Raw genomic sequence first — 56414 nt, 5'->3', positions numbered from 1 at the left:
TTCATGAACTTCACATTGCTGGTCAGTGTCGGATGCGTCGTCAGCGCCGGCGACGAACCCGCAGGCGTGAATTCGCCACGCGGCGTGCGATAGAAATCGTAGAACTCGCGCTGGATCGGGTGCGTGTCCGCGTCCAGCTGGTGCACCGTGCCGCCGGTGTACTTGACCGGGCCGCCAGCGAACTCGACGTCGCGCTGCCGCGCCGCCTCGGCGATGATTTTTTTGCGTTGCTCCAGCGTCTGCGAGTGGTTCAGCGCATTGCGGTTGGCCGCTCCCATGTCATACATGCTGACGGTTGCGATGGCCTTCATGCGCGGGTCGATCTTGGCCGCGCTGATGACGAAACTGCCGCTGCCGCAGATGCCCAGCACGCCAATGCGCTCCCGGTCCACCGAGGCCTGGCTGCCCAGGTAGTCGACCGCCGCGCTGAACGCCTCGGCGTAGATATCCGGCGCCACCGCGTTGCGCACTTGGCCGTCGCTCTCGCCCCAGAAGGACTGATCGATGGCCAGCGTGACGAAGCCCTGTTCGGCCAGCTTCTGCGCATACAGGTTCGAACTTTGTTCTTTCACCGCGCCCATCGGATGGCCGACCACGATCGCCGGATACCGGGCGTTGCCGTCGAACCCTTGTGGCAGGAACAGATTCCCCACCACCTTCATTTTGTACTGGTTATCGAAAACGACTTTTCGCGCCGAGACTTTCGCGCTCTTGTAGAAATTGTCCGCGCCATTGGACGGATCGGGCGCCTTTTCCGCAGCAAATGCCTGGCTTCCCGCAACGGACAAGGTGCTCAATGCGGCGATGCCGGTGCCGGCGGTCTTCAAAAATTCACGGCGATCTAATTCCTGTGTGGTCATGCTGGTTCTCCAGTGAGGTGAGGGTCAGCGCCATCGTACTTTTGGCGGCGGCCGTCGGCGCGCGGAAAACCAGCATAGGTATATGCGTACCAGCCATAAATGGGCCGCACATTCATGCGGAAAAGGTGTACATTGGATCGACAATCAATCCAGGAACCCCAGATGGCCCGCGACAATATCGTTGATATCCTTTTATTTTTCGAGGTGGCCCGCCACCGCAGTTTCACGCGCGCAGCGGTCGAACTTGGCATGTCCCAATCCTCGCTCAGCCACGTCATCCGCGACTTGGAGGCGCGCCTGGGCGTGCGCTTGCTCAATCGCACGACCAGAAGCGTTTCGCCGACGGAAGCGGGCGAGCGCCTGTTGAAAAACGTCGCGCCCCGGCTTGAGGAGGTCAACGCCGAGATCTCGGCGGTCTGCGATTTGAACGGCAAGCCGGCCGGCACGGTGCGGATCACCGCGATCGACCACGTCATCGACACGCTGCTGTGGCCAAGGCTGGCGCCGGTGCTGCCTGGCTATCCCGATCTCAACATCGAGATCCATTCCGATTACAGGCTGATCGATATCGCCGCGGACCGTTATGACATCGGCGTCCGCTACGGCGACCAGGTGGAGGAGGACATGATCGCCGTCCGGCTGACGCCCGACATTCCCACGATGATCGTCGGCTCGCCCGGCTACTTCGCCTGGCATCCCCGACCGGGCAACCTGCAAGCGCTGCTAAAGCACAACTGCATCACGCTCCGGCTCGCCAGCGGAGGCGTCTACGCCTGGGAGCTGGAGCATCAAGGACGCAAGGTGGAGGCCAGGGTGCGCGGCCAGGCGCAGTTCACCAGCGCGATGTCCATGGTGCAAGCCGCGCTGAGCGGAAACGGGCTGGCCTTCGTCACGCAGGATATGGTCGCCGAGCATGTGCGCGAAGGCCGCCTGATCAGCGTCATGGCCGACTGGTGCGGAAAGTTCCCTGGCCTGCATGCCTACTATCCCAGCCGCCGCCACGAATCGAGGGCGCTGCGGATCGTCATCGACGCCATTCGTCACCAGGAATAAGAGGCGCTACGCCGACGCGGGAAAGCTGACCGTGACGGCCAGCCCGACACCGTTCATGCCGGTGTCGAGACTGAGCGTGGCCCCGTGCATGGCCGCGATCCGGCTGACGATGGACAGGCCCAGTCCGCTGCCGGGCGCCTTCGCGCCGGGCAGGCGGAAGAAACGTTCCAAGACCCGTTCGCGCATTGCCGGCGGTATGCCCGGCCCCGAGTCCGCCACGCGCAGATAGCTGTGGCCGTCGGCCTGGCCGCAACTGATCACGATGCGGCCAGGCACCGGTGTGTAGCGCGCCGCGTTGTCGACCAAGTTGCGCAACAACATGCGCAGGCTTTCCCGCTCGATCCGGCACGGCGCGTGCGCGACGTCCACCTGCAATTGATGGCCGGTCGCCAGGCTCTGCCAGTGAGCCTGCTCCTCGGTCAGCGACGTCGCCAGGTCCGCTTGCTCCAGCGCCACGCCGTGGCTGTCCTGCGGATCGAGGTGCGCCAGCGTCAGCAATTGATCGACCAGCCTGCTGGCGCGGTCCACGCTGACGTTCAGGCCGGCGATGAATTCGTCGCGTTCAGCCACGCTGCGCGCCCGTTGCATGACCTGCAGATTGGTCTTGATGGCCGCCAGCGGCGTGCGCAGTTCGTGCGCGGCGTCCCCGGTGAAGCGCTGTTCGTACTCCATGGTTTGCCGGACCCGGCCAAACAGCCGGTTGATCGCCAGCAGCAGCGGAAACACTTCGCTGGGAGCGCCCTCCAACGGCACGTCGGCCAGGTCGTTGGGCGTGCGCGCGCCGACCTCGTCGGCGGACACCTGCAGCACCCGGAACACCCGGTCGATGCATAGCCAGATCGCCAATCCGGCCAGCATCGCCAGCACCACGCCCAGGCCGCTGGCCTTGTAGAAAAACCGGGTGCTGATTTCGTCGCGGTGGCTGCTCGGCTCGGCCACCTGGATCTGCACCGTGCGGCCGGCGTTCCAGCTGGTGTAGAGACGGCTGCGGTGGCCGTCCACTCGCGCCCACGAATAACCCTCCGGCGCCTCGACCGCAAACGCGGTCGAGGGTGCGCCGCCGTTTTTGTAGAGCAGGCGCTGGCGCGCGTCGCGGATCTGGAACAGCAGGTAGCGATGATGGTCCGGGCGTTCCGGTATCTTGAGGTCGATCGCCAGCGCGGTGCCGTGCTCTCGCGCCTCGTTCTCGGCCAGCGACAGCAGCAGCTGCGCCGTTTCCGCCAGCGATTGATCGAACAGTTCCTGGCTTTCGCGCTGCGCCTCGCGGTAAACGATGAACGCGCTGCCGCCCCACAAGGCCAGCGTCAACCCCAGCAGCACGCCCAGCAGCAAGCGCCGCAGCGACCATCGCGGCACGGCGGTGGTGCTCATGCGCCTGGCTCCGGCGTGGGCTTGTCGATGCAGTAGCCGATCGCGTGCACCGTGCGGATCAGTGCGCGTCCCAGCTTCTTGCGCAGGTGGTGGATATGGACCTGGACCGCGTTGCTTTCCACTTCCTCGCCCCAGCTGTAAAGCTGGTGCTCCAGCTGTTCGCGGCTCAGTACCCTGCCGCTGTTTTCCACCAGCGTCAGCAGGATGCCGAATTCCCTGCTGGTCAGCGACACCGGCCGTCCCTCCTGGGTCACCTGGCGGGCGGCGACATCGAGCACCAGATCGCCGTGCACCAGCTCTTCACGCAGCCGGCCCGCCGCGCGCCGCGATGCGCTGCGGATCCGCGCCGCCAGCTCATCCAGGTCAAAAGGCTTGACGATGAAATCGTCGGCGCCGCCATCGAGGCCGGCGATGCGCTCGGGGACTTTGTCGCGGGCGGTCACGATCAGGATGGCGCCGCCATAGCCGGCGTTGCGCAGCGTGGTCAACGCCTGCATGCCGTCCTGTCCCGGCAAGCCCAGGTCCAGCAGGATGCAGCCATAGTCGTGCAGCCGCACCGCTGTGTGCGCATGTTCGGCGGACTGCACCCAGTCCACCGCGTAACCGGCCTGTTCCAGTCCGATCTGTGTGGCGCGCCCCAGTTGGGGATCATCTTCCGTGAGCAATATACGCATGGTGCGATCTCGTCGTTTGGCTGGTGTCCAGCGTAGGCGGCAGTTGTTAAGAACTTCTTAATATCTGCTCACCACCATCATACGCACCGAAGCCCTCCAAGGAAATTATTCCATGCCGTTCCCTCCCTTTACTGCCCGCGCGGCCTTGCTCCTGGCATCTCTGCTTGCCGGTCCAGTCCGCGTCTGGAGCGCGGATGCCATGACGCAGCTGCCGATGAGCGCCAAGCAGATCAGCCGGGCAGGCATCGCGACCGCGCCGGCGGTTGCGGCCCCGGCCGGCGCCGCAACGCCGGTCGGCAACGCCGTCGTTTTGACCGGGACCGTGGTGGCGCCAGCTGATGCGGTCGTTCTCGCCGCCGCCGCCGCCAGCGGGGTGGTTCAGCAGGTGCATAGTGTTTCGCTGCAGCGCGTGCAGAGGGGAGCGGCGCTGGTCACCTTGTTCAGTCCCGCGTGGATGGAGACGCAACGAGAATACGCCCAGCTGTCCACGCAATCCCGCCTGGCGGCCGACAAGCTGCAGCGTGACGAAAGCCTGTTTGCCGAGGGCGTCATCGCGCGTGCGCGGGTGGAGGAAAGCCGCGCCGCCGCGCAGCTGGCCAGGCTGGCGGCCGATCAGCGGGCCCAGATGCTGCGCGCCGGCGGCTTGGGCGCGGCGGCCATCGCCGCGTTGTCGGCGGGCGCGCAACCGAGCCCGCTGCTGACCGTGCGCGCGCAAAGCGCGGGGACCTTGGTCGAGTTGCCGGTCACCGTGGGACAACAGCTGGACGCCGGCATGGCGGTGGCGAAGATCAGCCGCGATGGTCCGCTGTGGGTGGAACTGCAGGCGTCGGCCCAACAGATGTCCATGTTGGCGGTGGGGGATCTGCTTGATGTGGCACAGTGCGGCCAGCTGCGGGTGATCGCGCTGTCGCCGCAGGTCAACAGCGCCAACCAGACAGCGCAGGTGCGCGCGCGTCAGCTGGAACCGAAACCGTGCCTGAAGATAAATGCCTTCGTCGAGGCGCGGCTGGTCGCACCGCCGGCCCGGGGCGGGTCGCTGCTGGTGCCCGCCGCCGCGCTGGTGCGGCGCGGCGCGGCCAACTATGTCTTCGTGCGGAACGCCAACGGTTTTCAGGCGGTGCCGGTCATCCCTGGCGCGGCCGCCGGCGACCAGCTGTGGGTACGTGGAGCGATCGCTCCCGGAGCACAGGTGGCGGTGCGCGGATTGGTCGCGCTCAAGGGCGCCTGGACGGGGCTGGGTGAGCCCGCCGCCACGCAGGAGAAACCGTGATGCTGGGCCGGCTGATCGCTTTGTCCCTGGCGCAGCGCCTGCTGGTACTGGTGCTGGCGGTGTTGATGGTGGCGGCTGGCGTCAAGGCGGCCGGCGAACTGTCGATCGATGCGTTCCCGGATGTCTCCAGCACGCAGGTCAAGCTGATCCTGAAGGCGCCCGGCATGACGCCGGAAGAAGTCGAGGCGCGCATCGTCGCGCCGATCGAACAGGAGTTGCTGGGCATACCGCGCCAGGCCGTGCTGCGCTCGCAATCGAAGTATGCGATCGCCGACATCACGCTGGACTTCGAAGAGGGCACCGACGTCTATTGGGCGCGGCAGCAGGTCAGCGAACGGCTGGCCTCGGTGCTCAAGGATTTGCCGGCGTCGGTCAGCGGCGGGCTGGCGCCGATCACCACGCCGCTGGGCGAAATCTTCATGTTCACCATTGAAGGGCCGCTGTCGCTGATGGAAAAACGCACGCTGCTGGAATGGACGATCCGCCCCCAGCTGCGCAACATCGCCGGCGTCGCCGATGTCAATTCGCTGGGCGGCCAGGTCAAGAGTTTCGAGGTGGTGCCCGATCCGGCCGCGCTGGCGGCAAGGCGGATTTCGCTGGCGCAGTTGCAACAGGCGCTGGAGGCCAACAACCGCAGCGACGGCGCGGGCCGGCTCGGCAGCAACGAGGAATCCCTGCTGATCCGCAGCGATGCGGGCATCCGCACGCTGGCCGACGTCGGCGCCATCGTGATCGTCAACCGTGGCGGCGTTGCCGTCACGGTGGGGCAGGTCGCCACGGTGCGCGTGGGCCAATTGACGCGCTACGGCGCGGTAACGCAGGATGGCAAGGGCGAGGCGGTCGAGGCGCTGGTGCTGGCGATGCGCGGCGCCAACGCCCAGAGCGTGGTCGACCAGGTGCGGGCCAAGCTCGTCGAGATCGGCCGCTCGCTGCCGGCCGGCACCACCATCAGCACCTTCTACGACCGGGGCAACCTGGTCGAGCGCGCCGTCCAGACGGTCGTCAAGGCCCTGCTGGAAGCGACCCTGCTGGTGGTGGTGTTGCTGTATGTCTTCCTTGGCAACCTGCGCGCCGCCCTGGTGGTCGCCTGCATCCTGCCGCTGTCGGCGCTGGGCACCTTCCTGCTGATGCGCCATTACGGCCTCAGCGCCAACCTGATGTCGCTTGGCGGCCTGGCGATCGCCATCGGCATGCTGGTCGACGCGGCGGTGGTGGTGGTGGAAAACATCGAGGCCCACAGCGGCAAGGCCCAGCCGGGCCTGTCGCGCCTGCATGTGATCTACCGCGCGGTGCGCGAAGTGGCGGTGCCGGTGACGGCCGGCATGGTGGTGATCATGATCGTCTTCCTGCCCTTGCTGACCCTGCAGGGGCTGGAGGGCAAGCTGTTCGCGCCGGTCGCGCTGACCATCATTTTCGCGCTGGCGGCATCGCTGCTGCTGTCGCTGACCGTGATTCCGGTGTTGTCGTCGCTGCTGCTCAAGGCCCACCACGGCCCGGCGCCGCGCCTGGTGCAGCGCATGGAGGCGGCCTACCACGGGCTGCTGGCCCGCGCGCTGCGCCACGAGCGCCTGGTGGCGGGCGGCGCCGTGGCCGCGCTGGCCGTCGCCGCCGGCCTGTTCATGGTGGTCGGCAAATCGTTCATGCCGGTGCTGGACGAGGGCGACATCATCATGCAAATCGAAAAGCTGCCGTCGGTGAACCTGGCCGAGTCCGCGCGCCTGGACATGGCGATACAACGCAGCATCCTGGCGGAAGTGCCCGAGGTGCGGCGCATCGTGGCGCGGCTCGGCTCGGACGAGCTCGGCCTTGATCCGATGGGCCTGAACGAAACGGATACCTTCCTGGTCCTCAAGCCGCGGCCGCAATGGCGCAGCCAGAACAAGGAAGACTTGATCGGCGCCTTGCGCAAGGCGACCGCCGACTTCCCTGGCGTGAACATCAGCTTCACCCAGCCGATTGAAATGCGCACCTCGGAAATGCTGTCGGGCGTGCGCGGCGATCTCGCGATCAAAGTCTACGGTCCGGATTCCGCCGCGCTCGGGGCGCTGGCCGGACAGATCGTCAACGTGGTGCAGGCGGTGCCGGGCAGCGAGGATGTCCTCACCGTCAAGAACGAAGGCGTGCAATATCTGCAGGTCGATATCGACCGGCTGGCCGCCGGACGGTTGGGCCTGACCGCCGAGCAAGTGCAGGCGGACCTGCGCACCCTGATCGAGGGCCGCGTGGCCGGCGTGGTGATCGAAGGCGGCAAGCGGCTGCCCTTGCTGATCCGTGGCGGCGAGCAGCTTCAGCTTTCTCCCGACCTGTTCGGGCAGCTGCGCCTGCCGCTGGCCGACGGCGAGTCCGTGCCGCTCAGCCAGCTTGCAACGCTGCGCCACGTGGACGGCCCCGTCAAGATTGAACGGGAGAACAGCAGCCGCCTGGCCGTGGTGCGCGCCAACGTCCGGGGCCGCGACCTGGTGGGCTTTGTCGACGAGGCCAAGCTGGCTGTCGCCGCGCGCGTCAAGCTTCCGCCCGGATACCGGCTGAGCTGGGGCGGGCAGTTCGAGAACCAGCAGCGCGCCGCGGCAAGGCTGGCGCTGGTGGTACCGGTCGCGCTGGCGCTGATCTTCCTGCTGCTGTTCAGCACGTTGCACAGCGTGCGGCAGGCGCTGCTGGTCTTCGTCAACATTCCCTTCGCGCTGATCGGCGGCGTGGTGGCGCTGGCCGTCACCGGCGAATATCTCTCGGTGCCGGCGTCGGTCGGCTTCATCGCGCTGATGGGCATCGCGGTGCTCAACGGCCTGGTGATGATCACCTGCTTCAACCAGCTGGTGGCGCGCGGCATGGCGCTGCCGGAGGTGGTGAGCCAAGGGGCGCTGCGACGCTTCCGGCCGGTGATGATGACCGCCTGCATTACCGGGCTGGGCCTGGTTCCGCTGCTGCTGGCCACCGGCCCCGGTTCGGAAATCCAGAAGCCGCTGGCGATCGTGGTGATCGGCGGACTCGTCAGCGCGACCTCATTGACACTGATACTTTTGCCTCTGCTCTTCCGCCGCTTCGGCGTCAAGGGCCCGGCAGTTACCCAAGCAGGATAATCATGCTGAAACAAATTTCCAACGATAGCTTGCTGACGCTGGCGATCCCGGCCGGCCTTGAAGAGGACGTGGTGGATTTTCTGCTGCTGCATCCGGAGTGGGCAACGGGATTCACCGTGACCGCCGCGCAGGGCATGGGGCGGGGCGCCGTGCTGCGGTCGGCGATGGAGCTGGTGCAGGGCCGCAGCGCCCGCAGGCTGGTCCTGGTGGCCGGCGTGGGCGCCCATCTGCAGCTGCTGCTGGAGGCGTTGGCCAGCGAGATTCCCAGTCCCGACGTCGCATACTGGTTGAGCCCGTTGACCGCCTGCGGGAGGCTCGCATGAGCTGCCGTCTTGCCAAACTGGCGCTGGTGCTGGCAACGCTGGGCCATCCTGTCGCTTGGGCCGGCGCACCGGCGTTGCCGCTCGCCGGCGACGTCCTGTTCGGCTTGCCGCGCGAGCAGACCGTGAAGGAGTTGCTGTCGCAATTGCCGCAGCTGCGCATCGGCGATCTCAACAACCAGCTGGCCGGGGCGGAGCAGGCGAAGCTGGCCGCCGGCCCCGGCGAATGGGTGGTGCGCGGAGGCATGAGCCAGCGCCGTGTGCTCGATGGAGACCGCTATCGCGAGCAGGAGCTGACGGTCGAGCGCAGCGTCCGCTGGTTTGGCAAGGCGGAGCAGGACCGGGCGGTAGGCGAAAAGGGCGTGGCGCTGGCGCAGGCGCAACGGGCGGACGCCTGGCATGAGGCGGGCCGCGCGCTGATGCAGGACTGGTACGACGCCCTGAAGGCGCAAGCCACGCTGGAGCGCTTGAAGGAACAGCACGCCTTGATCAAGCAGCTGAGAGCTATCGCCGAATTGCGCGTGAAGGCGGGCGATGGGGCGCGGCTTGAACTGATGCAGGCCGATACCGAATTACGGCGGGCGGACGCATTGATCGAGCAGGCCGGCCAACAGGCGCAACACGCGCTGACCTTGTTGGCCACCAATTATCCCGGCCTGCCGGCTCCGCAGCTGGCCCAGGTGCCCGATCCGCAGCCGATGCCATTGCAGCGGCCGGACCAGCTTGCGCGCATCCTGGAGGACAATCATGAACTGGAATTGGCGCAGGTGGAGGCGCAGTGGTACGGCTTGAAGGCAAAGCGCGCCGCCAGCGAGCGCATGCCCGACCCGACGATCGCGGTGCGCGCCGGCCGCGAACGCGCCGGCCAGGAACGTACCATCGGCCTCACGCTGTCGATGGCCCTGCCGGGCGGCACGCGTGGCGCCGAAAGTTCGGCGGCCTACCTGCGGGCGCGGATGGCGGAGGAAAGAGTGGCCCAGGTAAGAACCAGGGTCACGCTGGCGGCGCAGCGGGCCGTGACCGAGCAGGAATACAGCTATCAGGTATGGACCAGCCTGCGCGCGGTCGAACAGCAGAGCGACCGCCAGGCGCGCTTGATGGAACTGGGCTACAAGGCAAACGAATACACGCTGGCCGAAGCGCTGCTTGGCCGCCGCCTCGCGATGGAGGCGGCGCTGGCGTCCCAGATGGCGAGGATCGCGGCCGTCGCCGCCAGCGCAAGGGTGCAGCTGGACGCCCATGCGCTGTGGGCGATCGATTAAGACTCACGGTGCTCCGCGGCCGCCCGGCCGGCTGCCGGAGCTTCCGCATGGCTCCCTTGCCACCACCACAGCGCCAGCACCGCGAGCAGGAGCAGCAGCGCGGTGCCGGTGCGCAGGCCCTGTGCCTTTGCGCCGGGCGCGGCGTGCTTGCGTCCGGTGATCATCGACTTGGCGAGGTTCTCGCGGTGAACAAAGCTGGCAACCAGCACGCCGGCGATGTGGACCAGCACCACGGCCAGCATCAGGTTGGCGATCAGCTCATGCACGTCCTCCATCCATTCACCGGCCCGCTCGGTGTACAACAGCCAGCCGGAGCCGGCCAGCGCCATGGCTATCCCCAGCATCAGCACGATGGCGACCGCGCCGGCCGGATTATGGCCGGTGAAATGCCGGGGACGTCCCTGCAGCATGGATTGCAGGTAGCTCAGCGTCGCCTTCGGTCCCCGCACGAAGCTGGCGAACCTGGCGTAGTACGTCCCGAAAAATCCCCAGAGGATGCGAAAGCAGACCAGCGCCGCCATGGTGTAGCCCAGCGTGACGTGGACCTGGCGCCAGTTGTCGGCCTCTGCCGTCAGATAGGCCCCGGCAAAGCTGAAGGCCATCAGCCAGTGAAACAGCCGGACGGGCAGGTCCCAGACGCGAATTTGGGGCGGCGTGGCCCCGGAATGGATGTCGTTCATGTGATGCTCCTGTGAGTTGGTGCCAATCCCGCCGGGCCGGTTGGAGGCGGCACGCGTTGGCATAGGCAGATCGTCGTCGCCGGATATTAAGGAATTCTGAACCGGCATGGCTTTGCGAAGTTGTCAATATTGCCACGCAGAAGATTGCGAGGATTCGCTTGTCCTTTATCAATTCCATCGGCCGCAGACTGTCTAGAATCGGCGCTTGAGTACGCTTATTTCGCAGCGGAAATTCGATGGAGGCGGCATGACCGGGACGGCTGGATCGCTTGGAGAGGGACGAGGTCGGCAGCAGGGCGCCATCGCCATCGTGTTCGCCCTGATGCTGGTGGCCCTTGTCGGGTTTGTGGGCATGTCGCTCGATCTGGGACCGGTGTACAACCGCAAGCTGGATCTCCAGGCCCTGGCGGATACCACCGCGCTCGCGGCGGCCCGCCAGCTCAACGGCACCTCGGCCGGCGTGACGAATGCGCTTGCCCAAGCCGCCAATGCGGCGAGCGCGTTGAAATACCAGTACAACCAGCAATCGATCAGCTGGAATAGCGCCGCGCTGTCGTTCAGCAGTTCATCGACCGGCGCCTGGGTCGATGCCGGCTCCGCGCAAGCCGCCCCCGACGGCCTGCTGTTCGCCAAGGCCGACACCAGCAAGCTGGACGCCTCGCTTGCCACCATCAGCCTGGTGTTCATGCGTGCCCTTTCGGAGACGCTGTCATCCTCCAGCGTGAGCGCGACAGCGGTGGCTGGCCGCTCGACCATCAACGTCGCGCCGATCGCGGTGTGCGCGTTGTCCAGCACCGCCGCCGCCGCACGCGTCAATCCAGGGCCGCCCGCGTACAGCGAATTGACCGAATACGGTTTCCGGCGCGGTGTCGCGTACAACCTCATGCAGCTCAACCCCAATGGCACGACGGCCGAGAATTTCGTTGTCGATCCATTTGATCCGCCCGGTGTCGCTGGAACGGCAAGCAACACGGCGCCTGGCGTTGTCGGCCCCTATGCTTGCACCGGCAAATTGGCGATCCCCAGGGTGACCGGCGGGCCGATCACGGTCGGCCGGCCATTTCCCCTGGCTTCGCTCTTCAACCAGCTCAATTCGCGCTTCGACCAATACAGCGGATCGCTGTGCTCCTTTGCCACCGCGCCGCCGGATACGAACATCAAGTCCTATGTCTACAACACCGCGATTCCATGGATGAGCACCACGCCCGCCGCCCAAGGCGCCGCCTCGACGACCAGCGGAGGCAAGCTGTGGACGGTCGCCGATCCTCTGCCGGACCCAGCGGGCACGACCGCCGCGATGTACGGGCCGTTGTGGGCCTACGCGCGGGCCGTCCCCTACAGCTCCTACGTGCCGGGCTCGGCGGAACCGGCCAACGGCTACACGCCCTTTAACACCAGTGTCTGGAGCTCGCTGTACAAGCCCGGTGTGCCGGTCGCCACCGGCTCCTATCCATCCGGCGTCCTGACGCCCTACATGGCGACAAACGGCACCAACTTCCTGGCGCCGTCCGCTGCGCACAAAGGCATCGCCAATCGCCGCGTGCTGAACGTGGCGTTGTTGTCTTGTCCGATAGGCGCGGGGACCACCACCACGGCCACCGTGCTTGGCATAGGCAAATTCCTGATGACCGTTCCCGCGACCGGGACCGCGCTTTACGCTGAATATGGCGGCCTGGCCACCGAGCAATCGCTGGGTGGCGCGGTGGAGTTATACCAATGAAACCCGTGAACCGGACAGCGAGCGGCCCCCGTGCCGGCCGCCAGCGCGGGATCGCCGCCGTCGAGCTGGCGCTGATATTGCCTGTCCTTCTCATCCTGCTGGTGTTCCCGCTCTTCTTCGGCCGGCTGTTCTGGCACTACAGCGTCATGGACCGGGCGGCGCAGGATGCCGCCCGCTATCTTTCCACCATACCGCCGAGCGAGATCAGGAACCCGGCGCGGGCGCCAGCCCTGGCTGCGGTCGCCAAGTCCATCGCGGATGCCGAACTGGCTGAGCTTGCACCCGGACCGGATGGGATTTTCGTGACGATCGGGTGCGATGCGGCCCAGTGCGTGGGCTTCGCTGTGCCCACGACCGTCAACGTAGCCATCCAGGTCCAATTGACGGACATTTTCTTCTCAAACATGACGTCGCTGACCATCCCGTTGATGGTCAACGTCACCTATCCTTACGTGGGGAGATAGCCAGATGTGCCCACAACAAAAAATCCAGGCACAGGGCGGAGTGGTGGCTGTTGAGTTCAGCCTGGTGCTGATGCTGTTCCTGATCATTGCCGTTGGCGTGATCGAATGTGCGCGGGCCATGTATCTGTACAACACGTTGGAGATGGTGACCCAGCGTGCCGCGAGGCTGGCCGCCAATGCGGACTTTCGCGATCCCGCCGCCATGGACGCCGTGCGCCGGAAGGCCGTCTTCCGCGACAGCGCCGGCACCCTGATGCTGGGCGACCCGGTCACGGACGCGCATGTCCGCATCGACTACCTGGCGCTGACCTACGCGGGCACGCCGGCGATGACCGAGATCCCCGCCGCGGCGCTGCCCGCGTGTACCGCCAACAACCGGATCACCTGCATGAAAGATCCCTACGACGCCAGCTGCATCCGCTTTGTGCGCGCGCGGATATGCGATCCCGCAGTGACGGCCACCTGCAACCACGTACCGTACCAGACGCTGCTCTCATTGGTGAGCCTGCCATTGAGTTTGCCAAATGCGACCGCCATCGCCAACGCGGAAACGCTGGGCGCCACGGTCGGCGCCGTACCCTGTCCGTGATCTAGTCTGCCGACTGATGCAAGCGTGCGCGCATCGCCTCGCCGATCATCACCAGCACCGGGCCGGTGGGCATGCCCAGGCCCTGCGACAAGGCGGCGATGTCCATGCGGTGGATGCGCTGGTCGGCGCGGCTCACGTTCTCGATCACCACCACCGGTGTATCGGGCTTGCGGCCATGCGCCAGCAGGCGCTCCGCGGTGGCGATGGCTTCGCGGCCGCCCATGTACTGCACCAGCGTGTCCGTGTTGGGGATCGCGTCGAGCTCCGCGTGCTCCGGCGCGGTGGACGAGGTGAAGAACGCCACGCTGCGCGCCACGCCGCGCTTGGTCAGCGGCTGCCTGGTCGCCGCCGCGGCGGCAACGGCCGTGGTCACGCCCGGCACGATCTCGACCTCGATGCCGGCTTCCTCCAGCGCGCGCAGCTCCTCGTCGGCGCGGCCGAACAGCATCGGATCGCCGCCCTTCAAGCGCACCACCAGCGCCGCGCGCCCGGCGCAGTCGACCAGGTGCTGGTTGATGATCTGCTGCGCCACCGAGCGCTGTCCGCTGCGCTTGCCGACCGCGATCAACTCCGCCTGCGGGCACAACGCCAGCATCTCCGGCGTCACCAGCGCATCGTGCAGCACGATGTCGGCCTGCGCCAGCAGCCGCGCGCCGCGCACGGTGATCAGGTCCTGGGCGCCGGGACCGGCGCCGATCAAATACACTTTCCCTGCCATTTGCTTCTTTCGTTGACTGCTTGCGCTCAGCTCTCGCCGGCCTGGTGGAATATCAAATCCTCCACCCGCTTGCCGTCGCGCAGGTGGTCGTTCACGATGCGGTCCATATTATCGGAAGTGACGTTGTAGTACCAAGTCCCATCCGGCTGCACACACACGATAGGCCCGCCCTTGCAGGCGGCGAAGCAGCTCACGCGGCTGCGCTTGACGCGCAACTCGCCCTCATTCAGCCCTGCCTCCTTGAGCTTTCCGCCCAGGCTGTCGAACAAGGCCTGCGACGCGCCGTCCTCGCTGCAGCGCGGGCCGGTGCATACCAGTAGGTGGCGGTGGTAGTTGCCGATCTTCGGCTTGACGATGGCGTCGGTCATGCTTCGCTCTCCTCGACGGCGGGCGCCTCTGCTTCCCACGGCTCCTCCAGCGTGGCGCGGATGTAGTCGGCCGGCAGACGGTGGCGCGCGGCCAGCAGCTCGATGCTGTCGCCGGCCGCGTGTTCCGCCTGCAGGGTATCGAGCCATCCCAGCAGGCCGGTGGAGAGCGAACGGCCAGCGCGTTCGCCGTCGCGGGTGGCGCCGCCTTCCTCCATGTCGTACTTGTTGGCGTAGCCGCGCGGCGTGACCATCAGGCCGTGGCGCACGAAGGTGTTGCTGTTGCCGATCAAGACCGTGCTGAGCATGCCGATGTCGGCATCGGCCATGCAGTCCAGCGTGGTGAAGACGATGTTCTGGCGGCGGCGGTAGCCGCTCTTCACGATCGCCACCGGCGTATCGGCGCGGCGGTGGCGCAGGAACAGGCGCTGCGCCTCGACGATCTGGCGGGTGCGGCGGCCGCTCTTCGGGTTGTACAGCGCGACCACGAAATCGGCCATGGCCACCGCGTCCAATCGGCGCGCGATGGTCGGCCATGGCGTCAGCAGGTCCGACAGCGAGATGGCGCAGAAGTCGTGCGTGAGCGGCGCGCCGACCAGCGCCGCGCAGCTGTTGAGCGCCGAGGCGCCGGGGATGATCTCTACCTGCACCGTGTCGTCCGGCGTCCAGCCGGATTGGAACAGCACCTCGTAGGTCGGCCCGGCCATGCCATAGACGCCGGCGTCGCCCGACGAAATCAGCGCCACCTTCTTGCCGGCGCGCGCCGCCTCCAGCGCGCTGACGGCGCGGTCCAGCTCCTCGGTCATGGACTTGCGGATGATCTCCTTGCCTTCGATCAGATCGGCCACCAGCTTGATGTAGGTGACGTAGCCGATCACCACGTCGGCTTCGGCGATTGCGTCGCGCGCGCGTTGTGTCATGTGCTCCACGCTGCCGGGGCCTATCCCGACCAGCATGATCTTGCCTGCGCTTGTTTCATTCATGGTTGTATCCTTGCGATGGAGACGGTGGCGTTGTGGCCATCTGCGCCTTTGTGTTTGTGTTTTTCGACGACCAGCGCGGTCATCGGCGTATCGGGTCCGGCGGCCAGCAATGCCGCCGCCTCGCTCACCGACGGTGTGCCGGTGTAGTGCCGCACGGTCTCCGACGGATGCGGCACTTCCACCGCCGCCAGTTCGTGCGCTTCATAAAAATGCAGCGGCCAGCCATGCTCCTGCGCCAGCGCCAGCAAGGCCGCTTCGTCCTTCTTCAGCGTGATGCTGGCGGCGGCCACCACTTGCGCCGGCTGCGCGCCAGCGGCGGCCAGCGCGTCGCGTACCGCTTCGCGCACAGTGTCCAGCGCCACGCCGCGGTCGCAGCCCAGACCCATGGTGAACCGTGTCATGCCGCGTTATCCTGCGGCGGGCGGTAGACCACCAGCCGCTCGTTGAGCGCATTCCAGCGTTCGGCCGGCACCTCGGCGTGCGTGACCCACAGCAGCGCCGCATAACGGTCCAGCGGCACCTCGTCGAAGCGCGCGAAGCGGTGGATGTTTTCCGGCAGCGGCGTGGCGCGCGTCCACCAGTCCGCGCTGCCGGCTTCCTGCACGAAGGCGATCGGCTCGCCGTTGACCACGTGTGCGGAGACGCGCGTGATGTTGATCTTCGGCGCCTCCACCTTCCAACCGAGGTGGCGTCCCAGGATATCGACCGGGATCGTGCGGCCGACGTCGGACGCGGTGGTCAGCACCGGCGCGGCGCCCAACAGGTCGGCCACGCGCTCGCTCCACTCGTTGGCGCCGCCGACGTGGCCGGACAGCACAGGGATCACGTACTGGCCGGCGTCGTCGACGACGATGATGCCGGGGTCTTCGTCCTTGCTGCGCAGGTGGGGCGCGATCAGCCGCACCACGGCGCCCAGCGAGACGAAGAAGATGATCTGGTCATAACCGGAAAACAGAGGGCCGATTTCGTCGCGCAGCGCGCCGTCGTAGGCGCGCACGGTGTTGGAGGCTTCCGCGAACGTGGCGGCAAATTTGGCCGAGGTGCAGATGTCCGCTTCCGGCAGGTCGGCGGCCAGGCGGGCGGCTTGTGCCGCGCCGTGTTTGGTGATGGCGACCAGGCATACGCGCGGGGTGGCCTGGGTGGTGGTGGTCGTGGTGGTCGCTGTGGTCATGCGGTCTCCGTCAGAGGTTGGGGGCTTTCTTTTTTCAGGCAGCCCTTGATGCGTTCACCGCGTATGCGGTGCGTGTGTTTGACGATCAGCAGCGACAGGTAGCTGACCTTGGTGCCGCGCAGCGTCAGGATGTCGCTGCCGCTGAAGCGGCGTTCGTCCGGCGCGCCGACGCGTTCGATGAAGTGCGCGCCGTCCAGCAGCTCGCGCCGTTCCAGCCAGTCGATCAGCTCATCCATCAACGGCTTCACCTTCATCAGCACCAGCGTGTCGAAGTCGGGCAGCAGGCGGTCCACCGCGCTTACGCCGTAGGCGGCGGGCACGATGGCGACCGTGTCGTCCTGCTCCGCGAACGGCACCGGCACCTGCGCGCAGGCGGCGGTGAAGGCGTTGACACCGGCGATGATCCGCACCGGCACCTGTTCATCCATCGCACGCACGGTGCGGGCCAGGTGGCCGAAGGTGGCGTAGGTGCTGGCGTCGCCCTCCACCAGGAACAGCACGTCGCGGCCGGCGCGCAGCCAGGGCAGCACGGTGTCGGCGGCCTTGAGCCATGCGCGGCCCAGTTTCTCGCCGTCGTGCGTCATGGGGAACAGCAGTTGCGTGTGCTGCTCCGGCGGCGGCAGGCCGGCGCGCTGCACGATGTCGAACGCGTAGCTTGGCGTCTTGCCGCTGCGGGCAGGGTAGACCCAGATGGTGTCGCGCCGCTGCAATGCGTCCCACGCGGCGCGCGTGATCAGGCCGGGATCGCCGGGGCCGAGCGAGATGCCCCACAGGGTGCCGGGTGTGGTCATCTCATTCATCGGTGGCCACCTTCGCGTCGGTGCGGCGGGCGCAGACGATCCACACCGGATTTTCAGCGGCCATGCGGTGCATGTGCAGAATCGGCTTGCTGCGCGCGGCTTGCAGTTGCAGCACGTCCCACTCCACGCCTTCCAGCGCTTGCAGCGTGGCGGTGGCGGTGGCGAGGTTTTCCAGCGTGACGAAGTTCATCACCAGCGTGCCGCGCGGGCGCAGGCGGGCGATCACGCCGCTGATCAGGCCCGCCAGCTCGCCGCCTGAGCCGCCGATGAAGACCGCGTCGGGATCGGGCCACGCATCCAGTCCTTCCGGCGCCTTGCCCAGGTACAGGCCGTAGTTGCTGACGCCGAAGGCGGCGTGATTCTGTCCAGCGATGGCGAAATCGGCTTCGTTCTTTTCGGTCGCGTAGACATGGCCTTGCGGGCAGAGACGCGCCGCTTCCAGTCCCACCGATCCCGAGCCGGCGCCGATGTCCCACACCACGCTGTCGGCGCGCAGCTGCAGGCGCGCCAAGCTGACCGCGCGTACCTCCTGCTTGGTGATCAGGCCTTTTTCCGGCTGCCGCTGCACGAACTCCGCATCGGCAAGGCCGAAGCGCACCGGTTGTGCCGCCGGCGTCACTCGCCACAGCAGCACCACGTTCAGCGCGGCGAAGCGCATGCCGGCCGCTTGCTGCGGCGTGAGCTCGGCCAGCACGCGCTCCTCGGGCTGCAGCAGGTTCTCCGCCACGGCCATCAGGAAATCGTCGCCCAGGCCTTCGGCCAGCAGCAGGCGCGCGATGCGGTCAGGGCTGTTGTCAGGGCTGGTCAGCACCAGCAGGCGCGCATGTTGGCGCGCCGCCTGGGCCAGCGCATACAGGCCGTGGCCAGGTACGCTGCCGCGCTGCCATTCGCCGGCATCGCGCGCATGTACGGAGACGATGCGCGCATCCTGCCACGCCAGTCCGATGCGAGCGCACGCCAGCTGCAGCGTCGACAGGTTGGGCAGGATGTCCAAAGCCTCCACGCACAGGTGCTGCGCCAGATACGGTGCGATGCCATGGCACAGCGGATCGCCGGTCGCCAGCACCACGCAGGACAGGTTGTCGGCCCGCGCGGACCGTACCCATTCGGGCACTTCCTTCAGTTTGCCGGTCAGGTCGTGGCGCATGGCGCCGGGTTTGAACTCGCGCTCCAGCAGGGCCAGCGTGCGGGCGCCGCCGATCAACACGTCCGCGCTGCGCAGCAAGGCCAGCGCGGTGGGACTCAGGCTGGCGATACCGTCATCGAGTACGCCGATAACTCGGCAGGGATTGGGGTCTTGTGTATGCATGCTTATGCTTCCGGTAGATGATCGATGCCGATGCGGCCAGCGCTGGCGGGACGTTCGTGCGGTTCGGCAGGAGCCGACAACACGTCAGCCACTTGCACGCCGCTGAAATCGCACACCAGCACGCGCAGCTGAAATGCGCGGCCGTAGCGGTCCGGCGCGGTCAGGGTGTCGATGGCGGCTTGCGCCAGCGCGTGGTGGAAAGCGTCGCCGAGGCCACGCTCCACCATCAGCTCCGCGCCGAAGCGCGCCGTTTCGGCGGCGGCCATGGCGGCGCAGTCTTCCGGCGTGGCGCCGATGCGGCGCGCCACCTCGGCCACCAGGTCGGTATCGACTTCGCTGCGATTGGCGTGGGTGATGGTTTCGCCTTGCGCGATCTTGGTCAGCTTGCCCACCATGACACACAGCACCACCAGTCCTATGCCCTGCGCCACCACTTCATCGAGCGCATAGCGCAGGAAGTCGCCCATCTGCACGAAGCAGGCCGCCGGCAGTTCCGGGCGTTCCGCGCGCAATGCGGTCATGGCGAAGGTTTCGGTGCGGCCGCCGGTGGTCAGCGCCACGACGCCGTGGCCGGCGGTGGCCGCCACCTGTATGCCCTGCACCACGCTGGCGCGCCACGCGGCGGTCGAATAGGGCTTGACGATGCCGGTGGTGCCGAGGATGCTGATGCCGCCCAGGATGCCCAGGCGGGCGTTGGTGGTTTTCTTCGCCATCACCTGGCCGTCCGGCACGCTGATGGTCACTTCGATGCCGTGCATCGCCAGCAGTTCCGGCGCGGCTTCGCGCAGGTTGTCGGCGATGTTCTTGCGCGGCGCGGGGTTGATCGCCGGTCCGCCAACTTCAAGGCCCAGGCCTTTCATCGTGACCGTGCCGACGCCGTCGCCCGCCACATACGTCACCACGCCGGCCTGGCCGGGAAGCAGGCGCAGGTCGACCGTCATGTGGGCGCCGTCGGTGCAATCGGGATCGTCGCCGGCGAATTTGACGACCATGGCATGCGCGCGGCCTGGCTCGCAGCGGCCGTCGTGAATGGCGAACACCACGCGGCTGCCGTTGGGCAGCAGGCTCTCGATTTCTTCCGGCACCCGTCCGTGGACGAGGCCCAGCACCGCGGCGCGTGCCGCGGCCGCGGAGCACGCGCCGGTGGTGAAACCGGTGCGGGTGCCACGTTCGGCAGCCGCTTTCTCCTTCATGCCATCGCCTTTTGACGTGCTTCGGCCAACGCCAGCAACGCGTGCAGCGTTGCTACCACCAGCGTGGAGCCGCCCTTGCGGCCACGGATGACGATCCATGGCACGTCGCCGACTTCGGCCATCAAGTCCTTGGATTCGGCGGCGGAGACGAAGCCCACCGGCATGCCGACCACCAGCGCCGGGCGCACGCCTTCCTCGCGGATCAGGCGCACCAGCTCAATCAACGCGGTGGGCGCATTGCCGATGCCGACGATGGCCTTGTCCAGCAAGCCCAGTCGATGCGCCTTGCGCATGGCTTGGACGGCGCGCGTGGTGTCTTCCTTTTGCGCGGTGGCGATGACGTCGGCGTCGCTGATGAACTGGTGGGTCTTCATGCCGAAGTGCGCAAGGCGCGGCTGCGACAGGCCGGAGCAGATCATCTCCACGTCCGCCACGACCGGCGCGCCGCCGGCCAGCATGGCGTTGATGCCGGCTTCCACTGCCTCCGCATGGAAGGCGGTCAGGCCGTTGAAGTCGAAGTCCGCGTTGGCGTGGATCATGCGGCGCACGATGGGCCATTGGCTTTCGGTGTAGCGGTGCGGGCCGGCTTCGGCGTCGATGATGGCGAAGCTGTCATGCTCGATCACCTGGCCGGCGCGGGTCAGCTGTTCGGTAACGGTGTTCACGGTGCTCATGCCGGCTGCGCCTCCGCGTGGTCGTGATGCGGATGCACGTGTACCTCGTGCGTGTGCGCATGCGAGTGGCCGTGGCCCAGGTCATGCGCGATTTCGCGGTAGCTGCAGCCGTCGCAAGGCAGGCGGCTGTCCGGCACACCGGCGCGCAGGTCTTCCACCCGCTGGTCCATCAGTTCGAAGATCTCGTTCTCGAAGCCGAAATGCTCGGAGCAGGCAAAGCGCACCTGTGGATATTGGCCGCGCAGGTGCTCCACCTGGCGGTGTATGCGCTGCATCAGGGTGCCGGTGTACAGGTAGTAGGGCAGCACCACGATCTGGCGCATGCCCAGCGTGACCTGGCGCTGCACCACTTTCTCAAGGCGCGGCCAGGTGATGCCGGTGAAGGCCAGGTCGACCAGCTCATGGTCGCCTTCCTCCAGCAGCCAGCGGGCCATCTTGGCCATTTCGCCGTTGGCGCCACGGTCGGACGAGCCGCGTCCCAGCACCACCACGCCGGTGCTGGTCGGATCGGGCATGTCCAGCGCGTTCATGGCCTTGCGCAGGCGACGCTTGAGGATCGCCAGGATCGGATCGCAGGCGGTGAGGTGCGGCGCCAGCAGGATCTCGGTCTGCGGGCAGGCAAGGCGCGCATGCTCGATCGCTTCCGGTATCTCCATCTTGACGTGGCCGGCCGCGTTCAGGATCAGCGGCACCACCAGCACGCGGCGCGAGCAGCGCGCGGCGTCCAGCAGCGCGGCGTTCATCTCCGGCGGCGCGAATTCAATGAAGCACAACTCGATGCGCCAATCCGGACGGCGCGCGCGCCACTGGCTGGTGAATTCGCGGATCTCCTGGTTGCCGGAGTCCTCGCGGGAACCATGGCCGACAATCAGGATTGTGTCCTTATTTACTGGGTTCATGCGCTCGCCTTTCTGAAACGATGGGTAAATGTTGGGTCATATAATTTGGAGCGCGCCAGCGTCTCCCAATGCAGCGCGCCCAATGTGGGACTGGCGACGATCATCGCCTGGCTGGCGACGCCGGCCTCCCGGCAGCGCTGCTTGATGTCGGCCAGCGTTCCGCGCACGATCTTCTGCTCGCCCGGCCAGCTGGCCTTGTGCACCACCAGCATCGGTGCGTCCTCGGCCCAGCCGGCGGCGCGCAGCGCGGTCTCCACCTTGTGCATCAGCGTGATCGACAGGAAGATGCACAGCGTGGTGCGGTGCGCGGCCAGGCTGGCGAGGTCTTCGCCTTCCGGCATCGGCGTGCGGCCTTCGACGCGGGTGAGGATGACGGTCTGCGTCACCTCGGGCAGCGTCATGGATTCGCCGGCCGCCGCCATCGAGGCCATCGCCGACGAAACGCCCGGCACCACGGACCATTCGATGCCTGCTTCGCCGAGCGGGCGCGCCAGTTCGATCAGCGCGCCGTACAAAGCGGGATCGCCGGTTTGCAGGCGCACCACGGTGGCGTGGATGCGCGCCTGCTCGATCAGCCATGCGGTCATTTCTTCCAGCGTCATGTCCTTGGAGTCGCGGATGGCGCAACCGGGTGGTGCGTGCAGCGTGACGGCGCGGTCGACCAGCGAGCCGGCGAACAGCACGGCGCCCGCCTGCGACAGCAGCTTCTGGCCTTTGACGGTGATCAGTTCCGGGTCTCCGGGGCCTGCGCCCACGAACCAGATTTTGCCGAGGGATGTCATGCGGTGAGTACTCCTGAATGTTTGTGTGCGCGCAGTGTGTCGAGCAAGGCGTCGACACTGCGCGGGGCTGGGCCGGCGGGCAGCACGCCGAGATCGACCAGCTCCGCGTGCAGCGCCAGCGCGGCCGGTGGACGCTGGCCGGCGGCGTGCAGCACGTCCGCCTGCGCGCACAGTGTCTGCGCCTGGCCGGAGGCGATGCAGCGGCCGCCCGCCATCACGTGGATGTCGTCGGCCCAGCGGAAGGCGAAGTCGATGTCGTGGGTGGACAGCAGCACGGTGACGCCGCGCGCGGCCAGCTGGTCGAGCAGGGCGGCGAGTTCGGTTTGCATGGGTGCGTCGAGGCCAGCCATGGGTTCGTCCAGCAGCAGCACGTCCGGTTGCATCGCCAGCACGCCGGCGATGCAGACGCGCTTCTTCTGGCCGAAGCTCAGTTGATGCACCGCGCGGCGAGCGTGGCCGCGCAAGCCCACCGCATCCAACGCGGCAGCCACGCGGGCGCGCACCTCGTCCGCGCCCAGGCCGAGGTTGAGCGGGCCGAATGAGACGTCCTCCTCGACCAGCGCCGAAAACAACTGGCGGTCCGGGTTTTGGAACACGAGTCCCACGCGGCTGCGCAGCGCCGTGAGTCCGGAGCGGCTGTAGTCGAAGGGCTGGCCGTCGATGCGCAGCTGGCCGGCGGTGGAACGCAGCAGGCCATTCAGGTGCTGCAGCACGGTGGTCTTGCCTGCGCCGTTCGCGCCCAGCAGCGCGTAGCGGCGGCCACGGTGCAGCGTCAGGCTGCAATCGTGCAGGCCCTTGCTGCCGTCGGGGTAGACGTGGGCGACGGTTTCCAGTTCCAGTATCGGGGGATTCACAAGCGGTCTCCCACTGCCAGCGCCACCAGCAGCGCGCCCGCCAGCGCGGCCACCGTGCACTGGCGGCGCGCCTGCGGGTAGACCACCGGCAGGAAGCGCAGCGCACCCTGGCAGACGCGCGCGTCTGCCGCCATTTGCAGCGCGGCGGCGCGTTGCCACACTTGCACCGCCATCTGCCCGGCCAACAGGCCGGTCGAGCGCCAGGCCTGGCGCCAGCCGCGATAGCCGAGCCGCGCGCTTTGCGCGGTCACGCCTTCGTCCCACGCTTGGCGCAGCACGAACAGCATGCGATAGCAAAGCACCATCATGTCGAGCAGGAGCTCCGGCATGCGCAGGCGGCGCATGAGCGCGAGCAGGCCGGGCATCGGTGTGCTGAGCACCAGCCCTGACAGCGCGGCCAGCATAGCCAGCGAACGCAATGCCGTGTGGACGACGACAGGCAGCATGGCGCCGGACCAGCGCCAGTCGCCCTGCGCGTCCGGGCCGAACAGCATGGCCGCGCAGGAGATCAGCAGGAAGCCGAGCGGCGGCAGCACGGTGGCGGCGTAGGCGCGCAGCGGGACGCGCGCGCCGACCAGGGCGGCCAGCACGAGCACCGACGTCAGCGCGGCCAGCGCGTAGGGACTGCGGGCCAACCAGGCCGCGACCACGCCGGCCAGCGCGAACAGCGCCTTGGCCGACGGCGCCACATCGCGCCAGCGGTTGGCGTACGCGGTCGACTCAATCAGCACGGCGGTCCTGCGCGGAAGCGGCCTCGCGGCGCGCGCGTTCGCGGGCCACGGACATGCCGAGCCAGTAGCCGATCACGCCGGCGCCGATGGCCGCCTGCAGCGCGAACAGCAGCGACGCGATTTCATCGCTGGCCGGCTCGAACACGGGTGTGAACCACGGCTTGTAACCGGGAGCGATGGCGACTATGGCCTGCTGCGCGCGATTGTCCGCGCCGGTGAAGATGGCCGGCGCCTCGCCGCCGGGCGCCGCCGGCGGCGCGGTCGCCAGCCACAAAGGCAGCACCGTCAACAGCACCAGCGCCAGGCAGACCAGCCAGGTCCGGGCCCTCATGCGCCATCCTTGCGCGCACCGAGCGTCATCACGGGCAAGGCGCGCAGCTCGTGCGCGTTGAAGCGGACCATCGCGTTCACCACGAGTAGCGTAAGCAGGCCCTCGCTGATGGCGATCGGCACCTGCGTCAGCGCGAAGATGCCGGCGAACTTGAAGAACGAAACGCTAAAGCCGCCGACGGCGGCGGGGAAGGCCAGCGCCAGTTGGATCGAGGTGGTGACATAGGTCGCCAGATCGCCCAGGCACGCGGCGAGGAACACCGCCGGCGAACGCGAGAAGCCCAGTGCCGACGCCGCGCGCAGCACGCCGTACGATACGAACGGCCCGACAATCGCCATCGAGAACACGTTCGCGCCCAGCGTCGTCAGGCCGCCGTGCGCCATCAGCAGCGCCTGGAACACCAGCACCACGAAGCCCACCGGTACCATCGCGGCGGGGCCGAACAGGGCGGCGCCCAGGCCCACGCCGGTCGGATGCGAACAACTGCCCGTCACCGACGGCAGCTTCAAGGCGGACAACAGGAACGCGAACGCCGCCGCCACGCCGAGCAGCATGCGCCGCTCGGGATGCGATTGCAGGTCGCGGCCGATGGAGCGCAAACCCCAGGCCAGAAAAGGCAAGGAAACGGCTGCCCAGCCGAGCGCGTGCGCCGGAGGCAAAAAGCCTTCCATGATATGCATTCGAAACCTCCCGTCGAATGGTTTTTACGGACACCATGCGGGAGATGAAAGACGGTCGACGGGCGGCACGGGACGTGCGCAAACAATCGATAGCGAATTCCCGTCACCCCGCGGAGATGATGCTGATTTTTTTTGGGCCGGTATTCTGGCTCGCCTTCGTCCTTCTCCGTGTCTTCCCGCGGTTTAATGCAGTGACGTGATGACGGAGTCGTCTGGCTTACAGCAGCGGGGGCTGCACCGGAATGGCCGCGTGTTTCAGCGGCTTCACCGGTTTCCCGTTTAACGAGCGCTCCAAGGAGACGCTCGCACCCAAGCATTGATCTTACACTAACGTTGCGCAATGTGCCAACACCGGACGCTGTGATCGCGGCGCGACAGGCGGGCGGTCCTGTGGAGACATTCGCTTGGTCTTGCGAGACAGTTGGCGGGCTGTGGCGTGCACGGGGCGGTCCCGGGGTAGTATGAGTTGTTTGCTAACATTGCGTCGGCAGGCGATATCACGCAGTTGAAATGGACGATGGCAACCAGGCCGCCGCGACGTGATGGCTCGCGCGCGAGGTTGCCGTCCGTCGCAACAGGAGAACAAACAACAATACGCCATCTCGCACATTCCTGATCGGAGACACCCCATGTCGTACACCCGCTTTCACAAGAAGTCGTTGCCTACGCTGTTGTCCTCGCTGTTCCTGCTCGCTGTCGCGGACCACGCGGCGGCCAGCACCCTGAACCAGAACGTTTCCTGGACCATCGACCGGGCCGGCACCTCCACCGTCTACCGCGTGGTGGCCTACGGCGATTCGATCTTCGCCGGCTACAACGGCTCCGTCACCAGCGCCGCCAAGTACTCGGCGCCGACGGTGGACGCGGAATACCTGTCCGCGCTGTGGAACGCCGACATCGAGAGCGTGCGCCGCACCAAGTCCGGCGCGGTGGCTTCGGATGTGTACAACAACAAGATCGTGGCCGAGCGTTCGTATATGCAAGCGAGTAACACCCGCGTGGTGGCCTTCGAGATGTGCGGCAATGACGGCCTGCAGGCGCGCACCGCCTTCAAGAGCCAGACCGGCACCTGCGACGACAGCGTGCTGACCGCGGCCGAAAGCAGCTGCAAGACCTACGTCGAGGCGGCGATGAACTACATCAACGCCAACGCCTATTCCGGCGTCAAGCTCAAGCTGGTGTCGAACCTGCATTACCCCGGCTACGACGCCGACAACGTGCAGAGCTCGTGCAAGGATGCGTCCACCGGCAAGACCGTGAACATGCAGGACAAGTTCCTGCCGTCGCTGGCCAGGATCAACTTCTCGATGTGCGACCTGGCGCGGCAGAAGGGCTTCGCCTGCGCCGACAACTTCGCGCAGTACATGGGTGCGGACTACGACAGCAACGGCGACGGCAAGATCGACTCCGACGCGCTGCGCTACGTCGCCGGCGAGAGCCAGTCCAGCTATGTCACGCGCATCACGACCACGCTGCGCTCGACGCTGCGCGACGCCAATGCGCACTTCGTATCGTCCGGCAGCAGCTACGACTACATCCAGTCCGACGATACTCACCCGACCTATTCCGGCAGCACCGTCACGGCCGGCCTGTTCGGCGGCAGCTCCGGCTCGGGCGCGCCGCGCTACACGTCCTTCTCGGCCGGCAAGAATCCGATCTGGAACCAGTACGGTCACGAGCGGATGGGCTGGGCGGTGTCGACCTACAACGTCGCCACGCCCTGATGCGTGGGTGAGCTGATCCCTTGGACAAGCCTCCCGAGCGGCCCGAGGCCGGCAGCGAGAAACCGGGCGCCTGGCGTCCGCGCGCCGGCTTTCTGGCCGTGGCGCTCGTGCTGGCTGTGATCGGTTGCGGCGTGCTGGTGTATCTGGTCACCACGCCGGATCCCGGCATCGCCGCCGGTGGCGCGCAGGCTCCGGTTGCGGCCAGCGCGGCGCCGGCCGCAGGGTCGCCGCCCGCGCCCGCGCCCGCGCCGGCCACGCCGCCGGTCGCGTCTGAAAATCCTCAGCGCCCGCCGGAAGGCGACGCCGACCCGACGCGCGACCTGAAAAGCTATGTGCCACGGGGCGCCAATCCCACCATGCCCGAAGTGATCGAGCGCCTGCATGAACGCGGCATATACAGCGGCCTGGGCGCGTTTCCGCCGCCGGGCACGCGTCCGCCCAAGGTCGGGCTGGCGGTGCCCGAGGACTTCGAGCTGCCGCCCGGCTACGTGCGCCACCACCAGGCCACTGACGACGGCCAGCGCATCGAAGCGATCCTGATGTTCGCGCCCGATTTCCAACTGTACGACGCCGCCCACAATCCAATCGCGATGCCCAAGGACCGCGTGGTGCCGCCCGAGCTGGCGCCGCCCGGACTGCCGATCCGGCGCATCGTCGTTCCTCCTCCCATCGAACCGGCCGCACCCGGCCGCTGATCCGCATGCGACAACTATTGAATTCCTCCACGGCGCGCATGGCGGCCGGCATCCTGGCGAGCGCCGTCCTGTCGGCTCTGTACGCGCGCGGCGGCCCTGGCTGGCTGCTGGGCTTCGTGATGCTGGCGCCTTGGCTGTGCACGCTGAACGCGAGCCGCTCGCTGGCCGCCACGCTGGGCTGGGCCTACCTGATGTCGCTGGCCTTCACGGCGGCCGTCTTTGCCTGGTTCGGCACCGCGTTGGGACGCTACACACACGCCGGCGCCGGCACGGGCCTGGCCGTGCTGCTACTTGCCGCGCCCTTGTTCCAGCCGCAGTTCCTGGTGTTCGCGCTGGTGCGCCATGTGAGCGGACGCCGGCATGGTCCGCTGCCGCGCGCGCTGGCGGCGTCCGCATCGTGGGTGGTGGCGGAGTGGCTGCTGCCCAAGCTGCTTGGCGACACGCTTGGCTACGGGCTGTATCCATCTCAGTTGATGCGACAGGGCGCGGCCGTGGGCGGCGCCGCCGGCCTGACCTTGCTGCTGTTGCTGGCCAACGAGGGCGTGGCGGCAGCGCTGGCGCGGCGTCGCGACGGCTGGCGTGCGATATTGCAGCCGCTCGCGCTGGCCGCGCTGGGCCCGCTGCTGTTGGTCGGCTACGGCCTGGCCGCGCAGCCGGACGGCGCCGCCACCGGCAAGCCACTGCGCATGGGCCTGGTGCAGGCCAACCTCGTCGACTACGAAGGCATGCGCCAGCGGAAGGGCGCGCGCGCCGTGGTGCGCGAAGTGCTCGACACGCACTTCGCCATGAGCTACGACGTCGTGGTGCGGCGCCATGCCGACGCGGTGCTGTGGTCGGAGACCGCCTATCCCACCACCTTCGGCCATCCCAAGAGCGAGGCCGGCGCCGAGTTCGACCGCGAGATCCTCGCCAACGTCCGCGAGGCAGGCGTACCCTTCGTGTTCGGCACCTACGATATCGACAGCGACGGCGAATACAACGCGGCGGCCTTCGTGCAGCCCGGCGGCCTGACGGGCTTCTATCGCAAGACGCGCCTGTTCCCCTTCACCGAATACGTGCCGGCCTGGCTGGACGGGCCGCGCCTGCGGCGCCTGCTGCCGTGGACCGGCAACTGGAAGGCGGGCAATGGCGCACGCGTCTTCCCGCTGCGCCTGGCCGATGGCCGCGAGATCCCGGTGCTGCCGCTGATCTGTCTCGACGATGTCGACACCGGCCTGGCCATCGCCGGCGCCCGGCTGGGCGCGCAAGCCATCCTGACGATGTCGAACGATTCCTGGTTCAGCGACGATCCCGAGGGCGCGCGGCTGCACCAGGCCGTGGCGGCGTTCCGCAGCATCGAGACGCGGCTGCCGCAATTTCGCGTCACCACCAACGGCTACAGCGCGGTGTTCGATGCGGCCGGCAACATCCTGGCCGGCACGCGCATGGGCGAGCCGGCGCTGGTGGTGGCGGAATTGCGCGTGAGCCGGCCGGCGCCGACCTTGATGGTGCGCTGGGGCGATTGGGTCGGACGGGCCGCCTGCGCATTCTTGTTGTTGATGGCGGCGCGGGCGGCCATTCCCTCGTGGCGTGCGCAGGCGGAGGATGGCTCGACCGCGCAGCAGCCCGCCATGGCCTTCCCGGTCCGGGTGGCGGTGCTGCCGCCGGCCTCGCGCATCGCGGCGGCGCTGTTGCGCGTCATTGCCCGCGCCGGCCTGCTCGCCATCTGCGTGGCGCTGCTGCTCAACGAACCATTGCGCACCAACACCCTGGCGCAAATCCGCTTGTTCTCGGGACTGTTCCTCGCGCCGGAAGCCGCGTCATGGTGCGTGCTGCTGGCGTTCGGTGCGCAAGCGTCGATCAGCGGCACGGCGCTGGTGCTGACGCGGGGCGCGCAGCGCATCGAACTGGCGCTGGCCGAGATCGCCGCCGTCGAGCTGTGGCGCCTGCCGATACCGGGCGCCGGTGTCGCCTTGCGGCTGGCGACCGGCCAACGCTGGCGCTACGGGCTGACGATGTCGAACCCGGTGGCCTTCGCCGCCGCGCTGGCTGGCGCCGGCGTGCCGCGCGGCGTCGAGCGCACCGGCGCGGCGATGGGCGTCTATGCGCGGGCACGCCTGGCGCTGCGCCGCCGCAAGCTGGACCTTCCGCTGGCCAAGTTCATCCTGCTGCCGCTGGCGCTGGCCATTCCCGCCTTCCACCTGCATCAGCACATCGCCTACGGCAGCGCCTTCGGCGAGTACTACACCTTTGGCCTCAAGGCTTACCTGCTGGCTTTCGCGCTGTGGTGGGCCGCATGGTCCATCGGCGTGGTGCTGAGCGCGGCGCTGCTGCGCGTGGCGATCGAAGCCGGCACGCTGATGGCCGCGTTGCTGCGGCCTGGTCGGGCAGTCGAGGTTCGCGGCTGGCTGGAGCGCGCCGGCCGCCTGGCGCTGTATCTGGGCCTGCCTGGATGGCTGCTGGCGAACCTGTTTGGCACTTAGAATTCACGAAGCAATGCAAATCACCCGACGTATCATGCTGAAAAAACTTTTCGCCCTTTTGGGCGGCACGGTCGCCGTGCAACAGGCCGCGCAATCCGCGTCGCCCGCCGAGGAGTCCGCGCGCAGGCCGTCGCGCGCGGGCTGCCTGAAACCGCGCTGTTGACGTCGGTTCAAACCAAGGACGGCCAGACCTATTTCTTTGGCGACCATCTCAACAAGCCCTTGGCCGAGTCGCAGTATTCGGTGTGGGGCATCGCCGGCGGCGGCGCGCAGCAGGCCGGCTGCAATAGCCTGCCGGACCTCGCGGCGATTTTCCGGCACACGTCGGAAGTGTGGGGAGCGACGCCTTCGGCAAACCGCGCGCCCGCGAGAATCACGCGCCGCAGGAGCCGCCGATCAATTACGTTCGCGCGCTGTGGCCGGTGCTCAAGCCGGTGGTGGTCAAATATTGTCCGAATCCGGAGCACTGGCCGGTGCTGCTGGGCCTGTCCATCCAGGAAGTCATCGTGATGGCGAAGACCGTGATCGATCCCTGCCTCGCGCTGGAGCTGGTCATGGAGGCCGCCGTGCCGATGTCCAAGGTGAACCTGGCACCGGCTTGATGGCGGCTCTTACAGCTGCGGCTTGTTATCGCGGACGGTGTTCTCCTGGTTCTTTTTCTGCTGCGCGCGCGCGTTGGCGGCGGCGTTGAGCGCGCCGGCGTCGTGCTGCAGCGGCGGCGCGCTGATATCCACCGAGTACATGTCGAGCATGTTCTGGTTGCCCGTGCGGAAAGCGTGCGAATCCGCGATGATGGTCATGGCGCAGGTGGGGGAGTATTTGTCCGTGTAGCTGAGGTTGTTCGACAGCGGGTTGGACGGCCCGGACGACACTGAACGGCAGGGGCTGTCGTTGACGTCCGTGCTGAACGACGCGAGCTGCTTGCCTGCCAGGTCGTAGCTCCACGCCAGATTGGTGTTGCCTTGGTTGCGATACTTGGCCACGCCGCCTGCCTGGTCATATTTGGCGGTCAGCGACTGGATCAGGGTCGATGCCAGTATCGCCTTGTCCGCCGTCACGGTTTGTTCGCGCTTGATGCGCCAGACGATGCCTGCCTCGTTGTACAGCACGCTGAAGAAGTCCGCGCCCTTCTTGTCCGTGCGGTCGGTCCCGACTGATGCCTGTAGACCGAGCGGTTCGGATGACATGATCCGCGTGATCGGGGTGAACTTATAGGCGGGATTGAGCTTTTGCAGCAGCTGGCGTGCCTCGGCGACGCTGATGCCGACCCGGATGCCGGCGATGTCCGGCCCGCCGGGGCCGGTCAGCGAAGCCGGCATGCCCGCCGGCGCGGCGCCCGGGTTACCGCTGGCGGTGGCATTGGCGCTGGCCTGGTCTTTCCCCAAACCTTTGTCTACGCCTTGCTTCACGATCTGTTTCAGGTCGATGCCGCCGCTGGCCTGGCTTTCGACCGATGCCGTCAACGCCAGTGCGGCGATCAGGAGTGCTGAGGGTTTCATTCATTCATCCTTGTCCGTTAGATAACGATAATGTACAACATCTTGCGCTGAGCACGTTAAATTCAGCCTGTTATGATGCTGGCTCTTTCGCTAACATTTCAAACAGGCGGGAACATGGACTTACTGGACGCATATTTCGCGCGCATCGGCTACGCCGGCCCGCGCACCCCCACACTGGACACGCTGCGCGCGCTGCAGCAGCTGCATCCGGCCGCGATACCCTTCGAGGCGATCGACGTGCTGCTGGACCGGCCGATCCTGCTGGAACCGGCGGCGGTGGACGCCAAGCTGATCGAGGCCGGGCGCGGCGGCTACTGCTTTGAGCAGAACAGCCTGCTCCAGCGTGTGCTGTGCGCGCTGGGCTTCGCGGTGGAACCGTTGATCGCCCAAGTGCGCTGGATGGCCGGCCCGGAGGCGCAACTGCGGCCGCGCACCCACATGGTGTTGCGTGTGACCGTCGACGGGCAGCCCTGGCTGTGCGACGTCGGCTTCGGCAGCTGCGTGCTGACCGCGCCGATCCGCTTCGACCTGACGACGCCGCAGTCCACGCCGCATGAGCGTTTCCGCATCACGCCGCAGGGCAACGAACATCTGGTGGAAGCGCTGCTGGGCGACGACTGGCTGCCGGTCTACATGATCTCGCCCGCGCCGTGCCGCGACGGCGACTACGTGATGGCCAACTATTACTCGTCGACCTATCCGCAGTCGCACTTCCGGCACGATCTGATCGTGGCGCGCTCCACGCCGGAGGCGCGTCACGCGCTGCTGCGCAACCGCCTGACGATACGCCGCGCGGACGGCGCCAGCGAGCGCCGCTTCCTGAGCGCCGACGAGATCGAGCGGGCGCTGGCCGAGGTGTTCCTGCTGCCGGTGGCGCCGGACTGGCGTCCCGTGATCGAGCGCGCGGCCGCCGCCGTGTGGGACGAGCCGGCCCGCTAGCGTTCAGATTCCCGGTACCGGGTTCACGCCTTCGCGCAAATGGTAGGCGCCGCGTTCGTACACGTAGCGTGCGCTGCCGTTGAACGGGCGCGTTTCCCGTTCCACGTCCTCGTTCTGGTCGGGTGATGCCGGCGCCGAGCGCGCGGTCCGTTCCTCGCCCGAGAACGTCAGCACCAGGTCGTCATAGCCGCTGGCCGTGGCGGCCGGCTCGAAGCGCCATGCCGCCTCGGCTTGCCAGCATTTCTTGGTTGACGGTCCGCAGCCGCCTTCGTTATCCGAATGCACGGGAATGGCGCCGGCCAGGTCGCGCACCTCCGCAGCGGACGGGTCGAACAGCGAGAGCAGGGTGATCGTGTAGCCTTGCCACACGCCGCCGTGCAGCATCGCGATGCCGGGCTTGCCGGCCGCCAGCTCGATCCAGCGCAGTTCGCCGATATTGCCGGACGAGCCCAGGCTGGCCACGTTGTCGTGGCGGCGCACCAGCTTCCATTGCTTGCCTTCCTGCCGCAGCAGATACAGGCTCAGGTAGCCGCTGTCCACGTGCGCGGAGTCGGCGTCGCCATCGGCGTTGGCGTGCTGGCCGGACACCACCAGCACCGTATCGCCGGACGGCAGGGCCTGCATGTCCACCGCGCTCAACGCCATGTGCATCTTGTGGCCGGGCTGGTCCGGATCGGGCAGGTCGGTGACGGCGTCCTCCTGCGCCGCGCGGTAGGCGGTGCCGAACACCACCTGCATCAGCGGCGCGTAGTCGGAGGCCGGATGCGGCGCGGCGGCCGCTGCCGAGGACTCGGGGGCGGCGGCCGCCGCACTGGCCGCCGGCTTGGCTGGCGCCGCCGGGGCGGATGACTGGCGGGAACAGCCGGCGAGGCCGCTCAACATGGCTGCCGCCAGCAAGGGCGCGGCGAGGGATTTCAAAGGCATGGCTGGTCGTTATTTAAGAAAAAGACAACAAATATAGCGCAATTCCGCCGGCGCGTCCGGCAAAAAAAGTTTTCATCGGCGCAACACTTGTTGGGGCGGCGGGGCGTGGTTTTGCTAGAATGGAATTCGATCCTTGCTGGCATCTCCAATGTTATGAATCGTTTATACGCATGCTTGCTGTTGTGCCTGGCCATGGGCTCTGCCTGCGCCGGTACTGTGCAGGTGTGCGCGGACCAGGCGGAAATCCCGCCGTTCGTGTTCGCCGAGCGGGTCAACGGCCAGCGCAGCGCCAAGGTGGTGGGCGCCAGCGTGGACCTGCTCAAGCTGATCGGCGCGCGCCAGGGCTGGGACGTCAGCGTGCAGCTGCTGCCATGGGCGCGCTGCCTGGCGCTGGTGGCCGATCATCGCGTCGATATCGCGCTCAACGTCAGCCAGGCCGACGCCGGCAGCCAGCTGGTGCTCAGCGATGCCTACTTCACCATGCACAATGTGTACTTCTATTCGCGCCGCGCGCGGCCGCAGGGACTCAGCCTGCAGAAGTTGAGCGACGTCGGCCAATACCATCTGTGCGGCCTGGGCGGGTATCACTTCGAGGTCTACGGCATCCCCACCAGCAAGGTCGACCGCGGCGCCACCATCGGCTACGAACAGCTGATCGGCAAGCTGCACCTGGGCCGCTGCGACCTGTTCATCGACAGCCGCGAAACCATGGCGGGCCAGTACCTGATCAATCCCAAGCTGCGCAGCCTGCTGGTGGACGGCACGCTGGTGAGCCAGCCGCTGCCGGACTCGCCGCTGCGTCCGCTGTATTTCGGCGTGGCGGCCGGCGCCACGGGGGCCACGCTGCTGCGTACCCTGAACGACGGCCTGGCGCGGCTGGCCAAGACCAGGGAGCTGGAGAAGCTGCTGGACCATTACATGGAACAATGACCGACCTGCCTGGAGCCTGGATGCCTGCCACCTCTCACCTGATTCCGGCCGCGCTGGCGGCATTGCTGAGCTTGTCTGCGCAAGCGGCCGAGGCGCCGGCCGATCCGGTGCGGCCGTGGCTGTCGGTCAACGGTTTCGGCACGGTCGGGCTGGCGCATTCGGACGACCATAACGCCGACTATGTGTTCGACAACCTGCAACCGAACGGCACCGGCCGCAACCGTCAGTGGACCGGCGATGTCGACAGCCGCCTGGGCGTGCAGCTGACCGCCAACTTCACGCCGCAGCTGTCGGGCGTGGTGCAGGTGGTGTCCGAGTACCGCTGGAACGACAGCTACCGGCCGCTGGTCACCTGGGCCAACCTGAAGTACGCGTTCACGCCGGACCTCAGCGTGCGCGTGGGCCGGATCGGCTTGGCCAGCTTCCTGATGTCGGATTCGCGCCGGGTCGGCTACAGCAACATCACGGCGCGCCCGCCGATCGAGGTCTACCGCCTGCTGGTGCTCAAGGAAAGCGACGGCGTGGACGCTTCGTACCGGATCCACGCCGGCGACATCAGCAACACCACCAGCATCCTGTACGGCAAGCGCACCGTCACCAACACGCGCGGCATCGACGTGCATTCGACCGCCGTGATGGGCGTGTTCGACACGCTGGAAAAGGGACCGCTGACCCTGCATGCGGCCTACCAGGAGCGCGATGTCGACAACCAGAATCCGCCGCGCGGACGCTTCGCGTCGCTGGGCGCGTCGTGGGATCCCGGCGAGTGGTTCGTGGCCGGCGAATGGGTGCGGGCCACCAACTATGACGGCAGGCGCGTCAAGGCCATCCGCGAGGCATGGTATGTGAACGGGGGCATGCGCTTCGGCGCGCTGACGCCGTATGTCACCATGTCCGAGCTGCGGCCGCTGACCGATACCGGCGGCATCCCCGTGGCCCAGCGCACCTACGCGGCCGGCATGCGCTGGGACGTGGCGCGCAACCTCGACTTCAAGCTGCAGTGGGACCAGCTGCACCTGGGCGCCAATTCCTACGGCACCTTGCAGAGTGTGGTGGCCGGCGCGCCGCGCGGCGGCCATGTGAACGTGGTCAGCCTGCTGGCCGACTTCCTCTATTGATGCGGAGACCGACCATGCGCCTGCCCGTCTCCGTCCATTGCCTGCTGGCCGCGCTGCTGCTGGCCGGCAGCTGCAGGGCCGAGGTGGTGGTGATCGTCTCGGCCCGCAATCCGGTCAAGGCCCTGAGCGGCGAGCAGGCGTCCGACCTGTTCCTCGGCAAGGCGGTCGAGTTCCCCAACGGCCTGCACGCGGTGCCGATCGACCAGAGCGAAGGCTCGCCGGTGCGCGACATCTTCTATCTGAAGAGCAGCGGCAAGGCGCCGGCGCAGATGAAGGCCTACTGGGCGCACATGCTGTTCACCGGCCGCGGCCAGCCGCCGGTGGAGTCCGGCGACAGCGCCGCCATCAAGCGCCTGGTGGCCGACAACCCCAACCTGGTGGGCTATATCGACCGCAGCGCGCTCGACGCCAGCGTGCGCGCGGTGCTGTCGATCCACTAGCCCGCGCGCAGGTCTGCCGTGTCGACCAGGCAGGCTTCGCGCACGCGCTGCACCGTGGCTGGCGACTCCATCTGGAACCATTCGTGGTGGCCGCGGTCCTGGCGCGCCGCCAGCACGGCGCGCTTGATCGCGAAGAAGGCCGCCACCGCCAGCGTCATCGGCGGTTCGCCGATTTCCTTGGCCGACAGGATGTCGCCTTCCTCCGGCGCGTTCGGCGCCAGCTCGCGCGGGAACATCATGATGTTCATCTCCAGCGGAATCGACTGCGCGGCAGGCGGTTTGTATTCCCAGGTGTTGGTGGTGTACAGCGCGCCCGGCGCCGGCCGCGTGGCGCTCGGCGCGGTGCTGGAATCGGCCGGCTGGTAGCTCAGGTCCTCGCTGGTCACATAGCCCAGGCCCTGCACGAAGCCGCCCTCGACCTGGCCGACGTCCACCGCCGGGTTCAGGCACTTGCCGCCGTCGTACACCACGTCCGCGCGCAGGATGGTGGTCTCGCCGGTCAGCACGTCGAGCTCGACCTCGACGCAGGCCGCGCTGTAGGTGTAGCCGGTGAAGTAGTCGACCTCCTCCTTGGCCGGCTGGCCGTCCACAATCTTGAACTCCAGATTGCCGTCGGGATGCTCGCCGCCCTCGATCGCCACCCGCGCCTGCGCCGACAGGTTGAGCCGGTCGTTGAAGGCCATGGAGACGATGTTCTTCCAGATCATGGTGGTGACGCCATCCTGCGTGACCTCGGCGCGCCAGCCTTCCTTGTAGTCCCAGAAGTTGATGTGGTTGGCCGCGCACCAGGCGTTGCCCTTGGTGGTGAGCAGGTTCAGGCAGTACGCCTCCAGCCGGTGGCGCAGCTCGCCGCAGGCCTGCTGCGCGGCCAGGCCGTTGAACGAGGTGCCGGTCGAGGCGCCCGTGCTTTCCGGATTGGGCACGACGGCGGTGTCGTTCTCCGCCACCCTGATCATGCCGATCGGGACGTTGAGCGCGTACGCCACCACCTGCGCCATCTTGGTGTTGAGGCCCTGGCCCATCTCGATGCCGCCGTGGCGCAGCAGCACCGTGCCGTCCTGCGAGTACACCTCGATCAGCGCGCCGCCCTGTTCCAGCAGCGCCAGGTTGAAGCCCGAGCCGTACTTCACCGGCAGCACCGAGATGCCGCGCTTGCGCCAGCGGTTGGCGGCGTTGAACCCGGCCACCGCCGCCTCGCGTTTGGCGAAGTCGGCCTTTTGCAGCGTGTAGTCCCACACCTCGCGCATGTAGCACGAGTCCAGCGGTTCGGCGTATGGCGTGACCTGGCCCTGCACGTACAGGTTGCGCGCGCGCACCTGCTCGGGCGTGAGGCCGACCGCGTGGGCCGCCGCCTCGATGGCGTCCTCGACGATGATGGCGCCCTGGATCATGCCCACCGTGCGCATCGAGGTGTTGCTGGTCTTGTCGGTGCGGCAGACGTCGGTGGTGCAGGACCAGTTGGGGATGAAGTAGGCCGAGTCGCTGCGCAGCGCCATGCAGTCGCTGATGACGAAGCTGCAGTCGTAGGTGCGGCCGCCGTCGAGCCAGTAGTCGGCCTGGAAGCCGAACAGCTTGCCGTGCGTGAGCGGGTTGCTGGCGTCGCCGATGGCGATGTTGTAGTTGCCCAGCGCCGGGTGGCGGTGGCCGAACATGGCGGTGTCGACCTGGCGCAGCGCGGCCATGCGCAGCGGCCGGTTCAGCTTCCACGCGCCGACCGCGGCGATGGTGCTGGCGAACGCCGACTGCCCGCACTTGCCGCCGTAGCCGCCGCCGATGCGGCGCACGCGCACGTCGACCTTGTTGACCGGCAGCGTCAGCACGCTGGCCACCGCGCCCTGCACCACGTTGGCGTCCTGGGTCGAGGCATAGACGCGCACCTGGCGGTCCTCCACCGGCTCGACGTAGCTCGACTGCGTCTCCATGTAGAAGTGGACCTGGCTGCCGACCTTCTGCCGGCTGGCCACGCGGGTGCAGCTGACCGGGCCGTACAGCTCGCTGTTGATGGAGATGTTGTGGTCGATCACCGGCTTCAGCAGGTCCGGCTGGTCGGGCGTGCGCGGCTGGACCCAGGCCAGGCTGGTGCCGCTGCGGGTGATCTTCCAGATGTGCGAGTACCACGGCGCGCCGGCCGGCTTGTCCAGGTAGACCAGCTTGCTGCGCGCGGCGTCGGTGTCGGGCAGGTCGATCTGCGGGCGCTGGGCGGTGAATTGGCAGAAGTGCGTTTGCAGATAATTGGCCGCTTCCTGCGCCAGCTGCTCGTTGCGCGCCACCACCATGCCGATGCACTGGCCGTAGCCGGTCAGGAGCAGCGGCGCGCGCGCGTCGTAATTCGGCGGCAGCGCGCCGCCCGGACAATCGGCGGCGGCCACGCTGATGGCGAAGATGGGATCATCCATCGCCATGCCGTCGATCACCCTGCCGGGCACGTCGATGGCGGTGATGTAGTCCTTCACGCCCGGATAGACGGCCTGCAGCGCCGCCAGCACCTCGGCCGGCGAAGCCGGGCCGTTCACGCCCGGCACCTGGTAGACGCAAGTACCCAGCGCGACCATGCTCTGCACCGGCGCGCCGTTCATGCCGGTCGGCGGCATCGGGATGTCGTGGATGTACTGGGCCTCGCCGGTGGCTTGCAGCATGGCTTCGATTTTGACGTAGGGTACGTGGACCGGGAACTGGTCGGCGTATTCCTTGTAGGCCTGCGTGCCTTTCGACACCGGCCGCTCGCCGCGTTCGCCGGCCGAGCGCAGCGCCGGCGGCACCGGCAGGCCGCGCCACTCGCTGACGGCGATGAAGAATTTGTATAGGAAGGATTCGGCCAGCTGGCGCTTGTAGGTGGCGCTGTAGCCCTCGTCGGGCAGCTGCGCGTAGTGGGCGGCGTAGCGATCGGTGAGCGCGTCCAGTTCCCGGCGCAGCACCGGCATGGCTTGCGCCAGCGCGGCGGCGTCCCAGTGCTGGCCGCGCAGCGCCTGCTCGGTGTGCGGCATCCGGGTGGCGGTTGGCGACATGCCGCCGAATACCAGCGCGATGTCGGTCACGCGCTGCTGCGCGTCGAGCTTCACGCGCATGCCGCTGTTGACGATGGAGTGGGCGTTGACCTCGCGCTGCGCGGTCTTGTAGGTCTGCGCGTATTCGTCGGCGCCGGTCAGGCGCACCTGATAGGACAGCAGCACGCAGCCCTCGGCGTGCCGGCGCCAGTAGTCGGGCAGGTCCAGCAGCGGCAGCGTCTGCGGTTCGGGATGTGCGGGCGCGCTCACCGTCACCATGGCGTCCAGCGCGGCCAGCGCCGTGTACAGGTCGGAAGGGAAGGGCACGCCCTGCTCGGCGTGCGTGACCACCAGCATGGTGTTGCCGGCCAGCGTGGCGGCGTTGCGCACGATGCCGCCGGCGGTGCGGCCCGCCATGTAGGCCAGCGCCTGCAGGCCGGCGTTGGGTGTTTTCTCGTTGGCGGCGTCGAGGAAGTCCAGCAGCTTGGCGTACAGCACGCCGCCGCCCAGGCGCAACTGGCCGTCCGCCAGGCTCAGCGCGTGCAGCTCGGGCAGGTGCGAGATGTCGATGAACACGTGCGGATTTTCCACCGTGCGCGGATACACGCCGATCGAGGTGTTCCCGCCGACCAGGCGCAGGTTGGCGCGGTCGTGGAAGTCGCGCATCAGGCCGATGGCGCTGGACACCGTCAGCGGCCGGAACCAGTGGTAGCCGTTGGCCGAGTAGTGCACCGGACGCGGCGGCTTGCGCAGCTCGGCGGGGAAGGCGATCTCCACCGGCGCGACCTTGTCCACCTTCTCGGCCGGATCGATTTCGCACTTCATGCAGCCGGCCTCGTCGACCTGTGGATTCCAGTCGGAGGCGAAGGTTTTCTTGAAGCCGTACAGGATGGGACGGTAGCCGGTGCAGCGGCAGATGTTCCCGTCGAACATGGCCTCGATCTCCTGCTTGGTGCCGGGCTTGGGTCCGCGCTGGGCCACGGCGGCGGTCATGTTCATCACCCAGCCTGGCGTGCAGTAGCCGCATTGCGTGCCGTTGTTGCTGGCCAGCCCGTCCTGCACGCTGCTGATGCAGCCGGACTTGACGCTGCCCGTGCCTTCCACCGTGGTCACCAGCATGCCGTCCAGCGAGGCCACCGGACGCAGGCAGGAGTTGACCGAGCGGTGCTCGACCTGCTGGGTCTCCTCGTTCCAGCTCGACAGCATGACGGTGCAGGCGCCGCAGCCGCCTTGTTTGCAGCCGATCTTGGTGCCGGTCAGGCCCACTTCCGGCGAGCGCAGGTAGTCGGCCAGCAGCACGGTCGGATCGACCGTCGGCAGCTGGACCCGCTCGCCGTTGAGATAGAACACGAGGTCAAGTGTTTGATCGGATGGGGACATGAAAAGGCTCCTGTGACATGGGTGGCGTGGTGCAACGTGGCGAATTCGATACAGCGACAAACATAATTTTGCGCATATTTTTCCCGGAGAAAACTCACCAATTAACACGGTCCGCGTTTTTCCGCGATTGACATTCAAGAATTCACGGTGCTATAGTGAATTTAATAAGTGGAAGCGTTTCCACTCGTAAAAAACACATAGACAGACGGGCTAGGACCCTTCTGCATGGAGACAGAATGTTCACAGCCAGCCACGCTCTGCCAGGCGACCGGGCCTCGCGCCGTTCGTCCGACCACCGTTCGCCGCACCCACTGCTGCGGCTGTTGGCCATCCCGGTGCTGCTGCTGTGCGCGCACGGCGCCGCGCAGGCGCAAGGCAAGGTGCAGGCGTGGATCACCACCGGCGACCAGACACAGTTGCTGGCGCGCGGCGCCGACGCCGCCTTCGGCCCGGGCGCCAAGGCCGCCACCGTCATCGAAGTCGACCCGTCCCAGCGCTACCAGGAGATGGTGGGCTTCGGCGCCGCCATCACCGACGCCTCGGCCTGGCTGATCCAGAACCGGCTGAACCCGCAGCAGCGCGGCGCGCTGATGAACGAGCTGTTCGGCAAGGCGCCCGGCGCCAACTTCAGCTTCACGCGGCTGACCATCGGCGCCTCCGACTTCTCGCGCCACCACTACAGCTTCGACGACATGCCGCCCGGCCAGACCGATCCCACGCTGGCGCATTTCTCCATCGAGCCCAACCGCGCCGACGTGCTGCCCGTCACCAAGGCCGCGCTGGCGATCAACCCCAGGCTGCGCGTGATGGCCTCGCCGTGGAGCGCGCCGGGCTGGATGAAAAGCACCGACAGCCTGATCCAGGGCACGTTGAAGCCGGAAGCCTACGCGCCGTTCGCGGCCTACCTGTCGCGCTACGTCGGCGCGTATCAGCAGGAAGGCGTGCCCATCTTTGCGCTGACCCTGCAGAACGAACCGCACTTCGAGCCGAAGGATTATCCCGGCATGCGGGTCGAGCCGGCACAGCGCGCCGCCTTCATCGGCGGCCACCTGGGACCGTTGCTGGCGAAAGAACATCCGCAGACCCGCATCCTGGACTGGGACCACAACTGGGACGAGCCGGGCTCGCCGGCCGCCGTGCTGCAGGATCCGGTGGCCAGCAAGTACGTCAACGGCGTGGCCTGGCACTGCTACGCCGGCGACGTGCGCGTGCAGGCCGCGCTGCACGACCGCTGGCCGGACAAGGACACCTATTTCACCGAATGCTCGGGCGGCAAGTGGGCGCCGGTGTGGTCGGACAATCTGAACCACTTCGCCCGCACGCTGGTGATCGGCGCCACGCGCGGCTGGGCCAGGGGCGTGCTGCTGTGGAACCTGGCGCTGGACGAGAACGACGGCCCGCACCTGGGCGGCTGCAAGGATTGCCGTGGCGTGGTCACCATCGACAGCCGCGACGGCAAGGTCACGCGCAACGAGGAGTACTACGCGCTGGCCCACGCCAGCCGCTTCGTGCGCCAGGGCGCGCGCCGCATCGCCTCGACCAGCGGCTACGACGACCTCGACACGGTGGCGTTCCGCAACGCCGATGACGGTTCGGTGGCGCTGCTGGTGGTGAACTCGGCCAAGACGCCGCGCAGTTTCGCCGTGCGCCTGGCGCCGGGCCGGCGCAGCTTCAGCTACACCCTGCCGGCCGCCAGCGTCGCGACATTTACCTGGCAACCCTGACACGCACTGCCGTGCCAACCGCGCGGCAGTTTTTTCAACCCGGATGTGGAAGCGCTTCCACAAGGAGATACGGATGGTCAAGTTACTGAGTGCGTTGTGTGCGGCGTGTGCCGTGGTGCTGGCCGCTTGCGGCAGCGGCGGCGGCGCCAGCGTGGTGGCGGCGCCGGTCACGCCGGTGACCCCGCCGCAGGCCGAGATCAAGCCGACCCCGGTCACGCCGGTGCCGGTGCTGCCGCTGACCATGCTGCACACGCAGGGCACCAAGTGGCTGAAGGCGGATGGCGGCCAGGTCGCGCTCAAGGGCACCAACCTCGGCAACTGGCTGATCAACGAATTCTGGATGATGGGCCAGGGCAGCGCCGGCATCGACGACCAGTGCAAGCTGGAGGCCAACTTCGACAGCCGCTTCGGCTACGCCGAGCGCCAGCGCCTGATGCAGCTGCTGCGCGATAACTGGATCACCACCCGCGACTGGGATCAGATGCAGAAGTTCGGCCTGAACGTGGTGCGCCTGCCCTTCATCTACAGCGTGGTCGAGGACGAGAAGAACCCGCGCCACCTGCGCGCCGACGCCTGGCGCTACCTGGACGACGCCATCGCCCAGGCCGAGAAGCGCGGCATGTACGTGATCCTCGACCTGCACGGCGCGGTCGGTTCGCAGGGCTGGGAGCAGCACAGCGGCTGCGCCAACAAGAACCTGTACTGGTCCACGCCGGAATTCCAGGACCGCACGGTCTGGCTGTGGCAGCAGGTCGCGGGGCGCTACAAGGATCGCGCTGCGGTGGCCGGCTACAGCGTGCTCAACGAACCGTGGGGCACCACGGCCGCCAACCTGGCCGCCGTGGTCAAGACCCTGTACACGGCGATCCGCGCGGTCGATCCCAACCACGTGGTGATCCTGCCTGGCCATAACAGCGGCAACATCACCGCCTACGGCAAGCCGTCCGACCAGGGCATGAGCAATGTCGCGTTCGAGATGCACTTCTATCCCGGCCTGTTTGGCTGGGGCCAGACCGGCCTGCAGGTGCACAAGGACTGGCTCACCTGCGGAGGTGGCGGCAACAGCGGCGTCTGCGAATGGGACAACAAGATCAAGGCCGTCGACACCGCCTTCTTCATCGGCGAAACCCAGCCGTGGATGGGCATGGGCCTGGACCTGGGCGGCCAGGTGGGCCGCGCTTCGTTCGACACCTACGCCAAGTACGGCTGGGCCACCACGGCGTGGAGCTGGAAGGTGGTCAGCAACGGCGGCGGCCAGGGCAACGGCAGCTGGGGCTTTGTGACCAACGCGGCCGGCGCTGCCGTGCCGGCCATCGACTTCACCAAGGCGCCCATCGCCGACATCGAGAACCTGTTCAAGTTGTTCGGCACCCAGGCTTACGAGGTCCACCAGCCCCTGCAGGACTGGATGACCAGCAGCACCGCACCACAACCCTTCCGTTAGCACTATCAACCCGTCTAAAATTATAAGAGAGACTAGAAGATGAGCAAGCCAACACAAGCACTCGCACTGACACCGATCGCCGCCGCCTGCGCGGCGCTGATGATCGCATCCGCCCCGGCATGGGCGCAACAGGCCCCGTCCGCCACGGCGGACGGCAAGGAAGTCCAGTCGGTGGTGGTGACCGGCATCCGCCGCAGCATCGAGACCTCGATGGCGGTCAAGCGCGATGCCGACTCCATCGTCGAGGCCATCACCGCCGAGGACATCGGCAAGCTGCCCGACGTCAGCATCGCCGAATCCATCGCCCGCCTGGCCGGCCTGACGGCGCAGCGCGTCGAGGGCAGGGCGCAGGTGATCTCGATCCGCGGCCTGGCGCCGGACTTTTCCGGCACGCTGATGAACGGCCGCGAGCTGGTCTCCACCAGCAACAACCGTGGCGCCGAGTACGACCAGTATCCGTCCGAGCTGATCAACGGCGTCACCGTCTACAAGACGCCGGACGCCTCGCTGGCCGGCGGCGGCCTGTCCGGCACGGTGGACCTGCACACCGTGCGCCCGCTCGACATCCGCGAGCGCACCATCGTGTTCAACGCGCGCGGCGAGCACAATTCCAACGGCAAGCTGAACTCGAACAGCTCGGCCAACGGCAACCGCATCAGCGCCTCCTACGTGGACCAGTTCATGAACAACACGCTGGGCGTGGCGTTCGGCTACGCGCACCTGGACTCGCCGGGCCAGCAGCAGGAATACAAATCGTGGTGGTGGGGCACGGACAACAAGCTGCCCAAGGGCGACGAGGATGTGGTGGCGTTGAAGGGCGCCGAAGTGACGGCCACCTCGCGCAAGCAGAAGCGCGACGGCCTGATGGGCGTGATCGAATACCGTCCGACCAAGGAATTCCGCACCACGCTGGACCTGTACTATTCCGAGTTCAAGGAAGACACCACCATGCGCGGCATGATGTGGAACTCGCACCAGTGGAGCGACGTCACGTACAACAATCCGATCATCCAGACCATAGGCGGCACGCGCCTGCTGGTGGGCGGCGCGCTGGTCAACCTGGAACCCATCGTCCGCAACGACTTCAACACCCGCAAGGACCAGCTGGGCGCGGTCGGCTGGAACAACACCTACCGCAAGGACGGCTGGACCCTGGTGGGCGACGCGTCGTACTCGACCGCCAAGCGCCGCGAGCAGGTGCTGGAAACGTACGCCGGCCTGGGCCCGGCCAACTCGCACATCACCGACAACAACTTCCAGTTCCGCATCCCGACCGCCAGCGGCCTGCCGACCTTCACGCCAAGCATCAACTTCGCCGACCCGTCCATCATCAAGCTGACCGACGTCGGCGGCTGGGGCAAGGACGCGGACATGCACCATCCGGTGGTGGAGGACAAGCTGGGCTCGATCAAGCTGTCGGCCAAGCGCGACCTGGACGGCATGTTCCGCAGCCTGGAGGGCGGCGTCAACTACAGCAAGCGCGAGAAGACCCACGCCGACACCAACAACTACTGGAACCTGAACAACGGCCGCGCGCCGGCGGTGGTGTCGCCGGACCTGATCCAGCCGTCCACCTCGCTGTCCTTCGCCGGCATCCCGAGTGTGCTGACCTATGACGTCATGGGCGTGCTGGGCAAGTACTACACGATGCAGCCGGCCCGTCCCGACGACCAGGCGCTGCAGGACTGGGGCGTGACCGAGAAAGTCACCACCGCCTACGCCCGCCTGGGCATCGACACCGACGTCGGCCCCTTCCCGCTGCGCGGCAACATCGGCCTGCAGGCGGTCAACGTCGACCAGCAATCGCGCGGCGCCATCGTCAACGCCGGCAAGCTGGGTTCGATCACGGGCGGCTCCCGCTACACCGACTACCTGCCCAGCCTGAACCTGAACTTCGATCTCGGCAAGTACCTGGAGACCACCAACCTGCGCTTTGGCGCGGCCAAGACCGTGGCCCGGCCGCAGATGTCGGACATGCGCGCCGGCGTCTCGGGCGGCGTGGACGCCACCACCCGCATGTGGAACGGCAGCGGCGGCAATCCGCAGCTGGAACCGTGGCGCGCCAATTCCTATGATTTGTCGATGGAAAAATACATGGGCAAGCGCAGCTACATCGCCGGCGCGCTCTGGTACAAGAAACTGCAGAGCTACATCTACAACCAGCAGACCGCGTTCAGCTTTGCCGGCTTCCCCAACCCGTCGGCCGTGGTGCCGCTGCAGGACATCGGCACGCTGAACCGTCCGGCCAACGGCGCCGGCGGCCTGGTCAAGGGTGTCGAGCTGTCGGGCGCGCTGGACGGCGGCCTGCTGTATGCGCCGCTCGAGGGCTTCGGCGTGACGGGCAGCATGTCCGGCACCGAGAGCTCGATCCATCCTAACGGTCCGGGCACCAAGGAGAAGTTGCCGGGCTTGTCGGGCGTGGTGTCCAACTTTACGGTGTACTACGAGAAGTCGGGTTACCAGGCGCGGGTGAGCCGCCGCTACCGTTCGGCGTATCGCGGCGAGGTGACCGGTTTGTTCGCGCAGCGTTCCTTCAGCGAGATCCTGGCCGAGCGACAAATTGATCTACAACTCGGTTATGCGATCGAGGAGGGCCGCTACAAGGGCTTGTCGTTCCTGTTCCAGGTCAATAACCTGAACAACTCGCCGTACCAGACGCGCCAGGGCGATCCGTTCTCGGGCGGTTCGTACGCGCCGGAGCGCTACACCACCTACGGCCGCCAGTTCCTGCTGGGGGTGAACTACAAGCTGTAAATTGAAGAGGCGCGCCGCTCAGCGCGAGCGCGCTTCTTCGCGCCGCTGGATGATGAAGGCCTTCAAGTCCTCGAAGGTGACCACGCCGCGCTGGGCGGTGTCGATATGGTCGAAGTTCTTTTCCACGAAACCCAGGCCGGCGTTATGCGCTTCCTCGCGGCTGAGGCCGCCGCTGCTGTCGACGTCGGCGTCTTCGAAGCGCTGCTTCAGCTTCTGCATGGACTGGTATTGCAGCATGGGGCTGGGCGCACCGTCGCGCGGCGGCTTGCGCATGGCTGGCGGAATGTAGGGATCGGGATGGGCCGGCGCCGACATCAGGGCCGGCGCGACGACCGGCTGGGGCTGCTGGATCTGGGCGTGCGCGCAGGCGCAGGCCACCGTTGTGGCCAGCATGGCAATGTGGATGAACTGCTTCATTATCGTCTCCCCCGCGCCGAGTATTCAGCCTGGCGCATGGCTGGTGGTGCCACTGTGACGCTGTTGAGGAAATTAATCAAATCCGATTGCAGGGTTCGGCTTGTAGTGTCGTCTGGAAACGTCACTTGTCAAATTACATATTCTTTGAACAAAATTGACGGCGACGCACGCTTTGCCAGGGCGCGACTCATCGGCCCGGATCACAATTATGATCCCGGTCCGATTGGAATGCATCAGTAATTTACTTGTGCCAGAAGCCGGCGTGCGCCAGGCGCGCCTCGTCCTCGCGCATCGGGCCGATGACTTCGGTGGGACGCTGGCCGCGCGCGAACACCTCGCGGCAGGGCAGCGACAGGGTGGGATTTTCGGGATCGCTGCCGGTCAGTGCCAGCAGGCTTGCTTCGGACATCGCATACACCACGCGTCCCACGCCGCTCCAGTAGGTGCCGCCCGCGCACATGGCGCAGGGTTCGGCGTTGGCGTACAGCGTGGCCGTGGCCAGCTGCTCGGGACTGTGGCGCTGCGACGCCTGGCGCAGCGCGTTCATCTCCGCGTGCGCGGTGCGGTCGCTGCTTGATGCGTTCATCGCTTCGGAGATCACCGTGCCGTCGGCGGCGACCACCATCGCGGCGAAGGGATGATGGCCCTCGTCGCGCGAGCGCTGCGCCAACGCCAGTACGCGGGTGAGGAATTCGTGGTCCTGGGCGGTGGCGGTCATGTGTTCTCCTGGTCGTTGCGCAGGACGCCGTAGCGCAGGTCCTGCTGTTTGAGATAGCCGCGGTAGGCCAGCGACATGCGGTCGCAGGCCACCGAGACTTCGGCGCCCGGTATCAAGGGCAGCCTGCTTGGGCTCTGGCTTTCGAGTATCGGCCGGTCCTGCAGGAAGATGGTGTCCTGGAACTGGCGCAGCTCATCGTCGCCGGAGGTGAAGTCGTCCAGCGCCAGGATGATCCAGACGCGGGTGGTGGTTTCGGTCAGCGGCTGCAGCATCAGCGCGATGGCTTCGCGCACGCTGGCCGCTGGATGTTTGGTCAGCACGGCGGTCAGTGGACGCACCACGCGGTAAGTGTATTCGATGTCGGCGCCGGCGGTGGCGGCCTTGCTGGCCTGCGGCTGCCATGCGCGGCACTGTTTCGCCCAGATGCCGCTGCCGTATTCGGAGTCGTCGAAATTCTCGACGGTGTAGCTGGCGATGGCGGCCTGCTCCCGCACGCCCAGTATGCCCTCGTGGACGAAGGCGAAATGCGCCATGTCGAGGAAGTTCTCGACGATGCGCGGTCCGCTGCTTTGCACGTCGTATGGTCCGCACCAGACCTTGCGCAAGGCTGCGTCGGCGAATTCGGGGAACGGCGGCGGCGCCGGCGCTACGGGCTCGCCAAGGCAGACCCATACCAGGCCATAGCATTCCTGCACATGGTAGGTGGCGACTTGCGCTTTCAGGTTGGCCTCGCCCAGTGCGGGCAAAGCGGGGATGTGCTTGCAGCGGCCTTCGGTGCCGAAGGTCCAGCCGTGGTAGGCGCAGCGCAGCGTGTCGTTGTGCAGGGCGCCCATCGACAGGCGGGTGCCGCGATGCGGGCAGCGGTCTTCCCACGCGTGCAGCGCGCCGCCGCTGTCGCGCCACAGGGCGAGGCGCTTGTCCAACAGGTCGGTGGCCGTGATCGCGCCGGCCGCGATCTCTTGCGAGAGCGCGACCGGGTGCCAGTCGTTCAACAGGACTGGATCAGAGCTCACTTCGGAATCGAGCCTTCCACGCCCTGCACGTAGAAGTTCATCGACAGCAGGTCCTTCACCGGCGCCGCCACGCCGGCCGCGTACTTGATGGCGCCCGACTGGTCCTTGATCGGACCGGTGAACGGCGCGAAGGTGCCGGCGGTGAGCGCGGCCTTCTTCTCTTCGAACGCCTTGGCCGCATCGGCCGGCACCACGGCGTTCAGCGCCGACATCTTGACCATGCCTTCCTTCATGCCGCCACGGTACTCACCGGTTTTCCAAGTGCCGGCGATGACCGCCTTGGCGGTTTCGATGTAGTAGGGCGCCCAGTTGTTGGTGGCCGCCGTCAGGTGCGCCTTCGGTGCGAACTTGGACATGTCCGAATCCCAGCCGAACGCGTACACGCCTTTTTCCTGCGCCACTTGCAGGGTGGCCGGCGAGTCGGTGTTCTGCGCCATCACATCCGCGCCTTGCGCCACCAGGGTTTCCGCCGCCTGGCGTTCCTTGGCAGGGTCGTACCACGAGTTCACCCAGATCACCTTGGTCTTCACGCCGGGATTGACGCTCTGCGCGCCCAGCGTGAAGGCGTTGATGTTGCGGATCACCTCAGGCACGGGGAAGGAGGCGATGAAGCCCAGCGTCTTCGACTTGGTCATCTTGCCGGCGATGACGCCGTTCAGGTAAGCGCCTTCGTACAAACGCGATTCGTAGGTGCCCAGGTTCTTGCCGGTCTTGAAGCCGGTGGCGTGCATGAACACCACGCCCGGCGTGGTCTTGGCGACCTTCTCGGTCGGATTCATGTAGCCGAAGGAGGTGGTGAAAATCAGCTTGTTCCCCTCGGCCACCAGCTTGCGGATCACGCGTTCGGCGTCCGCGCCTTCCGGCACGTTTTCGACGTAGGTGGTCTTGACCTTGGCGCCGAGCTCCTTCTCCATCGCCAGGCGGGCCTGGTCATGGGCGTAGGTCCAGCCGGCGTCGCCGACCGGGCCGACGTAGACGAAGCCGATCTTCAGCGGCTCGGCCGCGAACACGGAGGCGGACATGCCGATGGTGGCGGCGGCCAGCGCGGCCACGGCCAGTACTTTGCGACGATTGATCATACGGTTTCCTTTGATGGGCAGGGTTTAGAAGTGGTATTCGGCGCGGACCATCGGCGTCTTGGCCGTTGCGCCTGGGTTGTGGGTGTCCGGGTTGCCGAACTTGTTTTTCCAGAACTGGTACTCGACGCCGACCTTGAAGGTATTCTTGGCCGCGCCGACCGCGCCGCTCATGTCGTACATGACCTGCATGTCGATGTTGGTCTCGCGCGCGGTGTCGCCGCCGAATTCGTTCTTGCCCTTGGTGCCGATGAAGTTGGCGAAGCCTTCGAACGACAGCGGGATGCCGATGTTGAACGGGATGCCCCACGCGGCGGTCAGCATCGGGTGGGTCTTGTAGGCGTAGCGCGGGGTGGCGGCGCCGGTGAAGGTGTTGAACGGCGCGTTGCTCTCCCACAGGGCGAGCAGGCTGACGTCGAGGAAGCCCGGCACGTCCATCATCAGCGTCGGGCCGGCGACGACCATGCGCTTCTTGGAGTTGTAGCCGGCGTCGGTCTTGCTGTTGAAATCGAAGCCCACCGTGGCGCCGACGCCGCGCACCGGACCGAAGGCCCAGCTGTTGCCGGTGACTTTGCCCAGGTCCAGCGTGTGGCGGTACAGCGCGTAGGCCTCATGCGCGCCGCTCTTGGCGCCGGCCGACGACGGGTCCACTTCCGACGACATCAGGAAGTCGACGCTGAAGAAGTTCTTGCCGTACTTGTAGCCGGAGACGCTGCTCAGGTTGACGATGTTCTTGGTGATGTCCTTGTCGTTGAACGGTTCGGCGAACTTGGTGCCGTAGCGGTAGCTGAGCGAGGTGTCGCTCCAGTCGGCGGCGTGGGCGGCGCAGGCGCAGCAGGCGAGAAGGGCGAAGGCGGTGCGGGAGGCGAGACGGGACATCATGGAGCTCCATTCAGTGAGATTAAAGATGGCAAAAGCAGGACAGCACGGTTTGTAATAACTTCTTTTGTATCCAATTCGTTTTTGTGATTGGATTCAATCTCATCGACATCTCTAGCAATTCCCGGGCCAAGCTAGTATCCGGATAGTGCCTCGGCCAGATTCACTTTCTTGTCCTGCTCATGCAGGTGCAGGCGCGCTTCGATTTCCAGCAGGTGGTGCTCGATCAGATGGATGGCTTCCTTGACCTTGCGCTGCTCGATCAGCGTGGCCAGGTCCTGGTGCTCGTCGTTCTCGCACATGGTGGCGCCGGGCGCCTCGTACAGCGCGATGATCAGCGAGCAGCGCGACACCAGCTCCGCCATGAAGCGCTGCAGCACCTGGTTGCCGGCCAGCTCCGCCAGCAGGATGTGGAACTCGCCGCCGAGGCGTATCCAGCCGGCGCGGTCGCCGGTGCGGCGGGCCTGGTCCTCGGCGTGCAGCGCGGCGCGGATCTGCTTGAGCGAGGCGGGCGTCGCGTTGCGTATCACCAGCGGCACGATCTCGCGCTCGATGGCGCGGCGGGCGGCGAAGATGTCGCGCGCTTCCTCCGGCGTGGGCGAGGCGATCACCGCGCCGCGATTGGGGCGCAGCTCGATGATGTGGTCGTGCGCCAGCCGTTGCAGCGCCTTGCGCACGGTGGTGCGGCTGACCTGATACAGCTCGCAGAAATCGGCTTCGCCCAGATGGGTGCCGGGTGGCAGGCGGTGGCTCATGACGGCATTGACGACCGCGCGGTAGATGCGCAGGTCGACGGCGGTGGTCCCGCGCTTGATGGCGGCAGGCGCGTCCGCAACGACGGCCGCGGTGGCGGCCTTGCGAGGTTGGCGTTTGCCTTGTAATGGCATTGATCGATTCTCCGTGAGGGTGGTGCTCACACTGCATAAAGCAGGAACCATGCTAACTACATCGTGTACAAAGCTGCGTTGAAGCTGTCTTGTATTGTGTACGAAAATACTTTGTTTTGTCCTCATTTTTGAGCGTGACGCACATTTTTGGTGAAAAACTGTGTCATATTTAGTGCACTCTCCGGTCCAAAACAGAGCGTTTACGGCGGATCGCGTGTGGCATGCTAATTGCGTCTGTTTTTGTATTCAATTTGTATACGATGAGGGAAGCGCCGATGACAGAGCCGCGCCTGAAGATGCTGGGCATCTCCAAGATTTACCCTTCCGTGGTGGCCAACGCCGCGGTCGACCTGACCGTCATGCCGGGCGAGATCCACGCGGTGCTGGGCGAGAACGGCGCCGGCAAAAGCACGCTGATGAAGATCATCTACGGCGTGACCAAGCCCGATGAAGGCCAGATCATGTGGGAGGGGAAGCAGGTCAACATCCACTCGCCGCACGACGCGCGCAAGCTGGGGATCGGCATGGTGTTCCAGCATTTCGCGCTGTTCGAGACGCTGACCGTGGCCGAGAACATCGCGCTGGCGCTGGACGAGAAGATCGCGCCGGCCGCGCTGGCGCCGCGCATCCGCGCCGTCTCCGAACAATACGGTTTGCCGCTGGACCCGCAACGGCTGGTGCACAGCATGTCGGTGGGCGAGCGGCAGCGGGTGGAGATCGTGCGCTGCCTGCTGCAGTCGCCACGGTTGCTGATCATGGACGAGCCGACCTCGGTGCTGACGCCGGACGCGGTCCTCAAGTTGTTCGAATCGCTGCGACGCCTGGCCTCCGAAGGCGTCAGCATCCTGTATATCAGCCACAAGCTCGACGAGATCCAGTCGCTGTGCGACAAGGCCACCGTGCTGCGCGGCGGGCGCGTGTCCGGCATCGCCAATCCGAAGGAGGAAAGCGCGAAGTCGCTGGCTGAATTGATGATCGGCCGCGAGCTGCCGGTGTGCGTGCACAAGCCGCGGGAACCGGGCGAGGTGCTGCTGGCGCTCGACCAGCTCAATGTGCGCAGCGAGGATCCATTCGGCACGCGGCTCAAGGACGTCTGCCTGGAACTGCGCAGCGGCGAGATCGTCGGCATCGCCGGCATCTCCGGCAACGGCCAGCAGGAACTGTTGAAGGCCATCTCCGGCGAGCGCGCGCTGGCCGCCGGCAGCGGCGCGATCCGCCTGTGCGGGCGCGACGTGGGCAAGCTCGATGCCGCGCAACGGCGCCAGCTGGGGCTTGGCTTCGTGCCCGAGGAGCGGCTGGGACGCGGCGCCGCGCCCGAACTGTCGCTGGCCGATAACGCGCTGCTGACCGGCTATCTGCCGGCCGCCAACACCGGCATGGTCAAGCGCGGCCTGATACAGCGCGGCGCGGTGCGCGAGTTCGCGCGCAAGGTGATCGAGCGCTTCAACGTCAAGTGCGGCGGCGAGCAGTCGGCGGCAGCCAGCCTTTCGGGCGGCAACCTGCAGAAGTTCATCGTCGGCCGCGAGATCGCGCTGGCGCCGAAGGTGATGGTGTTCGCGCAGCCCACGTGGGGCGTGGACATCGGCGCCGCCATGCTGATACGGCAGGCCATCATCGACATGCGCGACCAGGGCGTGGCGGTGCTGGTGCTGTCCGAGGAGCTGGACGAATTGTTCATGATGAGCGACCGCATCGCCGTGCTGGCGGACGGGCGCTTGTCGAAGGCGGTGCCGGCGGGCGGCACCAGCATCAACCAGATCGGCGTTTGGATGAGCGGCGATTTCGACTACCAGGGAGCAGAACATGTCGCGGCTTGAACAACGCCCGGAACCTTCGCGTTCGATGATGCTGGCGTCGCCGTTGATCGCGGCGGCGGCCATGCTGCTGACCGGCTCCGCGCTGTTCTTCTTCCTCGGACAGGAACCGCTGCATGCCTTCTACGTCTACTTCATCAAGCCGTGGACCACGCTGTACGGCGTCGGCGAGCTGCTGCTGAAGGCGACGCCGCTGATCCTGTGCGGCGTGGGCCTGGCGATCGGCTTCCGCGCCAACGTCGCCAACATCGGCGCCGATGGGCAGCTGACGGTGGGCGCGATCGCCGCCGGTGCGGTGGCGCTGTATTTCGACGAGGTGCAGGCGTGGTGGGTGCTGCCGCTGATGCTGGTGGCCGGCGCGCTGGGCGGCATGCTGTGGGCCGCGATTCCCGCGCTGCTGCGCACGCGTTTTAACACCAGTGAGATCCTCGTGAGCCTGATGCTGGTGTACGTGTCGTATCACTTGCTGAGCTATCTGGTGCACGGGCCGATGCGCGATCCGGCCGGCTTCAACTTCCCGCAGTCGAAGATGTTCAGCGACTCGGCCACCCTGCCGCTGCTGGTGGAGGGGCTGCGGGTGAACGCGGCCTTCATCCTGTCGCTGCTGGCGGCGGTGGCGGCCTGGTTCTTCTGCAAGCACACCTTCGCCGGCTACCGCATGCAGGTGAGCGGCATGGCGCCCGCCGCCGCGCTGTACGCAGGCTTCAGCGAGCCGCGCAACGTGTGGCTGGCCTTCATGGTCAGCGGCGCCTTGTCCGGCATCGCCGGCGTGGGCGAGGTGGCGGGGCCGCTGGGGCAGATGCAGCCGTCGGTGTCGGCGGGCTACGGCTTCGCCGCCATCATCGTCGCGTATGTGGGACGCTTGCATCCGCTGGGTGTGGTGCTGTCGGCGTTGCTGATGTCGCTGCTGTACATCGGCGGCGAGACGGCGCAGATCGAGCTGCAGGTGCCGTCGGCGATCACCGGCATGTTCCAGGGCCTGCTGCTGTTTTACCTGCTGGCCGCCGACCTGTTCATCCACTACCGTTTCAAGCCGCGCGCGCGGCACCTGCCTGTCACCGTTGGAGAAACCGCATGATCAGCACCGAACTGTTAATCGCCTTCCTGGCCAGCACGGCGGGCGCCGCCACGCCGCTGGTGGTGGCCTCGATGGGCGAGCTGGTGACCGAACGTTCCGGCGTGCTCAATCTGGGCATGGAGGGCATGATGCTGGTGGGCGCAGTGGTGGGCTTCGGCGTCACGCTGGGGACGGGGCAGATGTGGCTTGGGCTGCTGGCGGCGATCGTGGCCGGCATGCTGATGTCGCTGATCTTCGGCTTCCTGGTGCTGACGCTGCAGACCAACCAAGTGGCCACCGGATTGGCATTGACTTTGTTCGGCATCGGGCTGTCGGCCTTCATGGGGCGAGGCCTGGTGGGGCAGACGGTGGAGCCTATGCCGCACCTGCATTTTCCGCTGCTGTCCGATTTGCCTTTCGTGGGGCCGCTGCTGTTCCGTTTTGACGCGATGGTATATGGCTCGGTGGCGCTGGTGCTGCTGGTCGGGTGGATGCTGGCGCGCACGCGGCTTGGGCTGGTGATACGCGCGGTGGGCGAGTCGCCGCACAGCGCGCATGCGATCGGCTTTCCGGTGATCGGCCTGCGCTACGGCACGGTGCTGTTCGGCGGCGCCATGGCCGGCCTGGGTGGCGCCTACCTGTCGTTGGCGCTGACGCCGATGTGGGTCGAAGGCATGACGGCGGGACGCGGCTGGATCGCGCTGGCGCAGGTGGTGTTCGCGACGTGGAAGCCGCGCGGCGTGATGGTGGGCGCCTATCTGTTCGGCGGCGTGACAGTGCTGCAGTTCCACGGGCAGGGCATGGGGCTGGATATTCCGTCGGAGTTCCTGTCGATGCTGCCTTACCTCGCCACGATCGTGGTGCTGGTCATCATTTGCCGGAATCCGCAGACAATATTGTTGAATAAGCCAATGTCCCTGGGGCAGAACTTCAAGCCGGACTGACGCTTGTTGTATTTCCATTTTGAAAATTTGATCCAGGTCAAAAATCGACAACAAAAACCGGCAGTAAAAATTCCCTGCGACAATTGGTGACTTTGTCGCAGGGTTAATCCCTCTATTCTGGACTCGTTGGCTACACGCCAATGGCGCTCCCCAGACCCCGGCACGCCCTTTCCGTTTATTCACAAAAAGGAATGGCCATGCGCATCAATAGTCCAATCACCCAGAACGAATACCTGATGGAAGACGGCAAGACCATCGTCTCCAGCACGGATTTGCAGGGCAATATCAACTACGCCAATCCTTATTTCATCGAGGTCAGTGGCTTCACCGAGCAGGAGCTGATCGGCGCGCCGCAGAATATCGTCCGCCATCCCGACATGCCGGTCGAGGCGTTTGCCGATTTGTGGCGGACCATCAAGGCGGGCACGCCGTGGACCGGATTGGTGAAAAACCGCTGCAAGAACGGCGACTACTACTGGGTGCTGGCGAACGTGACGCCGGTGATCGAGCAGGGCAAGCCGGTTGGCTATTTGTCCGTGCGGACCAAGCCCAGTCGCGAACAGGTGCGCGAGGCGGACGACGTGTATCGCCAGTTCAAGGCGGGCAATCCGCGCCGGCTGCGCATCGTCAACGGGCGGGTGGTGTCGACCAGCGTGATGGCGCGGCTGGCGCGCTTGCTGGACATGTCGCTGGCGCGGCAAATCGGCGTGGCCACGCTGCTGACCAGCGGCGTGCTGGCCTTGCTGGCCTTTGCGCTGCTGGGCATGAACGACGCGGGCATCGTCGCGGCGCGCAGCTGGATGGGCGTGATGGCGATGATCGCAATGTTGGGCATGGCGTGGTTCGGCCGTAACCTGTACCTGAACGTGGCGCTGCCGCTGCGCCAGGCCACGCGGGCGGCGCGCATGATGGCGGGCGGCGACCTGACCGCGGCCTTCGATATCCAGCGCGACGATGAAGTCGGGCAGCTGCTGGTGGCGCTGCGGCAGACCAACGTCAACCTGCACAGCATCATCGGCGACGTGCGCGCCAACTTCGACCAGATCTCGCTGGCGACCGGTGAAATCGCGGACGGCAATATGGACCTGTCGGGACGCACGGAGTCGCAGGCATCGAGCCTGCAGCAGACGGCGGCCAGCATGGAAGAGCTGACGTCGACCGTCCAGCAGAGCGCCAGCAACGCCGCCAGCGCCAATGAGCTGGCGGAGCGGGCGTCCGCTGTGGCGGCGCAGGGCGGCAGCATCGTGTCGCAGGTGGTGACGACGATGGACGACATCAGCGCATCGTCGAACAAGGTGCTCGACATCATAGGCCTGATCGAGGGCATCGCGTTCCAGACCAATATCCTGGCGCTGAACGCGGCGGTGGAGGCGGCGCGCGCCGGCGAGGAGGGGCGTGGCTTCGCCGTAGTGGCCAGCGAGGTGCGCAACCTGGCGCAGCGTTCGGCCACGGCGGCCAAGGACATCAAGATCCTGATCGACCAGTCAATCGAGAAGGTGCAGGCCGGCACCGCGTTGACCAGCAGCGCCGGCGTGACGATGAACCAGGTGATCGAATCGGTGGACCGGGTGTCGCGCGTGGTGGAGGAGATTTCGAATGCGACCCGCGAGCAGAGCGACGGCATCGTGCAGGTGAACCAGGCGGTGATACAGATCGACGACATCACGCAGCAGAACGCGGCGCTGGTGGAGCAGGCCGCGGCGGCCGCCGGCAATCTGGCGCAGCAGACGCGTTGCGTGTCGCAGGCGATGGCGGTGTTCAA

52 protein-coding genes and 1 riboswitch (2 of these 53 cut by a window edge) are annotated in these 56414 nt (G+C 66.8%); of the genes, 24 read left to right on the top strand and 28 right to left on the bottom strand.

Translation table 11 applies throughout. The annotated features are described in order from the left end of the window. A protein-coding gene (locus ACUJB0_RS18080) for an alpha/beta hydrolase (protein WP_444846410.1) crosses the window boundary here: on the bottom strand, positions 1-860 show its 5' portion. Its footprint begins 226 nt before the window's first position; 860 of the gene's 1086 nt are visible here — the first part of the coding sequence; its start codon is at positions 858-860; its stop codon lies off the left edge, out of view. A gap of 162 nt (positions 861-1022) precedes the next feature. Here ACUJB0_RS18080 and ACUJB0_RS18075 point away from each other — a divergent pair, with 162 nt between their 5' ends. Next, positions 1023-1913: a LysR family transcriptional regulator gene (locus ACUJB0_RS18075; protein WP_444846409.1), complete on the top strand. Its 891-nt coding sequence runs from the start codon at positions 1023-1025 to the stop codon at positions 1911-1913. 6 nt (positions 1914-1919) lie between these two features. On the opposite strand, the gene ACUJB0_RS18070 is transcribed toward ACUJB0_RS18075, so the two are convergent. Beyond that, a complete protein-coding gene (locus ACUJB0_RS18070) occupies positions 1920-3284 on the bottom strand; it encodes a sensor histidine kinase (RefSeq protein WP_444846408.1) in 1365 nt (454 codons plus the stop codon). Beyond that, complete coding sequence (locus ACUJB0_RS18065) at positions 3281-3958, bottom strand: response regulator (protein ID WP_444846407.1); 678 nt, start codon at positions 3956-3958, stop codon at positions 3281-3283. Before ACUJB0_RS18065 ends, ACUJB0_RS18070 begins: the two co-directional genes overlap by 4 nt. A gap of 199 nt (positions 3959-4157) precedes the next feature. Between ACUJB0_RS18065 and ACUJB0_RS18060 the strand changes: the two genes are divergently transcribed. Genes ACUJB0_RS18060 through ACUJB0_RS18045 form a run of 4 tightly spaced genes read left to right on the top strand, consistent with a single transcriptional unit; the run spans position 4158 to position 9887 of the window. Continuing rightward, complete coding sequence (locus tag ACUJB0_RS18060; protein ID WP_444846406.1) at positions 4158-5228, top strand: efflux RND transporter periplasmic adaptor subunit; 1071 nt, start codon at positions 4158-4160, stop codon at positions 5226-5228. Next, entirely contained in the window at positions 5228-8305 is a 3078-nt protein-coding gene (locus tag ACUJB0_RS18055) for an efflux RND transporter permease subunit (RefSeq protein ID WP_444846508.1), read from the top strand. The genes ACUJB0_RS18060 and ACUJB0_RS18055 overlap by 1 nt, the downstream gene beginning before the upstream one ends. Positions 8306-8307: 2 nt before the next feature. Further along, a complete protein-coding gene (locus ACUJB0_RS18050; protein WP_444846405.1) occupies positions 8308-8628 on the top strand; it encodes a DUF3240 family protein in 321 nt (106 codons plus the stop codon). Beyond that, positions 8625-9887 carry a TolC family protein gene (locus ACUJB0_RS18045; protein WP_444846404.1) on the top strand — a complete coding sequence of 421 codons (1263 nt, stop codon included), beginning with the start codon at positions 8625-8627 and terminating at the stop codon, positions 9885-9887. Before ACUJB0_RS18050 ends, ACUJB0_RS18045 begins: the two co-directional genes overlap by 4 nt. Here ACUJB0_RS18045 and ACUJB0_RS18040 read toward each other — a convergent pair. Then, on the bottom strand, positions 9884-10567 hold the full coding sequence (locus ACUJB0_RS18040; RefSeq protein ID WP_444846403.1) for a cytochrome b/b6 domain-containing protein: 684 nt from the start codon (positions 10565-10567) through the stop codon (positions 9884-9886). The two genes, ACUJB0_RS18045 and ACUJB0_RS18040, sit on opposite strands and share 4 nt — an antisense overlap. Positions 10568-10814: 247 nt before the next feature. On the opposite strand from ACUJB0_RS18040, the gene ACUJB0_RS18035 reads away from it, so the two are divergent. The 3 genes from ACUJB0_RS18035 to ACUJB0_RS18025 are packed head-to-tail and all read left to right on the top strand — an operon-like array spanning position 10815 to position 13340. Then, a complete protein-coding gene (locus tag ACUJB0_RS18035) occupies positions 10815-12287 on the top strand; it encodes a pilus assembly protein TadG-related protein (protein ID WP_444846402.1) in 1473 nt (490 codons plus the stop codon). Continuing rightward, positions 12284-12751 (top strand): TadE/TadG family type IV pilus assembly protein, encoded by a 468-nt coding sequence (locus tag ACUJB0_RS18030; protein WP_444846401.1) that lies wholly within the window; start codon positions 12284-12286, stop codon positions 12749-12751. The genes ACUJB0_RS18035 and ACUJB0_RS18030 overlap by 4 nt, the downstream gene beginning before the upstream one ends. Before the next feature lie 4 nt (positions 12752-12755). Next, complete coding sequence (locus ACUJB0_RS18025) at positions 12756-13340, top strand: TadE/TadG family type IV pilus assembly protein (RefSeq protein ID WP_444846400.1); 585 nt, start codon at positions 12756-12758, stop codon at positions 13338-13340. A gap of 1 nt (position 13341) precedes the next feature. On the opposite strand, the gene cobA is transcribed toward ACUJB0_RS18025, so the two are convergent. Genes cobA through ACUJB0_RS17950 form a run of 15 tightly spaced genes read right to left on the bottom strand, consistent with a single transcriptional unit; the run spans position 13342 to position 24830 of the window. After that, positions 13342-14058 (bottom strand): uroporphyrinogen-III C-methyltransferase, encoded by a 717-nt coding sequence (cobA, locus tag ACUJB0_RS18020; RefSeq protein ID WP_444846399.1) that lies wholly within the window; start codon positions 14056-14058, stop codon positions 13342-13344. A gap of 26 nt (positions 14059-14084) precedes the next feature. After that, positions 14085-14426 carry a (2Fe-2S) ferredoxin domain-containing protein gene (locus ACUJB0_RS18015; RefSeq protein ID WP_161092321.1) on the bottom strand — a complete coding sequence of 114 codons (342 nt, stop codon included), beginning with the start codon at positions 14424-14426 and terminating at the stop codon, positions 14085-14087. Then, on the bottom strand, positions 14423-15406 hold the full coding sequence (gene cobJ / locus ACUJB0_RS18010; RefSeq protein WP_444846398.1) for a precorrin-3B C(17)-methyltransferase: 984 nt from the start codon (positions 15404-15406) through the stop codon (positions 14423-14425). The genes ACUJB0_RS18015 and cobJ overlap by 4 nt, the downstream gene beginning before the upstream one ends. Continuing rightward, complete coding sequence (locus ACUJB0_RS18005) at positions 15403-15807, bottom strand: cobalamin biosynthesis protein (RefSeq protein WP_444846397.1); 405 nt, start codon at positions 15805-15807, stop codon at positions 15403-15405. The genes cobJ and ACUJB0_RS18005 overlap by 4 nt, the downstream gene beginning before the upstream one ends. Then, positions 15804-16577, bottom strand: a complete 774-nt coding sequence (locus ACUJB0_RS18000) for a cobalamin biosynthesis central domain-containing protein (RefSeq protein WP_444846396.1) — start codon at positions 16575-16577, stop codon at positions 15804-15806. The genes ACUJB0_RS18005 and ACUJB0_RS18000 overlap by 4 nt, the downstream gene beginning before the upstream one ends. Next, the gene (cobI, locus tag ACUJB0_RS17995; protein WP_444846395.1) at positions 16574-17377 is read right to left on the bottom strand and encodes a precorrin-2 C(20)-methyltransferase; all 804 of its coding nucleotides are present in this window, start codon (positions 17375-17377) and stop codon (positions 16574-16576) included. Before cobI ends, ACUJB0_RS18000 begins: the two co-directional genes overlap by 4 nt. After that, a complete protein-coding gene (gene cbiE, locus ACUJB0_RS17990; protein ID WP_444846394.1) occupies positions 17370-18686 on the bottom strand; it encodes a precorrin-6y C5,15-methyltransferase (decarboxylating) subunit CbiE in 1317 nt (438 codons plus the stop codon). Before cbiE ends, cobI begins: the two co-directional genes overlap by 8 nt. 2 nt (positions 18687-18688) lie before the next feature. Continuing rightward, a complete protein-coding gene (locus tag ACUJB0_RS17985) occupies positions 18689-19879 on the bottom strand; it encodes a cobalt-precorrin-5B (C(1))-methyltransferase (protein ID WP_444846393.1) in 1191 nt (396 codons plus the stop codon). Further along, complete coding sequence (locus ACUJB0_RS17980) at positions 19876-20553, bottom strand: precorrin-8X methylmutase (RefSeq protein WP_444846392.1); 678 nt, start codon at positions 20551-20553, stop codon at positions 19876-19878. Before ACUJB0_RS17980 ends, ACUJB0_RS17985 begins: the two co-directional genes overlap by 4 nt. Further along, on the bottom strand, positions 20550-21452 hold the full coding sequence (locus ACUJB0_RS17975; RefSeq protein WP_444846391.1) for a sirohydrochlorin chelatase: 903 nt from the start codon (positions 21450-21452) through the stop codon (positions 20550-20552). Before ACUJB0_RS17975 ends, ACUJB0_RS17980 begins: the two co-directional genes overlap by 4 nt. Continuing rightward, on the bottom strand, positions 21449-22234 hold the full coding sequence (gene cobM / locus ACUJB0_RS17970) for a precorrin-4 C(11)-methyltransferase (RefSeq protein WP_444846390.1): 786 nt from the start codon (positions 22232-22234) through the stop codon (positions 21449-21451). Before cobM ends, ACUJB0_RS17975 begins: the two co-directional genes overlap by 4 nt. Next, positions 22231-23088, bottom strand: coding sequence for an energy-coupling factor ABC transporter ATP-binding protein (locus ACUJB0_RS17965; protein WP_444846389.1), 858 nt, complete (start codon positions 23086-23088; stop codon positions 22231-22233). Before ACUJB0_RS17965 ends, cobM begins: the two co-directional genes overlap by 4 nt. Continuing rightward, positions 23085-23819 carry a cobalt ECF transporter T component CbiQ gene (cbiQ, locus tag ACUJB0_RS17960; protein ID WP_444846388.1) on the bottom strand — a complete coding sequence of 245 codons (735 nt, stop codon included), beginning with the start codon at positions 23817-23819 and terminating at the stop codon, positions 23085-23087. Before cbiQ ends, ACUJB0_RS17965 begins: the two co-directional genes overlap by 4 nt. Then, complete coding sequence (locus ACUJB0_RS17955) at positions 23809-24150, bottom strand: energy-coupling factor ABC transporter substrate-binding protein (protein WP_444846387.1); 342 nt, start codon at positions 24148-24150, stop codon at positions 23809-23811. Before ACUJB0_RS17955 ends, cbiQ begins: the two co-directional genes overlap by 11 nt. After that, on the bottom strand, positions 24147-24830 hold the full coding sequence (locus ACUJB0_RS17950) for an energy-coupling factor ABC transporter permease (RefSeq protein ID WP_444846386.1): 684 nt from the start codon (positions 24828-24830) through the stop codon (positions 24147-24149). Before ACUJB0_RS17950 ends, ACUJB0_RS17955 begins: the two co-directional genes overlap by 4 nt. A gap of 118 nt (positions 24831-24948) precedes the next feature. Beyond that, positions 24949-25156: riboswitch (cobalamin riboswitch) on the bottom strand. A 303-nt stretch (positions 25157-25459) separates the two neighbouring features. Between ACUJB0_RS17950 and ACUJB0_RS17945 the strand changes: the two genes are divergently transcribed. The 5 genes from ACUJB0_RS17945 to ACUJB0_RS17925 all read left to right on the top strand — a co-directional run bounded on the left by ACUJB0_RS17945 (position 25460) and on the right by ACUJB0_RS17925 (position 30313). Then, positions 25460-26554: an SGNH/GDSL hydrolase family protein gene (locus ACUJB0_RS17945; RefSeq protein WP_444846385.1), complete on the top strand. Its 1095-nt coding sequence runs from the start codon at positions 25460-25462 to the stop codon at positions 26552-26554. Positions 26555-26574: 20 nt separating this feature from the next. Next, entirely contained in the window at positions 26575-27249 is a 675-nt protein-coding gene (locus ACUJB0_RS17940) for a hypothetical protein (RefSeq protein WP_444846384.1), read from the top strand. A gap of 5 nt (positions 27250-27254) precedes the next feature. Then, on the top strand, positions 27255-29711 hold the full coding sequence (gene lnt / locus ACUJB0_RS17935) for an apolipoprotein N-acyltransferase (RefSeq protein ID WP_444846383.1): 2457 nt from the start codon (positions 27255-27257) through the stop codon (positions 29709-29711). Between the two features lie 13 nt (positions 29712-29724). Next, entirely contained in the window at positions 29725-29874 is a 150-nt protein-coding gene (locus ACUJB0_RS17930; protein ID WP_444846382.1) for a hypothetical protein, read from the top strand. A gap of 169 nt (positions 29875-30043) precedes the next feature. Further along, positions 30044-30313, top strand: a complete 270-nt coding sequence (locus ACUJB0_RS17925) for a hypothetical protein (RefSeq protein WP_444846381.1) — start codon at positions 30044-30046, stop codon at positions 30311-30313. Between the two features lie 9 nt (positions 30314-30322). On the opposite strand, the gene ACUJB0_RS17920 is transcribed toward ACUJB0_RS17925, so the two are convergent. Further along, positions 30323-31210 (bottom strand): hypothetical protein, encoded by an 888-nt coding sequence (locus ACUJB0_RS17920; protein WP_444846380.1) that lies wholly within the window; start codon positions 31208-31210, stop codon positions 30323-30325. A gap of 114 nt (positions 31211-31324) precedes the next feature. Between ACUJB0_RS17920 and ACUJB0_RS17915 the strand changes: the two genes are divergently transcribed. Next, positions 31325-32149 carry an arylamine N-acetyltransferase family protein gene (locus ACUJB0_RS17915; protein ID WP_444846379.1) on the top strand — a complete coding sequence of 275 codons (825 nt, stop codon included), beginning with the start codon at positions 31325-31327 and terminating at the stop codon, positions 32147-32149. Positions 32150-32152: 3 nt separating this feature from the next. Here ACUJB0_RS17915 and ACUJB0_RS17910 read toward each other — a convergent pair whose 3' ends face one another. After that, on the bottom strand, positions 32153-33073 hold the full coding sequence (locus ACUJB0_RS17910; RefSeq protein ID WP_444846378.1) for a hypothetical protein: 921 nt from the start codon (positions 33071-33073) through the stop codon (positions 32153-32155). Positions 33074-33265: 192 nt separating this feature from the next. Here ACUJB0_RS17910 and ACUJB0_RS17905 point away from each other — a divergent pair, with 192 nt between their 5' ends. From ACUJB0_RS17905 to ACUJB0_RS17895, 3 genes are read left to right on the top strand one after another with little or no spacing between them, the layout of a single operon-like run. Continuing rightward, positions 33266-34003 carry a substrate-binding periplasmic protein gene (locus ACUJB0_RS17905; RefSeq protein WP_444846377.1) on the top strand — a complete coding sequence of 246 codons (738 nt, stop codon included), beginning with the start codon at positions 33266-33268 and terminating at the stop codon, positions 34001-34003. Positions 34004-34023: 20 nt separating this feature from the next. Continuing rightward, on the top strand, positions 34024-35121 hold the full coding sequence (locus ACUJB0_RS17900) for a hypothetical protein (protein WP_444846376.1): 1098 nt from the start codon (positions 34024-34026) through the stop codon (positions 35119-35121). A gap of 14 nt (positions 35122-35135) precedes the next feature. Then, on the top strand, positions 35136-35561 hold the full coding sequence (locus tag ACUJB0_RS17895; protein ID WP_444846375.1) for a phosphate ABC transporter substrate-binding protein: 426 nt from the start codon (positions 35136-35138) through the stop codon (positions 35559-35561). On the opposite strand, the gene ACUJB0_RS17890 is transcribed toward ACUJB0_RS17895, so the two are convergent. Next, entirely contained in the window at positions 35558-39925 is a 4368-nt protein-coding gene (locus tag ACUJB0_RS17890) for a molybdopterin cofactor-binding domain-containing protein (protein WP_444846374.1), read from the bottom strand. The genes ACUJB0_RS17895 and ACUJB0_RS17890 overlap by 4 nt on opposite strands. Before the next feature lie 236 nt (positions 39926-40161). On the opposite strand from ACUJB0_RS17890, the gene ACUJB0_RS17885 reads away from it, so the two are divergent. The 3 genes from ACUJB0_RS17885 to ACUJB0_RS17875 all read left to right on the top strand — a co-directional run bounded on the left by ACUJB0_RS17885 (position 40162) and on the right by ACUJB0_RS17875 (position 45847). Next, on the top strand, positions 40162-41649 hold the full coding sequence (locus tag ACUJB0_RS17885; protein ID WP_444846373.1) for a glycoside hydrolase family 30 protein: 1488 nt from the start codon (positions 40162-40164) through the stop codon (positions 41647-41649). 73 nt (positions 41650-41722) lie between these two features. Further along, positions 41723-43093: a glycoside hydrolase family 5 protein gene (locus tag ACUJB0_RS17880; RefSeq protein WP_444846372.1), complete on the top strand. Its 1371-nt coding sequence runs from the start codon at positions 41723-41725 to the stop codon at positions 43091-43093. Between the two features lie 39 nt (positions 43094-43132). After that, the gene (locus tag ACUJB0_RS17875; RefSeq protein ID WP_444846371.1) at positions 43133-45847 is read left to right on the top strand and encodes a TonB-dependent receptor; all 2715 of its coding nucleotides are present in this window, start codon (positions 43133-43135) and stop codon (positions 45845-45847) included. 18 nt (positions 45848-45865) lie between these two features. Here ACUJB0_RS17875 and ACUJB0_RS17870 read toward each other — a convergent pair whose 3' ends face one another. From ACUJB0_RS17870 to ACUJB0_RS17845, 6 genes are all read right to left on the bottom strand, one after another. Beyond that, positions 45866-46264 (bottom strand): EF-hand domain-containing protein, encoded by a 399-nt coding sequence (locus tag ACUJB0_RS17870; protein ID WP_444846370.1) that lies wholly within the window; start codon positions 46262-46264, stop codon positions 45866-45868. Positions 46265-46505: 241 nt separating this feature from the next. Then, positions 46506-46982, bottom strand: coding sequence for a nucleoside deaminase (locus ACUJB0_RS17865; protein ID WP_444846369.1), 477 nt, complete (start codon positions 46980-46982; stop codon positions 46506-46508). After that, entirely contained in the window at positions 46979-47974 is a 996-nt protein-coding gene (locus ACUJB0_RS17860; protein WP_444846368.1) for an aromatic ring-hydroxylating dioxygenase subunit alpha, read from the bottom strand. The genes ACUJB0_RS17865 and ACUJB0_RS17860 overlap by 4 nt, the downstream gene beginning before the upstream one ends. Positions 47975-47991: 17 nt before the next feature. Beyond that, positions 47992-49074 carry a BMP family ABC transporter substrate-binding protein gene (locus ACUJB0_RS17855; RefSeq protein WP_444846367.1) on the bottom strand — a complete coding sequence of 361 codons (1083 nt, stop codon included), beginning with the start codon at positions 49072-49074 and terminating at the stop codon, positions 47992-47994. Between the two features lie 24 nt (positions 49075-49098). After that, positions 49099-49950: an outer envelope protein gene (locus ACUJB0_RS17850; RefSeq protein WP_444846507.1), complete on the bottom strand. Its 852-nt coding sequence runs from the start codon at positions 49948-49950 to the stop codon at positions 49099-49101. Positions 49951-50084: 134 nt separating this feature from the next. Further along, the gene (locus ACUJB0_RS17845) at positions 50085-50837 is read right to left on the bottom strand and encodes a GntR family transcriptional regulator (RefSeq protein ID WP_444846366.1); all 753 of its coding nucleotides are present in this window, start codon (positions 50835-50837) and stop codon (positions 50085-50087) included. 275 nt (positions 50838-51112) lie between these two features. On the opposite strand from ACUJB0_RS17845, the gene ACUJB0_RS17840 reads away from it, so the two are divergent. The 4 genes from ACUJB0_RS17840 to ACUJB0_RS17825 form a co-directional block, all read left to right on the top strand. Continuing rightward, positions 51113-52654 (top strand): ABC transporter ATP-binding protein, encoded by a 1542-nt coding sequence (locus tag ACUJB0_RS17840; RefSeq protein ID WP_444846365.1) that lies wholly within the window; start codon positions 51113-51115, stop codon positions 52652-52654. Further along, on the top strand, positions 52641-53729 hold the full coding sequence (locus ACUJB0_RS17835; protein WP_175048134.1) for an ABC transporter permease: 1089 nt from the start codon (positions 52641-52643) through the stop codon (positions 53727-53729). Before ACUJB0_RS17840 ends, ACUJB0_RS17835 begins: the two co-directional genes overlap by 14 nt. Continuing rightward, a complete protein-coding gene (locus ACUJB0_RS17830; RefSeq protein WP_444846364.1) occupies positions 53726-54652 on the top strand; it encodes an ABC transporter permease in 927 nt (308 codons plus the stop codon). The genes ACUJB0_RS17835 and ACUJB0_RS17830 overlap by 4 nt, the downstream gene beginning before the upstream one ends. 197 nt (positions 54653-54849) lie before the next feature. Continuing rightward, positions 54850-56414: the 5' portion of a methyl-accepting chemotaxis protein gene (locus ACUJB0_RS17825; protein ID WP_444846363.1), read on the top strand. The gene runs 82 nt beyond the window's last position; the window shows 1565 of its 1647 coding nt (coding positions 1-1565); it begins with the start codon at positions 54850-54852; the stop codon falls past the right edge of the window.

This window comes from Duganella caerulea (assembly GCF_040362985.1).
GTDB lineage: Bacteria > Pseudomonadota > Gammaproteobacteria > Burkholderiales > Burkholderiaceae_D > Rugamonas > Rugamonas vulcania.
The sequence above is the reverse complement of the archived record's forward strand: the minus strand, read 5'-3'. Positions and strand labels throughout refer to the sequence as shown.

Coding starts and splice junctions, on each gene's coding strand:
- ACUJB0_RS18075 (WP_444846409.1), top strand. CDS start 1,023: ATGGCCCGCGACAATATCGTTGATATCCTTTTATTTTTCGAGGTGGCC.
- ACUJB0_RS18070 (WP_444846408.1), bottom strand. CDS start 3,284: ATGAGCACCACCGCCGTGCCGCGATGGTCGCTGCGGCGCTTGCTGCTG.
- ACUJB0_RS18065 (WP_444846407.1), bottom strand. CDS start 3,958: ATGCGTATATTGCTCACGGAAGATGATCCCCAACTGGGGCGCGCCACA.
- ACUJB0_RS18060 (WP_444846406.1), top strand. CDS start 4,158: ATGACGCAGCTGCCGATGAGCGCCAAGCAGATCAGCCGGGCAGGCATC.
- ACUJB0_RS18055 (WP_444846508.1), top strand. CDS start 5,228: ATGCTGGGCCGGCTGATCGCTTTGTCCCTGGCGCAGCGCCTGCTGGTA.
- ACUJB0_RS18050 (WP_444846405.1), top strand. CDS start 8,308: ATGCTGAAACAAATTTCCAACGATAGCTTGCTGACGCTGGCGATCCCG.
- ACUJB0_RS18045 (WP_444846404.1), top strand. CDS start 8,625: ATGAGCTGCCGTCTTGCCAAACTGGCGCTGGTGCTGGCAACGCTGGGC.
- ACUJB0_RS18040 (WP_444846403.1), bottom strand. CDS start 10,567: ATGAACGACATCCATTCCGGGGCCACGCCGCCCCAAATTCGCGTCTGG.
- ACUJB0_RS18035 (WP_444846402.1), top strand. CDS start 10,815: ATGACCGGGACGGCTGGATCGCTTGGAGAGGGACGAGGTCGGCAGCAG.
- ACUJB0_RS18030 (WP_444846401.1), top strand. CDS start 12,284: ATGAAACCCGTGAACCGGACAGCGAGCGGCCCCCGTGCCGGCCGCCAG.
- ACUJB0_RS18025 (WP_444846400.1), top strand. CDS start 12,756: ATGTGCCCACAACAAAAAATCCAGGCACAGGGCGGAGTGGTGGCTGTT.
- cobA (WP_444846399.1), bottom strand. CDS start 14,058: ATGGCAGGGAAAGTGTATTTGATCGGCGCCGGTCCCGGCGCCCAGGAC.
- ACUJB0_RS18015 (WP_161092321.1), bottom strand. CDS start 14,426: ATGACCGACGCCATCGTCAAGCCGAAGATCGGCAACTACCACCGCCAC.
- cobJ (WP_444846398.1), bottom strand. CDS start 15,406: ATGAATGAAACAAGCGCAGGCAAGATCATGCTGGTCGGGATAGGCCCC.
- ACUJB0_RS18005 (WP_444846397.1), bottom strand. CDS start 15,807: ATGACACGGTTCACCATGGGTCTGGGCTGCGACCGCGGCGTGGCGCTG.
- ACUJB0_RS18000 (WP_444846396.1), bottom strand. CDS start 16,577: ATGACCACAGCGACCACCACGACCACCACCACCCAGGCCACCCCGCGC.
- cobI (WP_444846395.1), bottom strand. CDS start 17,377: ATGAATGAGATGACCACACCCGGCACCCTGTGGGGCATCTCGCTCGGC.
- cbiE (WP_444846394.1), bottom strand. CDS start 18,686: ATGCATACACAAGACCCCAATCCCTGCCGAGTTATCGGCGTACTCGAT.
- ACUJB0_RS17985 (WP_444846393.1), bottom strand. CDS start 19,879: ATGAAGGAGAAAGCGGCTGCCGAACGTGGCACCCGCACCGGTTTCACC.
- ACUJB0_RS17980 (WP_444846392.1), bottom strand. CDS start 20,553: ATGAGCACCGTGAACACCGTTACCGAACAGCTGACCCGCGCCGGCCAG.
- ACUJB0_RS17975 (WP_444846391.1), bottom strand. CDS start 21,452: ATGAACCCAGTAAATAAGGACACAATCCTGATTGTCGGCCATGGTTCC.
- cobM (WP_444846390.1), bottom strand. CDS start 22,234: ATGACATCCCTCGGCAAAATCTGGTTCGTGGGCGCAGGCCCCGGAGAC.
- ACUJB0_RS17955 (WP_444846387.1), bottom strand. CDS start 24,150: ATGAGGGCCCGGACCTGGCTGGTCTGCCTGGCGCTGGTGCTGTTGACG.
- ACUJB0_RS17950 (WP_444846386.1), bottom strand. CDS start 24,830: ATGCATATCATGGAAGGCTTTTTGCCTCCGGCGCACGCGCTCGGCTGG.
- ACUJB0_RS17945 (WP_444846385.1), top strand. CDS start 25,460: ATGTCGTACACCCGCTTTCACAAGAAGTCGTTGCCTACGCTGTTGTCC.
- lnt (WP_444846383.1), top strand. CDS start 27,255: ATGCGACAACTATTGAATTCCTCCACGGCGCGCATGGCGGCCGGCATC.
- ACUJB0_RS17930 (WP_444846382.1), top strand. CDS start 29,725: ATGCAAATCACCCGACGTATCATGCTGAAAAAACTTTTCGCCCTTTTG.
- ACUJB0_RS17920 (WP_444846380.1), bottom strand. CDS start 31,210: ATGAAACCCTCAGCACTCCTGATCGCCGCACTGGCGTTGACGGCATCG.
- ACUJB0_RS17915 (WP_444846379.1), top strand. CDS start 31,325: ATGGACTTACTGGACGCATATTTCGCGCGCATCGGCTACGCCGGCCCG.
- ACUJB0_RS17910 (WP_444846378.1), bottom strand. CDS start 33,073: ATGCCTTTGAAATCCCTCGCCGCGCCCTTGCTGGCGGCAGCCATGTTG.
- ACUJB0_RS17905 (WP_444846377.1), top strand. CDS start 33,266: ATGGGCTCTGCCTGCGCCGGTACTGTGCAGGTGTGCGCGGACCAGGCG.
- ACUJB0_RS17900 (WP_444846376.1), top strand. CDS start 34,024: ATGCCTGCCACCTCTCACCTGATTCCGGCCGCGCTGGCGGCATTGCTG.
- ACUJB0_RS17895 (WP_444846375.1), top strand. CDS start 35,136: ATGCGCCTGCCCGTCTCCGTCCATTGCCTGCTGGCCGCGCTGCTGCTG.
- ACUJB0_RS17890 (WP_444846374.1), bottom strand. CDS start 39,925: ATGTCCCCATCCGATCAAACACTTGACCTCGTGTTCTATCTCAACGGC.
- ACUJB0_RS17885 (WP_444846373.1), top strand. CDS start 40,162: ATGTTCACAGCCAGCCACGCTCTGCCAGGCGACCGGGCCTCGCGCCGT.
- ACUJB0_RS17880 (WP_444846372.1), top strand. CDS start 41,723: ATGGTCAAGTTACTGAGTGCGTTGTGTGCGGCGTGTGCCGTGGTGCTG.
- ACUJB0_RS17875 (WP_444846371.1), top strand. CDS start 43,133: ATGAGCAAGCCAACACAAGCACTCGCACTGACACCGATCGCCGCCGCC.
- ACUJB0_RS17870 (WP_444846370.1), bottom strand. CDS start 46,264: ATGAAGCAGTTCATCCACATTGCCATGCTGGCCACAACGGTGGCCTGC.
- ACUJB0_RS17865 (WP_444846369.1), bottom strand. CDS start 46,982: ATGACCGCCACCGCCCAGGACCACGAATTCCTCACCCGCGTACTGGCG.
- ACUJB0_RS17855 (WP_444846367.1), bottom strand. CDS start 49,074: ATGATCAATCGTCGCAAAGTACTGGCCGTGGCCGCGCTGGCCGCCGCC.
- ACUJB0_RS17850 (WP_444846507.1), bottom strand. CDS start 49,950: ATGTCCCGTCTCGCCTCCCGCACCGCCTTCGCCCTTCTCGCCTGCTGC.
- ACUJB0_RS17845 (WP_444846366.1), bottom strand. CDS start 50,837: ATGCCATTACAAGGCAAACGCCAACCTCGCAAGGCCGCCACCGCGGCC.
- ACUJB0_RS17840 (WP_444846365.1), top strand. CDS start 51,113: ATGACAGAGCCGCGCCTGAAGATGCTGGGCATCTCCAAGATTTACCCT.
- ACUJB0_RS17835 (WP_175048134.1), top strand. CDS start 52,641: ATGTCGCGGCTTGAACAACGCCCGGAACCTTCGCGTTCGATGATGCTG.
- ACUJB0_RS17830 (WP_444846364.1), top strand. CDS start 53,726: ATGATCAGCACCGAACTGTTAATCGCCTTCCTGGCCAGCACGGCGGGC.